Raw genomic sequence first — 43,209 nt, forward strand, 5'->3', positions numbered from 1 at the left:
CGTAGTGGATGAGCGAGTCCAGCACCAGCGTGCGGGAGAGAATCTCGCCTGCAAAGACGCGCTCGAGTACGGGGCGAATCTCTGTGAGCACGCTGGGAAGGCGGTTTTTCGTTCGGGGGGGCGGGGGTAATTTCAGTAAATTGAGCCTGGCGTAAGGCGATAAGCATTGCCTAACCTAATACTGTTTCAGGTGGTGTTCCCGATCGGGAATCGGCAACGGAAGCGAGGCGGCGACGATGAACGGAAAACGTGGATCGACCGGAGAACCCCTCTCCGGAGGGGGAGCCGGGGACGCGGTGGCGTCGCAGACGGATGACGGGCGGTTGGTGCACGTCGCACCGGTCGCAGCGGGTGGCCGACCATCCACCCGCGACATGCTCGTCGCCGCCGCGATCGGCGTTGCGGGGTCTCTCATCATCGTGCCCCTGACCTACCTGCAGGTGTTTGCCGGCATCGCCCACGTTTATCTCGTCGCGGCGACGCTCGGGTTGTGGTTCCTGCAGTGCGTTGTTCCCCTCATCGTCGTCCGCAAGCTTGGCGCGAGCCTCATCGCGTGCCTTGCCATGGGCGTCGTGTCCGCGGCGACCACCCCGTTCGGCGTCGCCGCAATCGGGGCGCTGATTATGGAAGGATTGCTCATCGAGCTTCCGTTCATGGTCACCCTGTACCGGCGGTGGACGCGTCCCCAGTTCGTGGCCTCGGCGATGTTGTTCTCCGCGCTGATGGGAACGATGGCCCCGCGCGCAGTCGGCGTCGACTCGCCGACCACGCCCATGACCCTGATCAGCTTCGCCGTAGCCTTGGCATCGAGCTTGGTGTTTTTGGTCCTGGGCTTTGCCGTCGCAAAGGGGCTTCGCAGCCGCGGGGTCACCCGGTGACCGGCGGAGCACCCGCGTGCGCCGGTGCGACACGCGGGACGGCCCCGGCCCGGTTACGGGTTAGTGGTGCAGGTGTGCGGCACGCCGATGGGCGATGGGCACCCGACATGGTGGATCTCTCCTTCGATTTCGGCACGATCAACGCCATCACGGGGCCCGTGGGATGCGGAAAGACGAGCCTGGCCCACCTCATCGCTGGACTGATCCCCTCGCACATCCCCATCGACCATGCCGGATTCGTGCACATCATCGATGCCGACGGCACCGAACGCCCCGTGGACGGGGACCGGGTCACCTTCGTCGGGCAAGACCCGGCGACGCAGGTGCTCACGCTCCGAGTCGTCGATGACGTGGCCATGGCCCTCGAGTTTTCCCTCGTGGAAGCCGGTATCGTCGCCAAGCGATCAGCCGAGGCTCTATCGGAGGTCGGGCTGTCAGAGCTCGCGGAGAAGGATCCGTGGGCTTTGTCGGGCGGGCAACGCCAGCGGATGGCCATCGCCGGTGCGGTGGCCAGGGCGCCGGAGGTCATGATCTTCGACGAGCCCGCGGCCCACGTCGACGAGGACGGTCGCCGGTCGCTGTTCGCCGCCATCCGTGATTTGCGGGCCCCGGGGCGCGTTATCCTGCTCATCGAGCACGACCTCCGCCCGTTCGACGGGTGGGTCGACACGGTGACGGTCCTCGATGCGGACGGGAGCGTCGCCGCCCACGGAGCGCCGGATGGCATCGCGGTGAAGGGCATTGCGACGACGGCCGCGACCGCCGGAACGCCGGACGCCAGTACGCCGGGCACGGGGGCGCCGGACCGTCCCGATCCGGAATCGGAGGCGGATGCCGTTCCACTGCTGGCCTTGACCGGAACCCACGTGGCCCGAGGCGGGGAGAGGATCCTGAACGGGGCCGATCTGACACTGGAACGGGGCGAGATTCATGCCCTAGTCGGTGCCAACGGAGCCGGTAAGTCCACCTTGCTGGCGGTGCTGTCGGGCCAGATGACGGCGGGAGCGGACCTCCGGATTGACGGCGCGTCCGCCCGGCGCGTGCCCGACGCCTTCGCGTCGTTGGCGTTCCAGAACCCCGAGCACCAGTTCACCCGCGCGACCGTCGCCGCGGAAATCGACTCCGCGCTGGCCGGCACGGACCCGCACGGACCACTCGGCGCCGATGAGCTGCGGAAACTGCGGGAAGCCCTGTGCCCCCGGGCACTTGACCCCGTCTCGCCGTTCGTCCTGTCGGGCGGACAGAAAAGACGGTTGGGCATCTTCCTGGCGGTGGCGGCCAATCGCCGTTTGCTGCTTCTCGACGAGCCGTTGGCGCACCTGGATTCGCCGAGCTCGCGCATCGTACTGGATGCCCTAGCGGAATACGCCGGGGCCGGCGGAACCGTTGTGTTCACGTGCCACGACCGCCGTGCCGCGCGAACGTGGGCGGATCGGGCGAGCATCGTCGCCGAAGGGAAGGTCGCCTGGTCCGGTCCCGCAGCCGACGTGCCGGCTTCCCCGGAGTCGTCCCGGCGGGATCGTGCACTGCCCGCGGCCGGCGCACGGACGTCCTTGGACGAAAGCCCCTGGACCAGTGGATCCGCCGCTCGAAGGCGCGCGGGGTTGAACGCCATCACGATTGTCGCGGCGGTGATGCTCGTCCTCGTCGCCGGGCTGCTCTACGGCGGAGACGCCGTTCTCGCCCTGACGGTGGTCGCGTTCCTCGCACTCGCTGCGATCGCGGAACGCGACGTTCGGGCGACGGCGGGGAAGGTCCTTCTCGTCCTGTTAATCGGGGTGTTCTTCGGCCTGCTCGGGTGGCGCTCCGAGTTCTACGGAGGTGGGGATGCGGCGGAGGCCGTCCGCCACGGCATCCATCACGGACTGCTGCTGACGGCCGTGTTCGCGGGGACGGTCCTGGTCTCCGCGTGCATGCGCGTCGAGGAGCTTTTCGACGCCATGGTGCAACGCCTCCGGGTGCCCTACACATGGTGCACCATAGCGATTTCCGGGGTGAGCATCGCGGCGTTCCTGCGCAGCGAAATCCCCCATCTGACATGGGCGATTAGATTGCGCTCAATGCGACCGGGGCAGTCTTTCCGCTCCGGCTTCATCCGCGCGACGACGCCCGCGCGCATCGCCTTTCCCCTGTTCGTCAGCGCCGTGCGCTGCGCCGAAAAGCTGTCCCTGACCCTGGCGATGCGCAACTTCGGCCGCCATCCGCGGCGCACCTTCCGCACCGATTACCCCTGGCGAGTGCGTGACGGGTTCGTGGCCGCAGCGTCCGCCGCGGCCTTCGTCGCCGCCCTGGTGTCCGCAGTGACTTGACGGGCACCCGGAACCGGCGGGTCCCGGGCCCGCGAGCGTTTCCGAGCTTGTGCGGAGACGCGCCCAACCCAGTTTCGTCACCCTTTCAACCCTTCAGACACATCCGCCGGGTCACGCCATGCGGCCCGGTCCGCCCGGCACCGGCATGGCGCCGACAACCGAAAGAGGTACCAATGAACACGATCCGGACCATCAGCGACGTGCTTCGGGACAAGGCCGATGAGACGAAAAAGGGGATCACCTTCGTCGAGAATCGGCGGGACGTCTTCGTCCCGTATGGCCGGGTCCATGCGGAGGCGGTGGCGGGCCCGGTTGACGTCGACAGGGTGCGGACGCTCTCGGACATGATGCCCGGGCCCCGATCCTGGTCGACGAACGCAGTCACACGCTGCTCACCGGCGCAAACGGTGCCGTGGTCGTGGGCGAGGACCGGCTGCTCGACGTGTCCATCGTCAATGACGCTGCCGCGGAACCGGGTGCGGCGATGCCGGGTGATGCTGAATCGGACTTCTCTCAGGCGGGGGACGTGGATTCCGGGGATGGCTCCGGGGCGGTCCCCGCGTTCCCGGTGCGAGGTGGGACGGCCGGCGAAGCCCTTATCCAGTTTTCGTCCGGCTCCACGGGATCGCCAAAGGGCGTCATCGTAACCAACGAGTCCGTGCTGAACGGTCTGCGCGCGACGATCCCACGCCACGCACACCGGTACGAGAACAAGATGCTCACGTGGCTACCTTTGACCCACAACCTTTCGCTGATCGGCTTCCACGTCTACGCCCTTTTTCGTGGTTACGACCAGGTGTTGCTGCCGGTTTCCGAGGTGGTCGCCGATCCCCCGAGGTGGTTCGAGGCCGTGACCAGGCACCGGCCGAGACGACCGTCGTCCGGGCGACTGGCCCGGGTTCCTACAAAATGACCGCGGCGATTGCTGCCGCCACCGTTGTGGCGGTCGCGGGGAAGCCGGTCGCGCCGGGGTGCCGGGATCTCGTCGGCTACCCCCGGCTCCTCGAACCGGTCCTCGCCTTCGCCCGCGATGCGGGCATTCATATCGAGGTGCCGCATGACAACCCGACCACGGGGCCGCTGCCGACAGCGGCCCACTGCGATACCAAAGAAAAGGGGAAACGATGATGGATCAAGCTGAACGAGGTGCGGCGATCGTCGTCCGCGACCTCACGAAGAGCTACCCGATTGCGGGCAAAGCGGGCACCCCGCCCGAAGGCGGGGCAGGTGCCCCGCCGGACGGCGGGCGCAAGGGAAAGCGCGGTGCCCGGATGCGCAAGCATGTGCTCGACGGCGTGAGTTTCACCGTGCCCGCCGGGGCGATTGTGTCGTTCCTCGGCCACAACGGCGCAGGCAAGACCACTCTCATCCGAATCCTGTCGACGCTCATCACCGCAGACTCCGGCGAGGTGAGCATCTTCTCGCGCGATGTGAAAGAGGATCCGGTGGGCGTGCGCGCCGACATTGCCACCACCGGCCAATTCGCGGCGATCGACGAGAACCTCACCGGCCGGGAGAACCTGGAGTTCTTCGGGCGGCTGCGCGGACTCGACCGCGCCGACGCGGCCGCCCGCGCGACGGAACTACTCGCGCAATTCTCGCTCGCAGACAGTGCCTCGACGTTGGTGTCGGCCTATTCGGGTGGCATGCGGCGGCGCCTCGACATCGCCGCGTCGCTGTGCGTCGTGCCCAGGCTGCTGTTCCTCGACGAACCCACGACGGGGTTGGACCCGGTCAGCCGCGAAGAGCTGTGGGGCTTCATCCGGCAGCTGCGGGACGACGGAATGACCCTGGTGCTGACCACCCAGTACCTGGAAGAGGCGGAGGCGCTGGCAGACCACGTCCATCTGCTCAAGGACCGCCGCATCGTCGCCAGCGGAACGCCGGAGGAATTGCGCCGCGACTTCGGGTCGCACGTGCTCCGCGTGTCCTTCGCCACCGCCGCCGGGGCGGAGGCGTTCGCCCGCTGCCTCGGGGGAACGTGCCTGGACCACGCCCGCGTCGCGGGGAAGTCGGTGTCCCTCGACGTCGACCCCGGGCCACGGATCCTCGAGGCGGTGGCGCGGGCGATGGAGGCCTCGGAAGCGTTGCCGGATTCGCTGAGCGTGTCGCCGCCCACCCTCAACGAGGTGTTCATATCGATGAACGCAGGGGGTGCGGCGCGATGAGTGCGACGTCGGTCGCGGCGTTTCTCCGTCGGGATCTGCTGCTGTTGCGACGCAACACCGCGTCGCTGATCTCCATGTTCGTAGTTCCGCCCCTCTTCCTGCTGTGCCTGTACGCGGTGTTTGGGTACTCGGCGGGGCAATCCGGCTTCGGGTACCTGCGTTTCGTGCTCGGCGGCTGCCTGTTCCAGGCGGCGATGTTCACCGCCGCGGCGTCGGCGATGGCGGTGGGACAGGACGTCGAATCCGGGCTTGTTGACCGCGTGCGCGTGTTGCCCGGGGCCACAGGCGGCTATGTCGCCGGCAGGCTCGCCACCGATTTGCTGCGGATGTCCGCGTCGATCGCGGCGCTGCTGGTCGTCGCGTGGGCCTGTGGACTCGACATGGCTGTCGGTGACGTCGCGTGGACTGTCCTGTGGTCGCTGCTCGCCGCGGCGGTCCTGTCCCTGGTCACGGACGGGGTGATCCTGATGGTGCCCGCCCCGGTGTCGACGGCCTCATCGATCCAGGCGCTGGAAATGCTGCTGCTTATGTTCTCCACCGCGTTCATTCCGGCGACCGCTTTGGACGGCTCCCTGCGCGACGTCGTACGTCACATGCCGTTTTCGCCGATGATCGAGGTGATCAGGGCGGCGTCCCCGGACGCCTTCCCGGATAGCGCCGGGGAAGAGGCAGCCCTGTGGCTCGGCGTCGCGGTGGTCGCCGGAATCGTCCTGTTCATCCGCCGGTTCACCTCGAGGAGCGAATCATGATCGACGCCGTCTCCGTGCATCTGCGGCGCATCGTCCACATTTGGCTGCGGCGCTCCGACTTCTGGTTCATGACGTTCATTGCTCCGCTCGTGTACCTGTTCATCGTCAACCGCATGTTCGGTGGCCTGGTCAGGCAGCTCACCGGAGAGTTCGAACTCCGGAACGCGGTCATCCTGGTCGTGACGGCGTGGGCGTTCATCCTGGCCATCACGGGATCGTCCACCGTGTTCGTTGAACGCAGCAATGGCTTCCACGAGCGGTTAATCACCATGCCGTCACCGTACGCGGCCGTGCCGGCCGCACGGATTATTGCCGAGTTCATCCGGATCATGGCGATGACGGTCGTTGTCGCGGCGGTGGCCGCCTTGCTTTCCGACGGCCCCCCGGAGGTGTCCTGGTGGTGGAGGATCGCGGTGACCGGCGCGATGGTTGCCGCGGCGGCCGCATGCACCGGCACGTACATCGCGTTCTCCATCACCAGCCCCCAGGGTTCCGTGGCCCTCATCCCGTTAATCATCGTTGCGATGTTCGTCAACACGGTGCTCATGCCCGCCGACCACTTCCGTCCTCTCCTGCGCGGAATCGCCGGGCACACCCCCGTATCCGCGGCCGGCGAGGCCGTCAACGGCACCGGGGCTGCGGGGCTGGTGGTCTGCGCGGCCTGGTTCTTAGGCATCGCCGTGCTCGCGGCGTGGGGCATCGCCGTGAAAACGAGGCCGGGGGAGTCTGCATGACGGGCACGTCCACGGGCGCGGCGCCGCCGACGACGGCCCGCGAACCCTAGCACCTAACCCGAAACCGCCGCGTGGACGCGGCCCACACACCCGGAGACAGAACCAGATGAAGTCGATTGCCCAGATCGTCCAGAACAACCGCAGACTCCTCGTGGCCTACGAGGACAAGGTCCAGCCGAGGTTCCTCAGCCGCTATGCGCGTGAACCGATGGACGCCGCCGCCGTGTATCGGAAGCTCCGTGCGCTGGATCCCGGGCCGGATGCGCCGGCCCGGGTTCTCGACCTCGGTTGCGGAACCGGGTGGCTCTCCCGCATGCTCGCCGCCGAGCCTCGCTATCGCAGGGCGAACATCGTCGGCTACGACCTGTCGCCCAATGCGATCCGCATCGCCCGCGAACGCGCCGCCGTCGAAGGGCTCGGGGCCCGGACGGAATTCCACGTCGCCGACGTCCTCGCGCCGCTCGCGGGAGAGACCGGCGGGGCCGATGAAATCTGGGTGTGCGGCGCGCTCCACCAAATGAAGGATGCGGGTGCCGCGCTCGGCAGGGTCGCCGGGCTGCTCGCCGACGACGGCATCGCTTACGTGCAGACGTTCGCCGAGGATCCCGACGTGAACGAGCGGGTCGACATGGCCATCATGGCGAAGATGGGCCACCGGGTGTTCCGGGACAGCGAGCTCGAGGACCTCGCCGAAGCCAACGGGCTGAAGCTGGGCGGAGCCTCACACGCCGGCATGGTGTACTTCTGTACTCTCACGAAGAAAAGCGCAATCGGGGAGGCGGGCAAGTGAGCGCCGTGGACGGGACTGTAGGCCCGTGGTCACTGCTCGCCCCGATCCGGACACGGATGCGTGCGGTGGTCGCGTTATCCGTCCTGTCGTCGGTGGCTACCGTCGCTTCTCTGGTCGGCATCATCGACATCGCGATGACGTACCCGGAGGCCCCGGAGCATCGGACGTGGTTGGCCGTGGCTGTCATCGTCGTCGCCGCAACGGTGCGCATGGCCGCGGACGGCGCCGCCGGCATGCTCTCGCACCGGGCGGATAACGACCTGCAGCTCCACCTTCGGCGCCGGCTGGTCGCCCAAATCCGGAAGTTGCCGCTGGGCTGGCTGGACGCCCGGCGCTCGTCGGGAATCATCGGGTCGGTTGAGAAGGACGTCGCGGCTATCCACCAGCTCATGGGCCACACCGTCGGTGAGACCGTGGTGGCGGTGCTGGTTCCCATGCTTTCCCTCATCGCGCTCGTTGCGGTGGATTGGCGGATTGCGGCGGTGGCGGTCGTCCCGGTGCTGGTCACCTTCTCCCTGATGGGTGTGATGATTTCGCGCGGAGCCGGTCTTCAGCGCGACTACGAGCGAGCCTCCGAAGGAGTGACGGCCGCGGTCATCGAGTTGGTGCGAGGTATCTCAGTGATGAAGTCCTTCGGACGCGCCAACCAGGGCGCGGGTCGCTACGATGCCGCGGCGCTGTCGTTCGTCCGTGCGTGGTCTGCCTGGTCCCGGCAGTCGAACATCTATCTCGGGGTCATCGACGTGGTGACGTCCCCGATCACAGTCCTCGCAGTGGTGTGCGGGGCCGGCCTCGCTCTGAGGGACGCCGCGGGCGGCCTACCGGAGGGGCTCGTCGCCGGGCTGGTTCTCGGCCTTGGACTCTCCGCGGCGATCGTGCGGGTGGCCATGAACTCCGAACCCATCATCGCGGGGATCGCTGCCCTGAAGTCCATCGCGGAGGTGCTGGGCACGCCGCCGATCGTCGAGCCCGCCGATCCGGTGCCCGCGCGCGGAGGCGCGCTCGAGACCCGGAACCTGGTCTTCTCCTACGGCGATGGGCCGCGGGTCCTCGACGGGATGTCCGCGACGTTCGAACCGGGGACCCTCACTGCGCTGGTGGGGTCCTCCGGTTCCGGAAAGTCCACCGTCGCCCGGCTGTTGGCGCGTTTCTACGACCCCGTTGAAGGCTCGGTGCTGCTGGGCGGCGCCGATCTTCGCGACATCGCCGTGCGTGACGTGCACCGCTCGGTGTCGGTGGTGTTCCAAGATCCGCAGTTGCTCACGCTGCCGTTGCGGGAGAACATCCGGCTGGCCAGGAGAGACGCCACCGACGGCGAAATCATGGCGGCCGCGAAGCTCGCGAACCTCGATGCGGTCATCGCGGCGCTGCCGAAGGGCCTGGATTCGGTGGTCAACGTCGACGTGACCTTTTCCGGTGGTGAGGCGCAGCGCGTGGCCATCGCGAGGTCGATCGTCACGGACGCGCCGGTGCTCATCTTCGACGAGGCAACCGCTTACGCGGATCCGGCTTCCGAGGCCCTCATCCAGTCCGCAATCGAGCGTTTGGCCCGTTCACGGACGGTGATTGTGATCGCGCACAGGTTGAGCACGATCCGCAACGCCGACCGCATCCTCGTTCTCGACGGGGGAGCGGTCGCGGAGGCGGGTACCCACGACGAGTTGCTTGCGCGCGGTGGCCGCTACCGGGATTTGTGGCGCGCGTTCGCGCTCGACGACGAACCATCCGCCCCGCGGGGCACTGAATTAGACGATGAAAAGGCGGGGAACCGATGATTCGGGACTTGTGGTCGATGACGGATCGGCGCTCGAGAATGACGCTGGCGTGGCTCATTGCGTTGGCCGCGCTTGCCGCGCTGGCTCAGGGAGCGGCGTTCGTCGCGCTGCTGCCGCTGCTGTCGGCTCTGGCCGAGGGAGATGATGCGACGGCGTGGCGTTTCACCGGCGTCATCGCCGGCCTCGCGGCCGCCCATGCGGTGCTGTCTCTCGCCGCGGGGACGGTCGGCAGGGCGAATTCCGCAGCGGTACTGTCGTCCCTACTGCGTTCTCTGGGCGAACGCGTGCTGACGTTGCCACTCGGGTACGTCACCAAGTCCACGGCCGGCCGCTTTTCGGAGATGGCATCGTCGGGTATCGCGTTCGCGGCGTCCGTGCCGCACGTGATCCTGCGGCCTGTCATCGCCGCGGCGGTTGCGCCGACCGTCATCGCCTTCGGAATTCTGGCGGTGGATTGGCGCGTCGGTTTGGTTCTCGTCGCGTCGGCGCCGGTGATCTTCTTCGCCTACCGGGCCATTGGTCGCGTCGGCGGGGAGTCGGACGAAGCGCATGCTGACGCCGTCGCTGCCGTCTCCGGCAGGCTGATCGAGTTCACCCGCTGCCAGCAGGCGATTCGCGCCGCGGGCGACGGTTCGGCGGCGGACGCGATGGTGGATGAGGCAATCCGGGCCCAACACGATGCGTTCGCGAAGGCGACGTCGACGCAGGGGGCGGCCATCGGACGGCTGGGTTCGGTCGTCCATGCGGTGTTCACGGCGGCGGGGATAGTCGCCGTGGCAGTCGCCGCGACGGGCGGGATGGCGCCGGCGCATTTGGCGCCGATGCTCATCGTGGTCGTCCAGTTCACCGGACCGATCACCACGGCGGGAGCGTTGTCCGGCGGTTTCGGTGCGGGCCGCAACACGTTGGCTGCGTTGCGTGACCTGCGGGCAATCCCCGCCCTTCCCGAACCTGCCGCACCGGAGCTGCCCGACGGGCATGACGTGGAGTTCCGCGACGTGAGCTTCGGGTACGGGGATAAGAAGGTTCTCGACGGCGTCAGCTTCCGTGCACCTCAGGGAGCGCTGGTTGCCGTAGTGGGACCGTCGGGGGCGGGCAAGACGACGGTCATGCGGCTGCTGTCGCGTTTTCATGATCCGGACTCGGGGGAGGTCCTCATCGGCGGGGTACCCTTGCCTCGGATTGGCACCGACGGCGTGAACTCGCTGGTGACCCCGGTGTTCCAGGAGACGTTCCTTTTCGACGCGTCCGTGCGGGACAACGTGGTCTTCGCCGATCCCGGATTCGGTTCCGAGCCCGGTGACGGGGATCGCTTGCGCGAGGCCGCCCGGCGTTCCGGGGTGGACCGCATCGTGGAGCTGCTGCCTTCCGGGTGGGATACCCCGGTGGGGGAGGAGGGGACGCTGCTGTCGGGAGGCGAGCGGCAGCGCCTCGCCATCGCCCGGGCGCTTCTGAAGGATTCCCCGGTGGTGCTTCTCGACGAGCCGACGTCCTCGCTGGATGCGGCCACTGAGCGGGCGATCGTCGGCACGATGGAGGCGTTGCGCGGCGATCGCACCGTGATTGTCGTCGCCCATCGCCTGCACACCGTTCGCGATGCCGACCTCATCGTCGTGCTTTCGGAGGACGGGACGGTCGCAGAACGGGGCACGCACGATGAATTGCTGGCGAAGGGCGGCCGCTACGCCGAGTCGTGGGCGTGCCGGACGGGGAGCTCCTCGGGCGCCTGATCCTCATCACCTGGTCGATGCCCTCACGGGCGCCCTGCCGCAGCTTCCCGAATCCCACCGCCAGGCGCTCGGTGGACAGAGCGAAAACGCCGACGAAAACGCCGAGCAGCACGAACACCGACGAGCTGTAAAGACTGAAGCTCCCGGGAACGTGAAAATAGCCCCCTTCCCGCTACTGCTACCGCCCGTGAATCTGGTTCTGCGCAATCTCCAGCCCGTGGCTGGCGATTAGCTCCACCGCCTCCGCAGCAGTGGGCAGAGTGAAAGCGAGCTCCTCGCGTTCCTTAGCATTGAAATTACGCAGCACGTAGTCCGCCGGATCTTGGCGGCCCGGAGGACGGCCAATGCCAATACGCACCCGCATGTAGTCCTTCGTGCCCAACGACTTCGTGGTCGAGCGCAGGCCATTGTGGCCATTCTCGCCCCCGCCGCGCTTAAGCCGTACCACGCCCGGGTCCAGGTCCAGCTCATCGTGGACTACCACGACGTCGGTAGGCGCGACGTTGAAGAACTTGGCCAGCGCCGCAATCGGACCACCCGACAGATTCATGTAGGTCCGGGGCTTAGCCAGAATCACCTGTCGCTCGCCGCCATCGGAGGTCTTAAACCGAGTCTGCACAATCTCAGCGTTGGACTTCTTATGCACGCTAAACGACGAAGGCATCGGAGAAGTGCGGCTCGCTAGTTCATCTAGCACCAGATGCCCGACGTTATGGCGGGTGAGTTCATATTTGGGCCCAGGGTTGCCGAGCCCCACGACAAGCAGAGGTGTGGTGGAGGCGTTCATGAATTCAATCTTGGCACACGGTGCGCGGTCTGTTGGCTTCGGGGAGTTTCAAGAACAAAAAAGGGACGGACCAGAGTGTCCGTCCCTTTTTAGCTAAACGTGAAAGCCTGTACTGGTTCAGTCAGATAGAGCCATTCAGCGTTTGAATTACTCAGCCTCTTCCTCAGCCGGCTCATCCGGGGTCTCAGCCTTGCCCATGCCCTCGATGTCGGCATCGACGTCGCCAGCCGGCTCTTCCTCCGGCTCGACAATGTTGAAGATGAGCAGGTCAGCGTCGTCGGTGAGGACCAGGCCCTCCGGCAGGGTAACGTCGCCGGCGTGAACCATGGTGCCGACCTCTGCGCCCTCGACGGAGACCTCGATCTCTTCCGGAATAGCCAGAACCGGTGCGTTGACCAGAATGGTTTCGGCATCCTGCATGAGCAGGGCGCCCGGAGCGAGCTCGCCAGTCGGAACGACCGGAACCTCAACCTCAACCTTCTCGTCACGGTGAATGGCGAGCAGGTCAGCGTGGTCGATGTCGAGGGTCAGCGGGTTCTGGTCAACAGCCTTGACCATGGACAGCTGGGACTCGCCCTCGATGTTGACGTCCAGAACAGCATTGACACCGTGGTTACGGATGACAGCGTGGAAATCCAGAGTGTCAACGAGGATGTGCTTCGGGGCATCCAGGTCAGCGCCGTAGATGACAACCGGGATGTCGCCAGCAACGCGGGCACGGCGAGCGGCACCCTTGCCGAACTCGGTGCGGTTACGGGCATCAATCTTGATGATGTTGGGCTTTGCCATGAAAATGGACTCCTAAACGATTCGATATTGAGTCGTCGAGTCGAGCACGTGCCGCATCCATGCCACCGTGGGCGCAAAAGTTGGGCTGCGAGCGTCGCGTCGATAACGGCAACCACCTACTGTGGCCGCCCTCGCCGAGACTTACCGGAGAAATTGTAGTGGACTAACAGGTCAAACAGCAAACCCCGCCACCACCAGCAAAACTAGGTTGCTGGTCGCGGCGGGGTGCCCGTCGGCAAGCGGAAAGAACTTATGCCTGACCCTCGAAGAGGGTGGTGACGGAACCGTTTTCGAAGATCTCGTGGATCGTCTTAGCCAGCAGTGGTGCGATTGGCAGGACGGTCAGGTTGTCCCAGCCCTCGGTGGACTGCGGCAAGGTATCGGTGGTGATGACCTCGCGGGCACCGCACTTCGACAGGCGCTCGCGAGCTGGGTCGGAGAAGACGCCGTGCGTGGTAGCGATGATGACATCCTCAGCGCCAGCCTCACGCAGCACCTTGACAGCGCCGGCGATGGTGCCGCCGGTGTCAATCATGTCGTCGATGAGCAGACAGGTCTTACCGGAGACCTCGCCGACCACGCGGTTGGCGACAACCTGGTTTGCGACATCGACGGAACGGGTCTTGTGAATGAAGGCCAGCGGGGCGTCGCCCAGGGTGTTGGCCCACTTCTCGGAAACCTTCACACGGCCGGCGTCAGGGGAGACCACGACCAGGTTGTCCAGGGAGTAGTTCTTCTTGATGTACTCCGACAGAATCGGCATGGCGTGCATGTGATCGACCGGGCCATCGAAGAAGCCCTGAATCTGGTCGGTGTGGAGGTCCACGGAGACGATGCGGTCAGCGCCTGCGGTCTTGAGCAGGTCAGCGACCAGGCGAGCGGAAATCGGCTCACGGCCACGGTGCTTCTTGTCCTGGCGGGCGTATGGGAAGAACGGCAGGATAGCGGTGATGCGCTTGGCCGAACCGCGCTTGAGCGCGTCAATCATAATCAGCTGCTCGATGAGCCACTTGTTCAGCGGTGCCGGGTGCGCCTGCAGTACGAAGGCATCGGAACCGCGGACGGATTCCTCGTAGCGCACGAAGATTTCGCCGTTGGCAAAATCACGAGCGGTCATCGGAGTCAGCTCTGTGCCGAGCTCCTTGGCAACTGCCTCGCCCAATTCCGGGTGTGCCCTTCCGGAGAAGAGCATGAGGTTCTTTTGGTTATCGATCCACTGGCCGGTCATCTGCCGTCTAGCCTTCCTGGTCTTCCTTGTTGTTGTCAGCGTTGTCAGCTACCTGAGCCGCCTTCGATGCCTCAGCAGCAGCGGTACCTGGACGCTTCCGCTCGACCCATCCCTCGATGTTGCGCTGACGGCCACCACTGACCGCCAATGCTCCCGGAGGAACGTCGTCCTTAATAACAGTACCTGCACCTGAGTACGCACCATCACCCACGGTCACCGGAGCGATGAACATGGTGTCGGAGCCGGTGCGAACATGCGAGCCGATAATGGTGCGGTGCTTGTTGACACCGTCGTAGTTCACGAACACGCTGGAGGCACCAATGTTGGAGTGCTCGCCAATCTCCGCATCGCCGACGTAGGTCAGGTGCGGAACCTTCGAACCGTTTCCGATCTGCGCGTTCTTCGCTTCTACGAAGCCGCCGAGCTTCGCGCCGACACCGAGTTTGGTGTTCGGGCGAATGTAGGTGAACGGTCCGACCGTCGCATCCTCGCCGATCTCCGAATCGGAACCGTGTGTACGTACGACGCTGGCGCGCTTGCCGACGACCATGTTGGTCAGTGTCGTGTCCGGTCCCACGGTGGCCTCGTCGCCAATCACGGTCTTGCCGTGCAGCTGCGTGCCCGGCAGAATCGTGACGTCGCGGCCGATTTCCACCTCAACGTCAATCCACGTGGTGTCCGGATCGACGATAGTGGCGCCCCCGCGCATAGCTGCCTCGCAGGTGCGACGGTTGAGCTCGCGGCCAAGGGTAGCCAGCTGGACGCGGTCATTGACACCGGCGACGACGGTGGCATCGGCGAGGCGGTGGCCTCGCACTGAGCGGTCGGCCTCACGGGCGATGCCGATGACATCGGTGAGGTAGAGCTCGCCCTGGGCATTGTTGGTGTCCAGCTGCTTGAGAGCGTTTGCCAGGGTCTCGGCATCAAATGCGTAGACACCGGAGTTGACCTCGGTGATCTCGCGTTCCTCGTCGGAGGCATCCTTTTCCTCCACGATGCGCAGAACTTCGCCGTCGGCGTTGCGAACGATGCGGCCGTAGCCGTGCGGGTTGTCAGCAGTGGAGGTCAGCACAGTCACGGCAGCGCGTGGCTTGCGGTTGTGTTCTTCGAGCAGCGCCTGGAGCGCTTCGGAATCCAGCAGCGGAACATCGGAAGTGGTCACCAGGATGGTGCCATCGAAGTTCTGCAGCTCGGGGTGCTCCAGCGCGCACTGAACAGCGTGGCCGGTACCGTTTTGCTCGTCCTGGTGGGCAATGACGACACCGTTGGAGTGCTCGGTGTCCGAGGCCCAAGTCCCGATGGCGTCGATTACCTTTTCGCGCTGGTGGCCAACGACAACAGCAATCTCATCCGGATTAATGCCCTTGGCGGCATAGAGCGCGTGCTCCAACATGGTACGACCGCCGATAGCGTGCAGCATTTTCGGCGTATCGGATTTCATTCGGGTGCCTTGACCCGCGGCGAGAATGACCACAGCGGTGGCCGAACCGTTCGACATGAAACTTGCTACTCCTCGGTCAGGGTGCATCACGGTCACGGCGGGGCGAAAAGTCACTTCTTAATTAAGGGGCCGGCCCCCCGCTTGCTCTCCCACCAGGACTCGAACCTAGAATGCCGGTACCAAAAACCGGAGTGTTGCCATTACACCATGGGAGAATGGGGCAAACGCGAAAAATTGCATGGCTGATTCGACTCAGCCAACTCGCTTGCGCCTGCGATATACGATAGCAAGACTTTAGCCACTAATCTAAAAGCATGGCCTCCAATTCTCCGAGACGACGTATGACCGGTCCACAGCGCAAAGCTCAGCTGACAGAAGTCAGCCGTGGAATCTTTGCCGCCAAGGGGCTTGATGCCGCCTCAATGGAGGAGATCGCTGCCGCAGCTGGGGTATCAAAGCCGGTTGTCTACGAGCATTTCGGTACCAAAGAGCGGCTCTACCAGGCAGTCGTCGACCAGGAGATGAAGACCCTGGAGGCCACGATTAGGGAAGCGTTGTCCCTGGGACGCTCGCGTTACCGCATCGAACAGGCGGTGTTGGCACTGCTGACTTATGTGGAGGAAAACCCGGAGGGATTCTCCATTATTTCTCGCGACCCCGGCGTGGCGGGTGGCTATGAGACGCTGCTGAATAATGCCACTGAGTCGATTACGCCTATCCTTGCCGAGGCTTTCAAACGCGCCGGCTTCGACCCGGCCATGTCGGTGCTCTACGGAAACTGCATGGTCGGTATGGTTTCGCAGACCGCTCGCTGGTGGATGGAGAAGCGCAGTCCGGATAAGGAGACGGTGGCGGCGCACATCGTGAACCTGTGTTGGAACGGGCTGGCCGGCATGGAGGGTTCTCCGACTCTGCATGGTTCCGCTGATGTGCCAGCGGCCGCTGAGGGCGCGAAGTTTGGAGCAGGTGCTGCAGCGGACCCGATGCAGGTGGCGGAGAACGGCTAACCAGCACGCAGGGTGGATCCGGGGTGCATGGTTATATTGGGGCTATGCCAACTTCTGCGTCTTCCTCGGCGAAAGCCACACCCAGCATTCTGCCGAACCCGCTGTCGGGGCTGGAAAGCCTCGTTGTCACGGATCCTCAATTTGTCGGCGTGCTCGGGCGCATCGGCGAAGACGAGCTGGCGCTCACGGGTGCGGACGCGGTGCGTTCGCACCTTATTTACGCCATGTCCACGAAGGTGCCGGTGCTGGTCGTCACGGCTACCGGCCGTGAGGCGGAGGACCTGACTGCCGAGGTCAAGTCGATGATCGGCGATCGTGTAGCTATGTTCCCCTCGTGGGAGACGCTCCCGCATGAGAAGCTTTCGCCAGCGGTGGATACCGTGGCGCAGCGTCGTAAGGCGCTTTACGACGTTCGCCGGGGCAAGGTCGACGTTCTGATTGCGGCGGTGCGCTCGTTGGTGCAGCCGATTGTGGACGACCTTGAGGCTGAAGCCAGCGCCCCCATTCACGTCCAACTGGACCGGGACTGCGAGAACCTGGTTGAGCGGCTGGTGCATCACGGCTATTCGCATGTGGACATGGTCGGCAGGCGTGGCCAGTTTGCCGTGCGTGGCGGCATCGTCGATGTTTTCCCTGCGACCGAAGAGCTGCCGGTACGTATCGAGCTCTGGGGTGACGAGGTCACCGACCTGCGCGCCTTTTCCGTCGCTGACCAGCGCACGATCTCTGAGGTAGAGGTCGACCAGCTGGATATCTTCCCGTGTCGTGCACTGCTTATCGACGACGACGTGAAGGCCGCCGCGGAGAAACTCGCCACCACGCGCTCGGGTCAGGTCCAAGAAATGCTCACCCGCATCGGCGATGGCCAGTGGGTGGAGGGCATGGAATCGCTGATTCCGCTGATTAGTCAGCATCCGATGAAGATGCTCACCGAGGTCATGCCGGAGAAAACGCATGTGCTCATGTGCGGGCCGGAGCGCATTCGCTCCCGCGCACAAGACTTGATCAGTGCAGGCGAGGAGTTTATGGCCGCAGCGTGGGAAACTGCTGCGATGGGTGGCTCGGCGCCAATCGCCACGGATGGGCTGGAGCCCAGCGCGTACCGCAGCTTGGCCTCTATCCCGATGCCCACTTCGTGGCATATTTCCCCGCCCGGCATGTTGGAGGCGGGAGTCACCGAAGATGATGTGCTGCCACTGACCTTCGAGCCTGGGCCCGCGCCACGCGGCGACTTAAAGGAAATTGGTCACCTGATGAAGCAGCTGCGCGATGCCACGGTCGCGGGGGAGCGAGTGGCGTACGTGGCGGCGACGCCCGCGGGGGCGCGTCGGCAAGCGGAAAAGTTTAGGGAAGCCGGAATTGCGACGCGCATGGCGGCGGGCCCGGAGTATCCCGAGTCCGGAAGAATTACGGTCTACCAGGGTGTTTTGCACGGTGGCCTGGTGTTCCCGCGAATCCCCGGTGGCGCGCTGACTCTGATTACCGAGCAGGACATCACAGGTAACCGCATCGCGGAAGGCGCGCTTGGTGGGCGCCGCAAGCCAGCGAAGCGCCGTGGTCAGGTGGATCCGCTGGCGCTGAAGGCCGGTGACTATGTCGTGCACGACACGCATGGCATTGGTCGGTTTGTGAAGCTCACTGAGCGCACCATCGGCACGGGCGAGGATCAGGCTCGCCGCGAGTACGTGGTGCTCGAGTACGCACCGAGCAAGCGCGGAGGCCCCTCGGACCAGCTCTACGTGCCGATGGAGAGCCTGGATTTGCTGTCGCGCTATGTCGGCGGTGAAAAGCCCGCGCTGTCGAAGATGGGCGGCTCGGACTGGAAGTCCACCAAGCGCAAGGCCCGTGGCGCTGTCCGCGAGATTGCGGAAGAGCTGGTCAAGCTCTACGCCGAGCGCCAAGCCGCGCCGGGCCACGCGTTCGCGCCGGATACGCCATGGCAGCAGGAGATGGAGGATAACTTCCCCTTCACCGAGACTGAGGACCAGCTTCAGGCCATCGACGAAATCAAGTCCGACATGGAAAAGCCGGTGCCGATGGATCGCGTGCTCATCGGCGATGTCGGCTACGGCAAGACCGAGGTGGCACTGCGTGCTGCCTTCAAGGCTGTTCAAGATGGCCGTCAGGTAGCAGTGTTGGTGCCAACTACGCTGTTGGCACAGCAGCATTTGACCACTTTCACTCAGCGTATGGAGGGCTTCCCGGTCACCATCCGTGGACTGTCCCGCTTTACCTCGCCGAAGGACTCCAAGGAGGTCCTCGAAGGGCTGAAGAACGGGACGGTCGACATTGTTATCGGCACGCATCGTCTCCTGCAGACCGGCGTGCAGTGGAAAGAACTCGGCCTGGTCATCGTTGACGAGGAGCAGCGTTTCGGCGTCGAACACAAGGAACACATCAAGGCGCTACGGCACCACGTCGACGTGCTCACCATGTCCGCAACGCCAATTCCGCGCACGCTCGAAATGTCGATTGCCGGCATCCGCGAGATGAGCCAGATTCTCACCCCGCCGCAGGATCGTCACCCGGTGCTGACATACGTCGGCGCGCAGTCCGACAAGCAGGTCGCCGCTGCTATCAGGCGAGAGCTGCTTCGCGACGGACAGGTGTTCTACCTGCATAATAAGGTGGAAACCATTGACAAAGTCGCCCAGAGTATCCGCAATTTGGTGCCCGAGGCCCGCGTGGTAGTGGCCCACGGTCAGATGGGGGAGGAGCAGCTGGAGCGCACGGTCGATGGCTTCTGGCAGCGCGAGTACGACGTGCTGGTGTGTACCACCATCGTGGAGACCGGCCTGGATATTGCCAACGCCAATACGTTGATTGTGGAAAACGCCCACCATATGGGTCTTTCCCAGCTGCACCAGCTGCGTGGTCGCGTGGGCCGTTCCCGTGAGCGCGCCTATGCCTACTTCCTCTACCCGGAAAATCAGACGCTGACGGAGACTTCCTACGACCGTCTGTCCACGATTGCGCAGAACAATGACTTGGGTGCCGGTATGGCTGTGGCCATGAAGGACCTGGAAATGCGCGGTGCCGGAAATATCCTCGGTGCGGAGCAGTCCGGTCACATTGCCGGTGTCGGCTTCGATATGTACGTCCGACTGGTTGGCGAGGCCGTGGCCGCGCTGAAGGCAGTGGCTGATGGTGAAACTCCGGATGCTTCCGATAACGAACCGAAGGAAGTTCGGATCGATTTGCCGGTCGATGCGAATATTCCGGCCGAATATGTGTCGTCGGAACGCCTGCGTCTAGAGGCGTACCGCAAATTTGCTGCCGCCAGTGCGCTGGACGATATCGACGTAGTGCTCGAAGAGCTCGTTGACCGTTACGGAACCCCACCCATTGAGGTGGAGAGACTGGCGGTTATTTCACGACTTCGAATTATTTGCCGGGAATTCGGCGTGCATGAAGTTCAAGCCATGGGTGCGCACATTAGAATAACCCCTATGGAGCTTGCTGACTCCAAGCAGGTGCGTCTCAAGCGCCTGTATCCACAGGCGACCTATCGTGCGGCAACGCGCACGGTTTCCGTCGGAATGCCGAAGGAAGGGCGAGGGTTGCGGGCAAAACCTGTCCGCGATATTGCATTGGTGCAGTGGGTAGCAGACTTCTTGACATCGATGGCGGGAATTCCACGTATGGATATCTCGCACATGGGAAAGGACTAGAAACCGTATGACTATCATCAAGCTCGATAGCCGCTTTCCAACTGCGATTCCGCTGGAAGCCGCTAGCCTGCTGACCGGTGAAGTCAGCTACACCGAAGAAGTCCCGATCCGTGTGCGTTGGGCAATTGCCGACGCCGGTGGGCACTCGGTGTCCCAGGCGGAGATTCTGGTCACCACCGATATGGGAAACGACGAGGTACTCGATCGCCTCGATGCGGGCGAGAAGGTCTACTCGGTCGAGCTGGATGATGCGCCGGACCCAGCAGCTCCGGCAGCTCGGGTTGTGGCGGCTCCCCAGCAGGACTCGGTGCAAGAACCTGAGCCAGAACCGGTTGCAGAGCCAGGGGCAGAGCCTGTTGCAGAACCGCTGACTCCGCAGGAACAGCTTGCCGCAGCTCGTCTGCCCCACGTCGTCGAGGCCGTGGACATCATGGCGGCAGCACGGCGCACGGGGCAGTGGGAAGCTCGCCAGACGCACAAGAGCCTGCTGCCGTATCTCATTGAAGAGACTTACGAGTTTGTCGACGCAGTCAACGAGGGCGGTGACATTCGTAGCGAGCTGTCAGATTTGCTGCTGCAGATCCTCTTCCACGCTGAAATCGCGGAGGGCTTCGACTTCGACGATGTGGCGACCGACTTTATTTTGAAGATGCGCGCTCGTCAGCCGTACCTCTTCGACGGCACTGTGGCCGAGGGAGAGATGGTGTCGGAGGAAGAACAGGAGCGACTGTGGGCTTACGGCCGCGGACGTCCGCGCTCGAACCCGGCCACACAGCTGCCAGCTCTGACTTTGGCTGAGGAAGCCATCCGCCGCGCACGTGCGCAGGGACTGTCCGATGCAGACATTCCAGTGGAGATTCTGGTCCCGACCCCGGGGCTGGAGACTGAGTCCGGTGCTGAAGAGCGGACCCGACAGGCTTCACGCGCATTCCTGGCTGAGCTGGCTCAGATGGAGAATCAGCAGGCCGGCAGTGTTGAGCAGTGGGCAGCGGGCAGCGAAGATAACGAAGAGGCTGAGGACCTCGGCCCGTCGGAAAGCGACAGCTAGTTTCCAGTAAAAGTGATTTCTGTCCTCGAGTTTGAGTGATTTTTACGGTTTAACCCGTAGAGTAATTCCCCATGCCTTCTAATTCTCCCTTTGATGAATACGCGCACCCCGCACCCCGCGGGGCGAAGTCGCGTGGCCGCAGTAAGGGGAAAAAGAAGTCCTCGCGAGGATGTGGCTGCCTCGGTCTAACCTCCCTGGCGGTGCTGATTATCATTGGCACGGTTGGGGCGTTGGCGATGTTCACTGGACCCGTTATCCCGTCGTTGACCAAGAAGCCGATTCCGGAAAATGTGCCGCCTGCTGCGGCTGAGCCACCGCCGATGATTGATGTCAACGCGCCCGGGCGCACCTCGGAGCAGCTCCGACAGTGGGCGCAGCAGATTTCCCCGAAGACTGGTATTTCTGAGGACGCTCTCCGCGCCTACGGCAACGCATATGTGATTGCGACCGAACAGTTCCCGAACTGCCACCTGGAGTGGAACACGCTTGCGGGACTGGGCAAGGTGGAGACTAATCACGGCACGTACTCGGGCAATTGGCTCAAGCCGGCGCATATCGGTGCCGATGGGGTAGTGCGCCCGACGATTATCGGTCCGCCGCTGGACGGCACGAGTGGGTTTGCTGAGGTTCTTGATACTGACAACGGCGAACTCGACGGTGACACAGAGTACGACCGCGCTGTGGGGCCGATGCAGTTTATTCCCGAGACCTGGCATCGCTTTGCGATGGATGCTTCTGGTGATGGTGTCGCCGACCCCAACAACATCGACGACGCAACTGCGACCACGGCACGGATGCTCTGCAGTGGGGAACGCGACCTCGCCACCCCGGAAGGGTGGGCATCTGCAATTCGCTCGTATAACCAGTCTGAGCAGTATCTTCGCGATGTTCGGGACGCTGCGGCGAACTATGCGCTGAATCAGCCCGCATAGGGTGAAAAGGATTTAAGGCGAAGGTTGGCAAACCGTGCCACAATTGGAGTCATGTGCCGGAACGGTTCCGGCGGAAAGGTGACCTATGGCTGCAATCATCGAGTTGAACGCACGCGAAATTCTGGACTCCCGTGGTAACCCGACCGTTGAGGTTGAGGTGCTGTTGGAAGACGGCGCTGTGGGCCGCGCTGCGGTTCCGTCCGGTGCCTCCACCGGTGTTCATGAGGCACACGAGCTCCGCGATGGCGGAGACCGTTACCTGGGCAAGGGTGTCGAGAAGGCTGTCCGCGCTGTGCTCGAGGAGATTGAGGACGCAATTATTGGCCTCGAGGCTGAGGACCAGCGTCTGGTTGACAAGACCATGATTGAGCTGGACGGCACCGACAACAAGTCCCGCCTGGGTGCTAACGCAATCCTGGGTGTTTCCATGGCTGTTGCCAAGGCTGCTGCTGAGTCCGCTGGCCTGGATCTGTTCCGCTACGTCGGCGGCCCGAACGGTCACGTTCTGCCGGTTCCGATGATGAACATCCTCAACGGTGGCGCACACGCTGACTCCGGCGTTGACGTCCAGGAGTTCATGATTGCACCGATCGGTGCCCCGACCTTCAAGGAAGCACTGCGCGTCGGTGCTGAGGTCTACCACGCACTCAAGAAGGTCATTAAGGACAAGGGCCTGTCCACTGGCCTCGGTGATGAGGGCGGCTTCGCTCCGTCGGTTGACTCCACCAAGGCTGCTCTTGACCTGATTGTTGAGGCAATTGAGGCTGCAGGCTACAAACTGGGCGACGATGTCGCTCTGGCTCTCGACGTTGCTTCTTCCGAGTTCTTCAAGGACGGCAAGTACCACTTCGAGGGCGGCGAGCACACCGCTGAGGAGATGGCAGCTGTCTACGCTGACCTGGTTGAGAACTACGCCATCGTCTCCATCGAGGATCCGCTGCAGGAGGATGACTGGGAGGGCTACACCACCCTGACTGCTCAGCTTGGTGACAAGGTCCAGATCGTCGGCGACGACTTCTTCGTCACCAACCCGAAGCGTCTGGCAGAGGGCATTGAGAAGAAGGCCGCTAACGCTCTGCTGGTCAAGGTCAACCAGATCGGTACCCTGTCCGAGACCTTCGAAGCCGTCGCAATGGCTCACAACGCCGGCTACAAGTCCATGATGTCCCACCGCTCCGGTGAGACTGAGGACACCACCATCGCTGACCTGGCCGTCGGCCTGAACTGTGGCCAGATCAAGACCGGTGCTCCGGCTCGCTCCGAGCGCGTTGCTAAGTACAACCAGCTGCTGCGCATCGAGGAGTACCTGGGTGACGCTGCTGTCTACGCTGGTCGCAGCGCATTCCCGCGTTTTAAGTAAAGAGCTGAGGCGCTGCGAAAGCTGCGTCTAGCACTGCCCGTCCGCACCACGCACGTGGTGGTGGGCGGGTTTTTGTTATTTCATCGGCTGGCGGTCGGGTAGAGTGTGGGACATGAGTGCATCGGACCGATCTCGCCGCGGAACACAGTCGCGCCCTGCAGGGGCGGGGCAGCGTTCGGCAGCGGCAATCGCATCGGGAATGCGCTCGCTGAGCACAGCACAGAAGATCGGCATTGGTCTGCTGGTGCTTTTCTTAGTATCTGTTCTCGCAATTCCGCTGCGGACTTTTGCACAACAGCAGGCGGATGTAGCCGCAACGCAGGACAATATTGCTCGCATGGAACAGCGAATTAAGCAGTTAGAGGATGAAAAGGAGCTTTACTCCAACCCTGCCTATGTTAAGGAGCAGGCACGTCTGCGCCTGGGGCTGGTAGAGCCGGGGGAGACCCCATTCCGTATCCTCGATCCGGCCGTGGGCGAACAGCCTGTGACGCAGCCGGAGGAAATTCCGCAGCACCAGGCCAAGAAGTGGTACGAGACTCTGTGGGATTCCATTTCCATCCCGCCCGAACCCGAAGAGACTCGCCCTAATCCGGGGCGCGATCAGGCAACGAGGCCAGAGAGCTTGCCGACGGTACCGGAGTCCTAAACCTCCATACGGCTACCTGAGCCTCTCGGTGAGGTTGCATGCGCGGCGGAGTGTGCCGTCGTAAAGCGAAACAACGCGCTTGTAAGGCGACTGTGAGATTATGTGTCAGTAAAACGGAAGCAAAAGGAGTGTGACCGATGTCTGTGGATACCGCAGATTTGGAAGTGATAGCGGAGCAGCTCGGACGTGAACCGCGCGGTGTAGTGGACATCTCTTACCGCAGCCCCGACGGCACTCCTGGTGTGGTCAAGACGAAGCCGCGCTTGGACGATGGCACTCCGTTTCCCACGCTCTTTTACCTAACTGATCCGCGACTCACCGCCGAGGCCTCCCGGTTGGAGACGACCGGCGTGATGAAAGAAATGACCGCGCGTCTGGAAAGCGACGAAGACCTCGCCGCCGATTACCAGCGCGCGCACGAGGCGTTTCTGGCAGAGCGCAATGAGATGGAAGACCTAGGCACGGACTTCTCCGGTGGCGGAATGCCGACGCGCGTGAAGTGCCTCCACGTTCTTATTGCCTACGCGCTGGCCAAGGGGCCGGATCACTTCCGACTGGGTACTGAGTCGGTGGCGCTGGCGGCGGAGAACGAGAAACTGCGCGGCACCGCGATTCCTGCAGATTGGCCCACGATTGCCGAGCTCGGTATTGCGTATCCGGGGGTGGAGGGATAAATGACGACCCTCGCTGCCGTCGACTGCGGCACTAATTCGCTTCGCCTGCTTATCAGCCGGGTCGAGGTTGTCGATGGAGTTCTCGAAATCACAGAACTGCACCGACTGATGGAAATCGTCCGCCTTGGCCAGGGCGTGGATGCCACTGGCATGCTGGCTCCAGAGGCGCTGGAGCGCGTGCGGGAGGCTCTGACGAAGTATGCGGAGCTTATGCAGGTCGAAAAAGTGCAAGCAGTCCGAATGGTGGCGACATCGGCGACACGCGACGCAAGCAACCGCGACGATTTCTTCGCCATGACCCGCGAGATTCTCGCTCCGTGGGGTGCAGAGGCCGAGGTCATTTCCGGCGACGAGGAAGCCGCGCTGTCCTTCCGCGGGGCGGTAGATGACTTGGAGCCCGAGCTCGGTCCGTATTGCGTCATTGACGTCGGCGGTGGCTCCACCGAGGTTATTGTCGGTGACCACGATGGTACGGTAGCCGGCTCTGATTCCGTGGCCATGGGCAGTGTGCGCTTGACCGAGCGGTTCCTGCAGACCTCGCCACCGACGGCGGAACAGGTCCAGGAGGCGCGTTCGTATGTTGCGGAGCTGGCCGACGAGATTGTTGCGAAGGTGCCTGTCGACAAGGCTCGCACCATCGTCGGCTGCGCCGGGACCTTCACCACGCTGTCGGCGCTGGCACAGGGGCTAGAAACCTACGACCCGGAGGCAATCCACCTGTCGCAGCTGCGCTTTGCGGCGTTGCGTGCGCTGACCGCGTCCGTGATTGAGACCGACGCGGAATCGCTCGCTGCCAATCCCGTGATGCATCCGAAGCGCGCGGATGTCTTCGCCGGCGGTTCCATCATTGTGGACGGTCTGATGGACATGTTTGAGGCGCTGCCGCTTTCCGAGGCAGCGAAGGAAGAGCAGCGCTTTTTCTACATCAGCGAGAAGGATATCCTCGACGGAATTGTGGCGAGTTTGGTAGACACCCATATCGCCCATTAATCTTTCTTAGGGGCCCCTATAGCCCAATTGGCAGAGGCAGAGGACTTAAAATCCTTTCAGTGTGGGTTCGAGTCCCACTGGGGGCACCAAAAGGCCAGGTCAGAGAGTTTTCTGACCTGGCCTTTTGCTATTTGTGCGCGCTACATGCGGATTACGGCAGGACGTTGAACTTCTTGCCGAGGACAAGTGCCGTGTTGAACACCTTCGAGTACAGCTCACGCGGCATCTGCGGCATCGATACCGGGGAAAGACGCTGCACGGTCACCGTCTGCTCATCGGTGTACTTCAACAAACCGCCCGCTGCTTGACGACGGCCCACACCCGAATCCTTGAAACCACCCATCGGGGCATCGACAGACGCGAAGGCCGCAGCAAAACCATCGTTGACATTGACAGTGCCGGCCTCAAGCTGTGGAGCCAGCTCCTTTGCGCGACGCGGGGAGGTCCACAGCGAAGCGTTGAGGCCATAACGGGAATCGTTGGACTTGGCGATAGCCTCGTGGACATCCGAGACGCGCTGGAGGACTACCACCGGTCCGAATACCTCTTCGGTCAGCAGGGCGACGCCCTCCGGGACGTCGGTAAGCACGGTCGGCTCGTAGAACAGCGGTCCCAGATCCGGGCGAGGACGACCACCGGTCAGCACGGTGGCGCCGGCCTCGATGGCCTCGTCGACCATGGACTTGACGATGTCGAACTGGCCCTGCGACTGCAGACAGCCCATCTCGGTTTCCCACTCGTAGCCAGCGCCGATGGACATTGCCTTCACGCGGTCGGTGAATGCCGGGACGAACTCGTCCCAGACGGAGTCCACGACATAAATTCGCTCAATGGATACACACAGGTGACCGGAGTTGGTGAAGCAGCCAATGCGTGCGCCCTCGACCGCGCGGTTGATGTTGGCATCTTCAGCGACAATCAGCGGGTTCTTGCCGCCGAGCTCCGCGGAGAAACTGATCAGGCGTTCGCCGCACTGCTGTGCCAGCGAGCGGCCGGTCTCGGAGGAGCCGGTGAACATCAGGAAGTCACACTGGCCGACAATGCCCTGGCCGACAACGCGACCGGGTCCTGGAATGACCTGGAAGAGATCCTCCGGAAGGCCAGCGCGGTAGAGCAAATCGACAGCGAAGAGAGCGGTAAACGGAGTGGTGCTGTCCGGCTTGAGCACGATGGCGTTACCGGCCATCAGTGCAGCCAGCGCATCGGAAACCGCGAGGGTCAGCGGGTAGTTCCACGGAGCAATAACACCGACGACGCCCTTTGGGTGGTGGTAGACGGTGGTCTTGGAAAGTACCGGGACCGCGCCGTGCGCTCGCTTCGGCTCAAGCAGTTTCGGGCCCTGATTGCCGTAGTAGCGGGCGGTGATAGCGGTGTGTACGAGCTCCTCGTGGGCACTGGCGCGGTTTTTACCGGTCTCGGCCTGCAGCAGGTCCAGCACCTGGTCGCAGTGGGTAAAGAGCAGGTCGTGGAAGTGGTGCAGCACTTCGCCGCGCTTTTCCGGCGCCATGCGGGCCCACTTCTTCTGCGCGGCACGGGCACGCTTGAAGGCCTCGTCGACATCGGCCTGGGTACCGACAGGAATCTGCGCCAGCTCCTGGCCGGTAAATGGTGCCGAGATAGTGGCGGTCTTCGACTTATCAGCTACCGTGACGCGCTGAAGAAGGCGGGCAACGAGCTCGTCGTTAAGCGGATTGCGGATGGTAGTTCGGTTTGTCGTAGCAGTAGATGCTGTCATGGCACAGATACTACTGTTGCGCGGCGCCCCGAGATAGTAAATTTGGCAAAACTACAAAAACTTAGAAAACTTTAGTAAGTAGTCCAGCCCATCCGACGGTTGCGGTCCGGGTCGCGCGGGCCATCGTTGCCGAACTCGAACGGTTCGTGGCCGTCGACATCGCCGTAGCGCATCTCCGGGTCATCATCCAGATCGTCGTCGACGTCGATGTCCGGCTTTTCCTCGGCCAACCGCTTGCCGAGAGTGTCATGCGGAGAAGCGCCCCGCCAGCGGTCCGGCGGATCCATTACATAATTCTCGCCATCACCGGTGAGGAAGTCGCCATCGAGTCCCTCTGAGCCATCGAGCGTGGTCTCGTCGAAATCACCAGTGGTATCCGGATCGTAGTCAAGGCCATCAGACATCTTGACCAACCTCCTGTTTCGTAATCACTCATGTGGTGCCCACGCCTGGCGACTGTGAGTTTTTCCGCGATTACAAAATCACCGCCAGCAGGCGAGGAATTACCTTGATACTAACTGTTTTTCAGGGTTGGGAACAATACCTTTACATCGCCCGTTGTAGAAAGTGTAGGCAAACGTAAGCGCGTGTGCCTGAATACAAAACGTAAGAAAAACTGAGAAAAGAAAGAAGGACGACGTGCGCGAAAGCAGCAATCCTGCATTCAGTTCACTTACTAAGACCGTCGCCCGCGGACAGGCGGGCGCACATCACTACGGCCAAGGTCAGATGGGCGCTGGCTACGGGGATAACCCGTACCAGTCGCAGGTTGCCGCCGACTACCGTCCGATGACGGTCGACGATGTCGTTTCCAAGACCGGCATCACGCTGGCAACCATCATCGTTTTGGCTGCGGTCAATTTCTTCATTGCCGTCAGTGTCTCCACCAGCCTGGCCATGATTCTGACCATTGTCGGCGCCATCGGTGGTCTGATTACTGTTTTGGTTTCCACCTTCGGCAAGAAGTACGGCTCCGCGCCGGTTACCCTCACCTACGCGGCCTTCGAGGGCCTCTTCGTCGGTGGCATCAGCTTCATGTTCACCGCTCCAATTCAGGGCGTTGCCGCTGGTGCGCTGATTATGCAGGCAGTGCTGGCCACCCTGGGTGTCTTCATCGGTATGCTCTTCGTCTACAAGTCGGGCGCTATCCGCGTGACCCCGAAGTTCACCCGTTTTATGAGCGCGGCTCTGATTGGTGTGCTGGTCCTCATGCTGGGCAACCTGGTGCTCTCCCTGTTCGGCCTGGGCTTCCCGCTGCGTGACGGCGGCATGCTGTCGATCATCTTCTCGCTGGTCTGCATCGGCCTGGCAGCCTTCAGCTTCCTGATTGACTTCGATCAGGCTGACCGCCTGGTCCGCGCTGGCGCTCCGGCTCAGTACGCCTGGGGTGTCGCCCTCGGCCTGGCTGTGACCCTGGTCTGGCTCTACACCGAGATTCTGCGTCTGCTGTCCTACTTCAGGGACTAAACGCTAGAAAACTAACTAACGCACAAGCGCCGGTTAGCCCGTTATTACGGGTTGGCCGGCGCTTTGTTGTTGGCAGTCGACGTATTGACCGATAGGGCTGTGCAGTGTGACGTCGTAAAGCGCGATATCGAAGCGGGAGAGGGCACAAAAAATGGACCGATAGGCCATATGGGCTTCTATCGGTCCAAGAATCGGGCACTGTGGTCCGAAGTTGCCGCCTGGGTTGAGGCGGTCTAACGCCGGGAGCGCTTAGGCGTCCATCTCCGGGTCGTACGGCTCAGCCTTGACCACAGTGACAGACACTTCGTCGCCGCTCGGGGAAGCGTAAGTGCGGGTCTCGCCCTCCTTAGCGCCGACCAGAGCCTTGCCCAGCGGGGAATCGGTGGAGTAGGTCTCCAGGTTCGGGTTGGAGGAGTCAGCGCCACGGGTACCGATGAGGAAGGTCTCGGTGTCGTCTTCGTCGCCGTCGTAGTAGACGTGGACCACGGTGCCGACCAGAGCCACACCGGACTCCTGCGGAATCTCGCCGACGGTGGCGCGCTGGAGCAGGTCTTCGAGGTAGCGGATGCGTGCCTCTTCCTGTCCCTGCTGCTCGCGGGCGGCATCGTAGCCGGCGTTTTCCTTCAAGTCGCCCTCTTCGCGGCGCTCGTTAATCTCGGCGGCGATGACCGGGCGGTTTTCATATAGCGCCTCAAGCTCGCCCTTGAGCTTGTCGTAGGACTCCTGGGTGAGCCATGGGCTATTGTTCTTTGCCTCAGTCATGGTTCCTCCTGTGTTTTGGCTATTTAATACAAAAGCGGCCCCGCTTGGGGCCGTCGGCTGCGTCACAGGATAGCACTGTCACGCCACATGGCAATAACAGGCGCGTCGGAGTGTTGTTGCGCACGCTTTACGACGTGCCGTGAAAGCGCATAATCCTCAGTTGCGAAAGGCGGTTACTTAGCAGGTGCGAGGAGCTCCGGAATGTCGGTGGAGCAGCCGTAGACATCGCCTGCGACGGCCAACTCGCGGGTGGCAATGGGGACGTCCATACGCACCGTAGCGGGGCCGCCGCCCGGAATGAATACGTCGCGACGGCCGACCTCTGCCACGTCATAGTTCAGCGCGTAGATAATGCAGTAGCTATCCAGCTCCGGCTTTTCGCGGGTGACGTCCAGGGTGAAGATGAACTGCTCATCTTCCTTACCTGGAGTGCGGCTCCAGCCCGCTTGCGTTGCAGAGACATCCGGGGCGGAGACGCGGTTCATCTGAACGAAGATGTATGCGCCGGCGATGACGAGCATGCCAACAATAGCGATGACAACCAATTTTGCGGGGAGAGTGCGACTGTTGTCCCCATAGCGCTCGCGCTGCCCGTTAGGCGCTGCGGTATTTCGGGTGTTTCGCTCCGAACTTTCAGCCATGCTTTTTAGCCTATCGGAGTTCTTGGTCGACGTGGTAAAATGTTGACAGTTAAACAATCTTTCTGGTGTGGCGCGGTGTCCTGCTGCTATGTCGTTCCACCGAGTAGCAATGCTGCGTGGTCATATGATGGTGCAGCGCTATAGTGGGGCGGTATTGAAACGGTGCTGTAGTAGCATCGTTGCGGTCGAAGGGCCCCGGCCTCGGCCAGAAAACATGGACTGAGATAGTAGCGGGAGTGACTTCAATTGGCACTTCGTCTGATGGCGATTCACGCTCATCCTGATGACGAATCGAGCAAGGGCGCCGCAACAATGGCCCGATATGTGGCGGAAGGGCATCGCGTCAAAGTGGTGACCTGCACCGGCGGTGAGGCCGGTAGCATTCTCAACCCGGCGATGGATCGGCCGGAGGTGCGGGAGAATATCGCCTCGGTGCGCGTTAACGAAATGGCTGCAGCCGCTGAGATTCTCGGTGTTGAACATGAGTGGCTCGGCTTTACCGACTCCGGTCTGCCTGCGGGTAACCCGGTGCCGGTGCTGTCGCACGGTGTGTTTGCGCGCCAATCGGTCGAGGATGCGACCAAGCCTCTCATTCGGACCATCCGGGAATTCCGCCCGCACGTTGTCATTACTTACGACGAAAACGGTGGTTACCCGCACCCGGACCACATCATGACCCATATCGTGTCCATGCGCGCTTGGCTGGAGTCTGGAACGGATAAGTACCCCGAGCTCGGTGAACCATGGGAAATTTCCAAGCTCTACTACACCCACGGTTTCATCAAGGCGCGTCTCATCGCGCTGGACAACTACTACCGCGACAACGGTTTGGAAAGCCCGCTGGCCGAGTCCTTCCGCCGTTGGACTAAGACTCCCGGCGACATCATGACCCGCGTGACCACGCAGGTTGAGTGCGGCGAATACTTCCAGCAGCGGGATCAGGCGCTGCTGGCGCACGCTACGCAGATCGATCCGAACGGGCCATTCTTCGCCGTGCCGGTAGACATTCAGCAGCGCGTTTGGCCGACCGAAGAGTTTGAGCTTGCCCGCACTCGAGTGCAGACCGAGCTGCCAGAGACCGATCTCTTCGCCGGTATCGACCCCGACGCGGAATAGTCCGGAATTAACGCTAAGCTGGAACTCATGATTGAAAGCTTCGATGCCTTGGCGGCTCGCACGACAATTTTCCTGGCGCAGAACCCCACTGGTCCGCGGGGTGCTGACTTCGGAAAGGCCTCTCCTGTTGGCCTGCTCATCATTGTCGTTTTGCTCATCGTCATCCTGGCTCTCGGCTGGGATCTCTCGCGGCGCGCGAAGCGCATGGCCGCTCGCCGGAAGTTCGCCGAGGCGCACGACATGGATCCCTTCGATTCCGAGGCTGTGGATAAGGCGATGGCTGCAGCAGAGCAGCGTCGTGAAGCGGAGTAGTCAGCGTCAAGGTGTGTGCGCGTGGCTTGACGACGGGTAGTTGCGCGCACCCCTGATTGTTTCCCGTGTGGCGGGATTTGGAGTTCGAATTGCGGGATTCTAGGCAGTGCGCTACAGTCAAGCGCATGCGTATGTGGCGATTTTATTTTTCGAAGGCTCCGGAGGCAGTGACGACATAGTCACAGCCGGCGGCTAATCGTCACGTCGCCACCAACCGGAGCCAAAGGCAGCAGCCCCACCAATAGGGGCGCTGCCTTTTGTCGTATCTACAGCCAAATACATGCGTAACGCCCCAGAGAAAAGAGACCTCAGATGACCCCTCCAACTTCCCTCGAAGCCCCCGCCTCTACCGCGAACCGCCGTGTCGTAGCCTTCCACGACCTGCCCTCCCCAGAAGAGGTCATGGCCAAACAGCCACTGACCCCGAACCTAGTTAACGAAGTGGAGCAGTCGCGACTCGACATCGCCCGCGTCATCGCCCGCGAGGACGATCGCCTGCTGGTCGTTGTCGGCCCGTGCTCCATCCACGACCCCGAGGCCGCCATCGACTACGCCCGCCGCCTGAAGGCCACCGCCGATGAGCTCGACGAGGACCTGCTGGTCGTCATGCGCGTCTACTTCGAAAAGCCGCGCACCACCGTCGGCTGGAAGGGACTCATCAACGACCCCGACCTGGATAGCTCCTTCAAAATCAACAAGGGCCTGCACATGGCCCGCGAAGTGCTCATCGAGGTCCTGCGCACCGGCCTGCCCGCCGGCGCTGAATTCCTCGAGCCCAACAGCCCGCAGTACATCGCCGACGCCGTCTCCTGGGGTGCGATTGGTGCGCGCACCACGGAGTCGCAGGTCCACCGCCAGCTCGCTTCCGGACTTTCCATGCCCATCGGCTTCAAAAACGGCACCGACGGCAACGTCCAGGTCGCCGTGGACTCGCTGGTCTCTGCAGCAAACCCGCACTTCTTCTTCGGCATGAACGACCAGGGCCGCGCCGCCGTCGTCGAAACCGCCGGCAACCACAATTGCCACCTCATTCTCCGCGGCGGCACCTCCGGCCCGAACTGGGACGAGGCATCGCTTAACGACGCCGAAGCCCGCCTGAACAAGGCCGAGCAAACCATCAGCATCATGGTGGATGCCTCCCACGCCAATTCCGGAAAATCCGAGGTACGCCAGGCCGAGGTCGTTGAGGAGCTCGGCAAGCTCATCGGTGCCGGCGACGAGCGCATCACCGGCATCATGATGGAGTCCTTCCTCGAAGCCGGTGCGCAAAAAATTACCGATGGGCGTAAGGGCCTCGTATACGGCAAGTCCGTCACCGATGCGTGCATGGATTGGGAAACCACCGACCGGCTGCTGCGTACGCTTGCGGCAGAAGTTCGGAAGCGTCGGCAGGCACGCGACTAAGCACAAAGTGGCCGTGCCCATTGGGTAGGGTTACATATGTGAAAGAAAACCAGCCGTCCTCACTCCGGCGGATCGCCTATCCGCTCTACGAGCGCAAACTAGCCCAAGAGCTAGAAGGAAAACCTCGCCCCAAGCACGTTGCCATCATGGCCGATGGCAACCGCCGCTGGGCGAGGGAGGCTGGATTCACCGACGTCAGCCACGGCCACCGCGTCGGCTCCCGCAAAATCGCAGAATTCGTCGGCTGGTGCGCCGAGCAGGAAATCGAGCTGGTCACCATCTACCTGCTCTCCACCGAAAACCTCGGGCGCGACCCCGAAGAGCTGGAGTTACTGTTCGACATCATCGCCGACGTCGTCGACGAATTGGCGCAATCGCCTAACGACGTGCGCCTGCGCATGGTCGGCCACCTCGAGCTCCTTCCGGAAAGAATGACCGCCCGGCTACGCCACGACGAAGAAGTCACTGCGAACAACACCGGCATCCAGGTCAACATCGCCGTTGGCTACGGTGGTCGGCAGGAAATCGTCGACGCAGTACGCAGAATCATCCGGGAATCAGTCGCCGAAGGAATTGATGCTTCCGAGCTCGAGGAGAGCATCACCACCGACGCCATTTCTCGCCGCCTCTATACATCCGGACAACCGGACCCCGATCTAGTCATCCGCACTTCCGGAGAACAGCGGCTCAGCGGCTTCCTTCTCTGGCAAACCGCCTACTCCGAGATTTGGTTCACCGATACCTACTGGCCCGAATTCCGCCGCATCGACTTCCTCCGCGCACTTCGAGACTTTTCGCAGCGCTCACGCCGCTTCGGCAAATAACCTCCCTACATCCGGAAAAATTTCCGGATGTTAGAGTTTGCGCATCCGGACCCTCGAAACCTTGTGGTCCCGAGACTTCGTAAGAACTAATGACGCACGCACTCGAGTGGGCAAAATATTTTCCGTAAGGTTCGGCAAGTTCACCTGCTGCCAAATGCGTCGGGCCACCTCGGCCGCAGCTTCGTCGTCAAGCGTGGCGTAATCCGCGAAGTGCGCGCCCGGAGCGCGAAACGCCGTCTGGCGGAGACTGAGGAAACGATTAATGTACCAGCGTTCGATGTCCGCGCGCGGGGCATCGACGTAGACACTGAAATCGAAAAGATCGGAAATCATCAGCGTCGGGCCCGTCTGCAAAACGTTGAGCCCCTCGAGAATGAGAATGTCCGGACGGTCAACATCGACGAACTCATCCGGCACCCGGTCATAGAGCGTGTGCGAATACACCGGGGCCTTCACATGCCGCGCCCCCGACTTCACCGCCGTGACAAACCGCATCAACGCACGCTGATCATACGACTCCGGATACCCCTTGCGCTGCATAATCCCACGGCGATTCAATTCCTCAGAAGGATAGAGGAAGCCATCAGTAGTAACCAAGTCCACCCGCGGATTAGTCTCCCAGCGCTCGAGCAGGACCTGCAGCAAACGCGCCGTCGTTGACTTGCCGACCGCCACCGAACCCGCGACGCCGATAATAAACGGCACCGACGCCCCCTTCGAAGGATTTTCCCCAAGAAAGTTCGACGTTACGGCGTTCAGCTCCCGATGCGCCGCCACACGCATGTGAATCAGACGAGAAAGCGGAAGATAGACCTCGGCGACTTCGTCCAGGTCGATGTTTTCACCGATACCGGAAAGTCGTTCAGCTTCCTCTTCCGTCAGCACCAGAGGCATATTCTTGCGCATTTCGCGCCACTGCTCGCGTTTGAACTCGACGTACGGGCTGGGGGATGTTGCGCGCGTCATACTTCCAATTGTGCCAAGGGGGTGCCGAAAACCGGAAAACGAGTCAATAAAGGGGGCATACCTGAATGGTGCTGCTTTCGTGGTTTGCCCCATAAAGGGCTAGCATGGCCTGTGGCATTGAAGTTTCATTGAAAGGTCGAAAACCTACTCATGACCGGGTCTAACAATAACGATGTCCGCTACCAATCGCTGCGTGAACTCGATCCCGACCTCGCAGAGGCAATGGCAGGGGAGCTCTCTCGTCAGCGTGACATGCTCGAAATGATTGCCAGTGAGAACTTTGTTCCACGTGCAGTGCTGCAAGCTCAGGGCTCGGTTCTGACCAACAAGTACGCCGAAGGCTACCCGGGCCGTCGTTACTACGGCGGCTGCGAATACGTCGACGTCGTCGAGGACATGGCACGCAACCGCGCCAAGGAGCTCTTTGGCGCTGAGTTCGCCAACGTTCAGCCACACGCAGGTGCGCAGGCCAACGCTGCCGTTCTGCATGCGCTAATCAACGCCGGTGACAAGATTATGGGCCTCGACCTGGCACACGGCGGTCACCTGACCCACGGCATGAAGCTTAACTTCTCCGGCAAGCTCTACCACGTCGTCGCATACGGTGTGGACAAGGACACCATGCGGATCGATATGGACAAGGTGCGTGAGCAGGCGCTCGCAGAAAAGCCGGATGTTCTCATCGCAGGTTGGTCGGCGTACCCGCGCCACCTCGACTTCGAAGCTTTCCGTTCCATCGCCGATGAGGTCGGTGCGAAGCTGTGGACGGACATGGCGCACTTCGCAGGCCTGGTTGCCGCCGGTCTGCACCCGTCGCCGGTTCCGCATTCTGACGTTGTGTCGACCACCGTTCACAAAACCCTCGGTGGTCCACGTTCGGGCATGATTTTGGCCAAGCAGGAGTACGCCAAGAAGCTGAACTCCGCTGTTTTCCCGGGGCAGCAGGGTGGCCCGCTGATGCACGCCATCGCCGGCAAGGCCGTGGCGCTGAAGATTGCTGGTACCGAGGAGTTCAAGGAGCGCCAGGAGCGCACTCTCGCTGGTGCCCGCATTCTGGCTGAGCGTCTCACCGCTTCCGACTGCGCCGAGGCTGGCGTCGATGTTCTCACTGGCGGCACCGATGTCCACCTGGTTCTGGCGGATCTGCGCAATTCTGAGATGAACGGCCAGGAGGCCGAGGATCTGCTCCACGCTGTTGGCATTACCGTCAACCGTAATGCTGTTCCGTTTGACCCGCGTCCTCCGATGGTTACATCCGGACTTCGTATCGGTACTCCGGCGCTGGCCACCCGTGGTCTCGACGAGAAGGCCTTCACCGAGGTCGCCGATGTCATCGGTACTGCTCTCGCCGCCGGCAAGAATGCGGATGTTGACTCCCTGCGTGCTCGTGTTTCGAAGATTGCTCAGGAATTCCCGCTTTACGACGGCATCGAGGACTGGAACCTCATCTAATTCTGCGTTTTTGCAGCGCAAGTACCCGTTCTAGCAGTGCGCTAGGACGGGTTTTCCCGTACATCCGGGTTTTGGTCCGGAGGTGGTGGCTCCGGCCCGAGCTGTTTCGTCGTGCCTGCCCGGTATCCGGCGTAGGACCTCCCGGACATTGATGTCACGAATGAGTTGCTAAACAGCGGCGGCCGAGTCTTGTCAGGTGGGCGCCATCGAATATGTCCGGATGTGGGGATGCGTTCGAGGTGGCCGTTGCGTCCTTCCCGGTCGTCGTCGTTAAGCCCGTTGTGTTCGCGGCAGACCATGGTGAGGTTGTCCAGCGTGGTTGTGCCGCCGTGTTTGTGGGCGACTAGGTGGTGCGCTTGGCCGCTATAGGCGGGGCGTTCACAGCCGGGCCAGGCGCAGATGGGGTTGTCGATGAGCATCGCGATGCGCTGCTCTTCAGTCGCCAGGCGGGGGTTGCCGATGGGAAATAAGTCCGTAATGGCGCTGTGTTCGTCGTAAAGCACGGCCCACCCGGTGTCGGCGAGTAGGGCGTTGAGGAAGACGTCGGGGGCGAGCGCGGAGCCGTTGGTGGTGGCGGCGAATCGCGGGCTGTAGTCGATGAGGTCTTGTGCGGTGATGATGATGGCGGGTTGGTAGCGCATTTCATCGAGCTTGTCGACGGGCATTGCGGCATCGGCATGCTCGAGGCGCTCGGCAAGCGCTTGGCCGACGCAGCGGTCGTGGGAAAACTCCGGATGGGACTTCCGGATTTCTGCGGCACGGATGGTAAGCGGCGACAGGAGATTGTCGAGCATATCCGAGGGGCCGGAGATGTGGAAGTGCTTCATTCCCCGGATGTCTACCTTCCGGGAAAATCGGGCGCGCAGATGCTGGGGTGGCTCGTCTTCGGTGTTGAGCTCGGTGAGAGTTTCCCGCATGTAGAGATCGAGTTCTTCGAAGCCGAGGCGTTCGGCGGCAGCGACGAAGGTGAGCCGCAGGTTGTCGTGGAGTTCGGCGTTGTTGGCTTGGCGGCTGCGCTTGTCGATAAGCACGCAGGTGTCCAGGCTGAGGCCGAGCTGGCGCGCAAGGGCGGTGGCGTCTTCGCGGGCTTTGGTGTTTTCCTCGGTGTCAGCGGGTTGGAGATAGTGGGCGGCGACGCGTAGCAAAAGCCGGAGGCGCGCCGGGTCAAGGCCGAGGGTTGCCGCCAGGTGGGAGGTGGCGTCGTGGCCGTCGGGACGCGCGGCGTGGAGTTCCGCTAGCGTGTCCATTCCGCGCGAGGCCAGTGCGGCGAGCGTCCCAAGAACTGTCATGCCTTTGAAGGTAAAAGTCCGGATGTAGGGGGACAACGCCTATGAGGGCAGGCTGTGGATAAGTCAGCCGGTTTAGCAGTTATCCACATCCGGACTTTTCACCGCGCAAACGCACCGCAGCTGCACCGCCGTACCGCCGCACCACGCGCTGCCGTCTGTTACGCCCCGAAGTCACGCAGGGCGCTGCCGGTGAGGCGGAAGGTGTCCCATTCGTCCATGGGGAAGGCGCCGAGGGAGCGGTAGAAATCGATGGAGGGTTGATTCCACTTCAGGACGCACCACTCGACACGTGAGTAGCCTCGCTCCACGGCAATTCGCGCGAGGTTCTGCAGCAGTGCTTTGCCCTTGCCCGTGCCGCGTGCCTCGGGGCGGACGTAGAGGTCTTCGAGGTAGATGCCGTGGGTGCCTTCCCAGGTGGAGTAGTTGAGGAACCACAGGGCAATGCCGTCGAGGCGCGGGCTGCCTTCAACACCGCCACCAACGCCATCGCCACCATCACCGCCACCGGCGCCGTCGTCCAAATTTCCGGATGTGGAGTCGACGACGTGGCAGAAAATCGCAGGGTTGTCCCCGAAGAGCTGTTCGCGCAGGCGCTCGGGGGTCAGTCGGACGGCATCGGGTTCTTTTTCGTAGGCCGCCAGGTCTTTGATGAGGTCGACGATCTCGTGGACGTCGTCAGGCGTGGCGGGGCGTGGAAGTGTCATGTGTCCCTTGTTACTCGCGGCGGGTGATTTGGTGCAAAAGTGCGTCCGAGGCGGGGGAGATTGCGATAACCTGCGAGGTTATGAGCAACGTTACTCAAGACTTTTCCGACGGCATTCTAGCCATCACCATCGATCGCCCGGATGCCTATAACTCCCTGGATAAGAATCTCCGCTTGGAGCTGAAAGCCGCTTTTGAGCGTGCGCAGGAGCCGGATGTGCGCGCTGTTATCCTGCTCGGCGGGCCGAAGGCGTTTTGTACGGGCCAGGACTTGAAGGAGCACATTTCTGACCTGCAGTCCGGCGCCGGCATGGGCAAGGTTGTCGAGGAGTACAACCCGATGGTCGCGGAGCTGACCGCGATTAACGTTCCGGTTATTGCCGCTATCGAAGGTGCTGCGGCGGGTGCCGGCTGGTCGCTGGCGCTACACTGTGATTTCCGTATCGCCGGCCCGAAGGCGTCGTTCAAGGCGGCGTTCCCGTCGATTGGCCTGGCCACGGACTGTGGCATGTCGGCGCTGCTGCCGCGCATGGTCAGCGACGCGAAGGCGCGTGAGCTGTTGTTCTTCGATAAGAAGGTGCTTGCCGACGAAGCCCTGAGCCTCGGCCTGGTCACTGAAGTGGTGGATAATCCAGCGACTCGGGCACGTGAGTTGGCTGTCCAGTTTGCGGCGGGGCCGACGGCCGCGCTGAAGGAGATTAAGGCTCTGCTGCGCCGGGATACCTTGTCTGCTGCTGCGGCGGAGGCGGACGCGCAGGCTCGTTTGGCGGTCTCGGCCGACCATAAGGAAGCGGTGGCCGCGTTCTTGGAGAAGCGACCACCGCATTTCGTAGGTGAGTAAGACAGATACCTGGAGTGGCAGGGGAGAGATAGTAGTGAAGAACTACTGCTCTTCCTGTGCTCCTAGTACTTCACTGGTGAGCTCTGGGTGATCTCCCAGCTCACCGGAAACCTCGTCAGGGTGCTTGGATAGGCTGACCAGCGAGACCGCCAGACCGCCCCAGATGACGATGATGAACAGTGCCATCATGACAATTGCGATACCGGACATTTGGCTTAAACCTCCTCGGTTTCCGGAGTGTGCTTGCGTGGCAGGTGTGAGGACCGCTTGAAATCTGGCGTCACACCGAAGTCCGAGCCCGGAGGGCCATCGAGACGGTGTTGGCCGCGCCAAGGCAGGATGGCCATAATCAGAGCGCCGATGAGAATCACGCCGATGACACCCCAGCCAAAGATGTCGATTTGGGTGTCGGAGTAGCCTTCGTAGTTTTCCTGGAAAAGTCCAATGAGCTCCTGGAACAGGATGACGGCGAGAATGACCGGCGTGATGTTTCCGACGAAGATCTGCCACATGGTGCCGACCTTGAACGAGGACACGGCGTTGAGGTGCATGGCGAACTCGTTGGTGCGGCGCAGGATCCAGTCGATTGCGATGATGGTCAGCAGTGCAACCAGGACGATACCGACGTTGTTGGTGAACTTATCTACGATGTCGAGGGTTACCAGACCTGAGGTGGTCGGGAAGGCCAGCAGCGAGATGACGGCCATGGCGCCACCGACGGTGAGGGTGGCCTGGACGCGGCCGAGGTTCAGCTTGTCCTTTACTGCGGAGACGACGACCTCGAGCAGCGACATCAGGGAGGTCACACCGGCGATTGCCAGGGAGAGGAAGAACAGTAGCCCGAAGACCGAACCGATGACCTTTGGCATCTCAGAGATGACCGTCGGGAATGCGATGAAGGCAAGACCAATACCGGAGGTTGCGACCTCGTCAACGGCCTGACCCGACTGCGCTGCCATGAAGCCCAGGGTGGCGAAGACGCCGATACCGGCGAGAACCTCGAAGGAGGAGTTTGCGAACGCGGTGACCAGGCCGGAACCGGTGAGGTTCGTGCGTGGCTTCAGGTAGGAGGCGTAGGTCAGCATAATGCCGAAGGCCACGGACAGGGAGAAGAAGATTTGGCCGTAGGCGGCAATCCATACGCTGGAGTCAGTGAGTGCGGACCAGTCTGGGGTGAAGAATGCGTCCAGGCCCTTTGCGGCGCCGTCGAGCGTCAGGGAGTAGATGACCACTGCGACGAAGAGGATGGTCAACAGTGGGATGAAGACAATCGAGACCTTACCGATGCCCTTGTCCACACCAGCGGCCAGAATGCCGATGACGAGTACCCAGACAATGAGCAGGACGATGGAAATCGAGGGGACGAAGTCCAGAGAGAAGACGCTCTCGGTGTCTACTTGGAGGAAGTCCTTCATGAAGTGGGTCTCGGCATCTGGGCCCCAGCTCTTGCGGATGGACTTCCAGGCGTAGATGAAGGACCACGCGATAATAACGGCGTAGTAGACGGTAATGAAGAAGGCGATACCGACCTGGATCCAGCCGATTGGCTCAGCCCAGGGCTTGATGCGACGCATCGACTTCGGTGCGGACCCTCGGAAGCGGTGGCCGATGGCGAAGTCGAGGAAGAGCAGTGGGATACCCGCGGTCAGAAGTGCGACCAGGTAGGGGATAAGGAAAGCGCCACCGCCGGAGTCATACGCGACATAGGGGAAACGCCAGATGTTTCCAAGCCCGACTGCCGAGCCGATAGCGGCGAAAATGAAGGCTGCTCGGGTGGAAAACACCTCCCTTCGCTGAGGGGTAGCGGTCGAGTTGGTTGTGCTCATACCTCTGGAACTCCAATCCTTCATCTCCGGTCACGCGCTCGCGCGGCCTAGGAGGGAATTTGGTGAAGTGCATCACCATTACCTAACAGAATCTTAGTATATGAGATGGGCATCTCATTGTATAGTTTCGGTTTTGTAGGGGGTAATGTTTTTGGTGAGGGGTATGGCACAGGGGAAGGGAGCTCTAATCCAGCCTCGTAAATAATCGCCAGCCACCTACTTTGAGGTATGCAAAAACCCCGCCAGGAAGACCTGACGGGGTTTGGGGCGAATCGGCTAGACCGACGTGCGCTGTTTACTCTGCGCCGCCCTTGGCGATACGACGGAAGATGATCTCCTTCATGATCTCGTTGGTGCCACCGTAAATGGTCTGGACCTTGGAGTCGAGGTAGTGAGTGGAGATTGGGTACTCGAGCATGAAGCCGTAGCCGCCGAACATCTGCAGGCAGCGGGTAACGATGTCCTGCTGCTCCTCGGTGGTCCAGTACTTGGCCATGGAAGCACCGGTCTCGTCCAGCTGGCCAGCGTTGTGGGCCATAACGGCCTGGTCAACGAAAGCCTGCAGGGCGGTGACGCGGGTGGCGATGTCAGCCAGGTAGTGGCCGTGGACCTGGTGCTGGATAATCGGGCGACCGAATGCCTCGCGCTCCTGAGCGTACTTGTAAGCCAGGGTCCAGGCGCGGCGGGAAGTTGCGACAGAGCCGCAAGCCAGGGTCAGGCGCTCGTGAGCGAGGTTGGTGCGCAGGTAGCCGAAGGCAGCGCCCTCTTCGCCGAGCAGGTTCTCGGCCGGAACGCGGACGTTGTCGAAGTTGAGCTCAGCGGTGTCCTGAGCCTTCAGGCCGACCTTCTGCAGCGGGCCGGCCTTGGTGAAGCCCTCGAGATCAGCGTCGACGATGAACATGGAGACGCCAGCGCGGCCCTTGGATGGGTCGGTGATAGCTGCGACGAGAGCGAAGTCGGCCATCATGCCGTTGGAGATGAAGATCTTGGTGCCGTTGAGGACGTAGTGGTCGCCGTCCTTCTTGGCGAAGGTGCGCATACCTGCCAGGTCAGAACCGGCGCCCGGCTCGGTCATAGCGAGGCAGCCGATGGTGTCGCCGGCGTTCATGGAAGCCAGGTACTTCTGCTTCTGCTCTTCGTTACCGAACTTGGCCAGGTACGGAGCGACCAGGTCGTTGAGAACGCCGAAGGAAACGACGATGGAGCCACAGTCAGCGTTGGAGAGCTCCTCGTTCAGGACCTGGTTGTAGCGGAAGTCCATCTCTCCGCCGCCGCCGTATGCCTCCGGAGTGGACATACCAATCAGGCCCAGCTCGCCGGCCTTCTTGAAAATCTCGCGGTCCGGCTGACCTTCCTTGTGCCAGCGCTCTACGTTCGGGGTGATTTCCTTCTCGACGAAGCCGCGAACCATGTCGCGGAACATGTTGTGCTCTTCTTCGAAGTGAGTACGGGGCAGAAAGTCCTTCATGACATGCTCCTAGAAATATTGTCGTGGAATTTTTGTCTTAAGGCCTTTTCGTACGTCGCAGATAAACGCTGCAGATAAACGCGATGGCCTCGGTTCATCGTCATAGTGACTATGACTGTTGTACCCCATTATGCATGAGTGTGATGAGAGACACTTGTTTTTTTAAAAGTTTTTTCCCGATTGATGACGTGAAATCGCTTGACGACGGATATTGTGCCCAACCTTCCCGGAAAACTACCCCCGTTGCGGTTGGAGGTTGCTATTGAATCCAGACTATCCTCGACAGTCGGCAATGTTAGGTAATGCTAACCTACAAAGCCAGGTGAATGGCTATTTTTGTCATATCTGACAGGCGGGACCCTGGGGCTTTGGGGTCGATAGGGTAGGCGTTTTGGATGGTCATCATGGGGGTGATTAACGAAACATTCTCGTTTTCTTATTCCCATTAGTGCTGGTGGTAGTTAGTATGAGCATCAGGTGGAGACCGGTTCCCTTGATTATCCGAGCTTCTTCCACTGCAGTCATAGCAACCTCCAATTGCACTCGAAAAAATGACGCGACCTGTGCGCCGTCCCCGTGGAATGGACAGCGAGCAGGTCGCGTTATTTTTATTTTTTATTGCTGCGATTAGGCGCTAGTCGGCAATCCCATCAATGTGCGCCAGGGGTTAAGTGACAAAAAGTGTGTCCGCTCGG

At 62.1% G+C, this 43,209-nt stretch carries 39 protein-coding genes and 2 tRNA genes; 26 read left to right on the plus strand and 15 right to left on the minus strand.

Annotated elements, in window-relative coordinates; all coding sequences use genetic code 11:
• The first annotated feature begins 296 nt into the window (after positions 1-296).
• The 9 genes from HMPREF2849_RS10690 (at position 297) to HMPREF2849_RS10735 (ending at position 11,133) form a co-directional block, all read left to right on the plus strand.
• Entirely contained in the window at positions 297-878 is a 582-nt protein-coding gene (locus HMPREF2849_RS10690; RefSeq protein ID WP_224783742.1) for an ECF transporter S component, read from the plus strand.
• A gap of 107 nt (positions 879-985) precedes the next feature.
• Positions 986-3,187 carry an ATP-binding cassette domain-containing protein gene (locus tag HMPREF2849_RS10695; RefSeq protein ID WP_224783743.1) on the plus strand — a complete coding sequence of 734 codons (2,202 nt, stop codon included), beginning with the start codon at positions 986-988 and terminating at the stop codon, positions 3,185-3,187.
• Between the two features lie 388 nt (positions 3,188-3,575).
• The gene (locus HMPREF2849_RS11605; RefSeq protein ID WP_371259695.1) at positions 3,576-4,100 is read left to right on the plus strand and encodes an AMP-binding protein; all 525 of its coding nucleotides are present in this window, start codon (positions 3,576-3,578) and stop codon (positions 4,098-4,100) included.
• A 211-nt stretch (positions 4,101-4,311) separates the two neighbouring features.
• On the plus strand, positions 4,312-5,355 hold the full coding sequence (locus HMPREF2849_RS10710; RefSeq protein ID WP_070862993.1) for an ABC transporter ATP-binding protein: 1,044 nt from the start codon (positions 4,312-4,314) through the stop codon (positions 5,353-5,355).
• Positions 5,352-6,104, plus strand: coding sequence for an ABC transporter permease (locus tag HMPREF2849_RS10715; RefSeq protein WP_016423213.1), 753 nt, complete (start codon positions 5,352-5,354; stop codon positions 6,102-6,104). The genes HMPREF2849_RS10710 and HMPREF2849_RS10715 overlap by 4 nt, the downstream gene beginning before the upstream one ends.
• Entirely contained in the window at positions 6,101-6,838 is a 738-nt protein-coding gene (locus HMPREF2849_RS10720) for an ABC transporter permease (RefSeq protein ID WP_070862994.1), read from the plus strand. Before HMPREF2849_RS10715 ends, HMPREF2849_RS10720 begins: the two co-directional genes overlap by 4 nt.
• Before the next feature lie 106 nt (positions 6,839-6,944).
• Complete coding sequence (locus HMPREF2849_RS10725) at positions 6,945-7,628, plus strand: SAM-dependent methyltransferase (protein WP_070862995.1); 684 nt, start codon at positions 6,945-6,947, stop codon at positions 7,626-7,628.
• Positions 7,625-9,403, plus strand: coding sequence for an ABC transporter ATP-binding protein (locus HMPREF2849_RS10730; RefSeq protein WP_070862996.1), 1,779 nt, complete (start codon positions 7,625-7,627; stop codon positions 9,401-9,403). The genes HMPREF2849_RS10725 and HMPREF2849_RS10730 overlap by 4 nt, the downstream gene beginning before the upstream one ends.
• Positions 9,400-11,133, plus strand: coding sequence for an ABC transporter ATP-binding protein (locus HMPREF2849_RS10735; protein ID WP_070862997.1), 1,734 nt, complete (start codon positions 9,400-9,402; stop codon positions 11,131-11,133). The genes HMPREF2849_RS10730 and HMPREF2849_RS10735 overlap by 4 nt, the downstream gene beginning before the upstream one ends.
• Before the next feature lie 178 nt (positions 11,134-11,311).
• On the opposite strand, the gene pth is transcribed toward HMPREF2849_RS10735, so the two are convergent.
• The 5 genes from pth to HMPREF2849_RS10760 all read right to left on the minus strand — a co-directional run bounded on the left by pth (position 11,312) and on the right by HMPREF2849_RS10760 (position 15,593).
• Positions 11,312-11,920 carry an aminoacyl-tRNA hydrolase gene (pth, locus tag HMPREF2849_RS10740; protein WP_016423208.1) on the minus strand — a complete coding sequence of 203 codons (609 nt, stop codon included), beginning with the start codon at positions 11,918-11,920 and terminating at the stop codon, positions 11,312-11,314.
• A 147-nt stretch (positions 11,921-12,067) separates the two neighbouring features.
• A complete protein-coding gene (locus HMPREF2849_RS10745; RefSeq protein WP_049192845.1) occupies positions 12,068-12,709 on the minus strand; it encodes a 50S ribosomal protein L25/general stress protein Ctc in 642 nt (213 codons plus the stop codon).
• A gap of 250 nt (positions 12,710-12,959) precedes the next feature.
• Complete coding sequence (locus tag HMPREF2849_RS10750; RefSeq protein ID WP_016423206.1) at positions 12,960-13,937, minus strand: ribose-phosphate diphosphokinase; 978 nt, start codon at positions 13,935-13,937, stop codon at positions 12,960-12,962.
• A 7-nt stretch (positions 13,938-13,944) separates the two neighbouring features.
• Positions 13,945-15,435, minus strand: coding sequence for a bifunctional UDP-N-acetylglucosamine diphosphorylase/glucosamine-1-phosphate N-acetyltransferase GlmU (gene glmU, locus HMPREF2849_RS10755; RefSeq protein ID WP_070429657.1), 1,491 nt, complete (start codon positions 15,433-15,435; stop codon positions 13,945-13,947).
• An 87-nt stretch (positions 15,436-15,522) separates the two neighbouring features.
• A tRNA-Gln gene (locus HMPREF2849_RS10760) sits at positions 15,523-15,593 on the minus strand.
• A 99-nt stretch (positions 15,594-15,692) separates the two neighbouring features.
• Between HMPREF2849_RS10760 and HMPREF2849_RS10765 the strand changes: the two genes are divergently transcribed.
• From HMPREF2849_RS10765 to HMPREF2849_RS10805, 9 genes are all read left to right on the plus strand, one after another.
• Positions 15,693-16,385 carry a TetR/AcrR family transcriptional regulator gene (locus tag HMPREF2849_RS10765; protein ID WP_101687444.1) on the plus strand — a complete coding sequence of 231 codons (693 nt, stop codon included), beginning with the start codon at positions 15,693-15,695 and terminating at the stop codon, positions 16,383-16,385.
• Positions 16,386-16,429: 44 nt separating this feature from the next.
• On the plus strand, positions 16,430-20,056 hold the full coding sequence (gene mfd / locus HMPREF2849_RS10770) for a transcription-repair coupling factor (protein WP_070862998.1): 3,627 nt from the start codon (positions 16,430-16,432) through the stop codon (positions 20,054-20,056).
• 7 nt (positions 20,057-20,063) lie between these two features.
• A complete protein-coding gene (locus HMPREF2849_RS10775) occupies positions 20,064-21,104 on the plus strand; it encodes a MazG nucleotide pyrophosphohydrolase domain-containing protein (protein WP_070549398.1) in 1,041 nt (346 codons plus the stop codon).
• Between the two features lie 71 nt (positions 21,105-21,175).
• Positions 21,176-22,036: a lytic transglycosylase domain-containing protein gene (locus HMPREF2849_RS10780; RefSeq protein ID WP_070549396.1), complete on the plus strand. Its 861-nt coding sequence runs from the start codon at positions 21,176-21,178 to the stop codon at positions 22,034-22,036.
• A gap of 85 nt (positions 22,037-22,121) precedes the next feature.
• Entirely contained in the window at positions 22,122-23,396 is a 1,275-nt protein-coding gene (eno, locus tag HMPREF2849_RS10785) for a phosphopyruvate hydratase (RefSeq protein ID WP_048733955.1), read from the plus strand.
• A gap of 112 nt (positions 23,397-23,508) precedes the next feature.
• On the plus strand, positions 23,509-24,045 hold the full coding sequence (locus HMPREF2849_RS10790; protein ID WP_048733957.1) for an FtsB family cell division protein: 537 nt from the start codon (positions 23,509-23,511) through the stop codon (positions 24,043-24,045).
• 137 nt (positions 24,046-24,182) lie between these two features.
• A complete protein-coding gene (locus tag HMPREF2849_RS10795) occupies positions 24,183-24,719 on the plus strand; it encodes a DUF501 domain-containing protein (RefSeq protein ID WP_069359271.1) in 537 nt (178 codons plus the stop codon).
• The gene (locus HMPREF2849_RS10800) at positions 24,720-25,709 is read left to right on the plus strand and encodes a Ppx/GppA phosphatase family protein (RefSeq protein ID WP_070429660.1); all 990 of its coding nucleotides are present in this window, start codon (positions 24,720-24,722) and stop codon (positions 25,707-25,709) included. It abuts the gene before it with no gap.
• Positions 25,710-25,721: 12 nt separating this feature from the next.
• Positions 25,722-25,798 (plus strand) — tRNA-Leu (locus tag HMPREF2849_RS10805).
• Between the two features lie 62 nt (positions 25,799-25,860).
• On the opposite strand, the gene HMPREF2849_RS10810 is transcribed toward HMPREF2849_RS10805, so the two are convergent.
• On the minus strand, positions 25,861-27,444 hold the full coding sequence (locus tag HMPREF2849_RS10810; protein WP_048733962.1) for a succinic semialdehyde dehydrogenase: 1,584 nt from the start codon (positions 27,442-27,444) through the stop codon (positions 25,861-25,863).
• A gap of 71 nt (positions 27,445-27,515) precedes the next feature.
• Complete coding sequence (locus HMPREF2849_RS10815) at positions 27,516-27,848, minus strand: hypothetical protein (protein ID WP_048733964.1); 333 nt, start codon at positions 27,846-27,848, stop codon at positions 27,516-27,518.
• Positions 27,849-28,083: 235 nt separating this feature from the next.
• Between HMPREF2849_RS10815 and HMPREF2849_RS10820 the strand changes: the two genes are divergently transcribed.
• The gene (locus HMPREF2849_RS10820; RefSeq protein WP_048733966.1) at positions 28,084-28,911 is read left to right on the plus strand and encodes a Bax inhibitor-1/YccA family protein; all 828 of its coding nucleotides are present in this window, start codon (positions 28,084-28,086) and stop codon (positions 28,909-28,911) included.
• Between the two features lie 249 nt (positions 28,912-29,160).
• Here HMPREF2849_RS10820 and greA read toward each other — a convergent pair whose 3' ends face one another.
• Together greA and HMPREF2849_RS10830 are read right to left on the minus strand one after the other, a co-directional pair.
• Entirely contained in the window at positions 29,161-29,673 is a 513-nt protein-coding gene (gene greA / locus HMPREF2849_RS10825; RefSeq protein ID WP_049192847.1) for a transcription elongation factor GreA, read from the minus strand.
• 173 nt (positions 29,674-29,846) lie between these two features.
• Positions 29,847-30,314 (minus strand): DUF4307 domain-containing protein, encoded by a 468-nt coding sequence (locus HMPREF2849_RS10830; RefSeq protein ID WP_070862999.1) that lies wholly within the window; start codon positions 30,312-30,314, stop codon positions 29,847-29,849.
• Between the two features lie 261 nt (positions 30,315-30,575).
• Between HMPREF2849_RS10830 and mca the strand changes: the two genes are divergently transcribed.
• The 4 genes from mca to HMPREF2849_RS10850 all read left to right on the plus strand — a co-directional run bounded on the left by mca (position 30,576) and on the right by HMPREF2849_RS10850 (position 33,970).
• The gene (gene mca / locus HMPREF2849_RS10835) at positions 30,576-31,430 is read left to right on the plus strand and encodes a mycothiol conjugate amidase Mca (RefSeq protein ID WP_070863000.1); all 855 of its coding nucleotides are present in this window, start codon (positions 30,576-30,578) and stop codon (positions 31,428-31,430) included.
• Positions 31,431-31,457: 27 nt separating this feature from the next.
• Complete coding sequence (locus tag HMPREF2849_RS10840) at positions 31,458-31,742, plus strand: hypothetical protein (protein WP_016423190.1); 285 nt, start codon at positions 31,458-31,460, stop codon at positions 31,740-31,742.
• A gap of 312 nt (positions 31,743-32,054) precedes the next feature.
• Positions 32,055-33,146, plus strand: a complete 1,092-nt coding sequence (locus tag HMPREF2849_RS10845; RefSeq protein WP_070863001.1) for a 3-deoxy-7-phosphoheptulonate synthase — start codon at positions 32,055-32,057, stop codon at positions 33,144-33,146.
• A gap of 38 nt (positions 33,147-33,184) precedes the next feature.
• Positions 33,185-33,970 (plus strand): isoprenyl transferase, encoded by a 786-nt coding sequence (locus HMPREF2849_RS10850; protein WP_038626180.1) that lies wholly within the window; start codon positions 33,185-33,187, stop codon positions 33,968-33,970.
• 30 nt (positions 33,971-34,000) lie between these two features.
• Here HMPREF2849_RS10850 and coaA read toward each other — a convergent pair whose 3' ends face one another.
• Positions 34,001-34,936, minus strand: coding sequence for a type I pantothenate kinase (coaA, locus tag HMPREF2849_RS10855; protein WP_038626177.1), 936 nt, complete (start codon positions 34,934-34,936; stop codon positions 34,001-34,003).
• A gap of 150 nt (positions 34,937-35,086) precedes the next feature.
• Between coaA and glyA the strand changes: the two genes are divergently transcribed.
• A complete protein-coding gene (glyA, locus tag HMPREF2849_RS10860) occupies positions 35,087-36,388 on the plus strand; it encodes a serine hydroxymethyltransferase (RefSeq protein WP_070863002.1) in 1,302 nt (433 codons plus the stop codon).
• Between the two features lie 41 nt (positions 36,389-36,429).
• Here the strand turns inward: glyA and HMPREF2849_RS10865 are convergent, their stop codons facing one another.
• Positions 36,430-37,215: an HNH endonuclease signature motif containing protein gene (locus tag HMPREF2849_RS10865; protein WP_246822164.1), complete on the minus strand. Its 786-nt coding sequence runs from the start codon at positions 37,213-37,215 to the stop codon at positions 36,430-36,432.
• Between HMPREF2849_RS10865 and HMPREF2849_RS11440 the strand changes: the two genes are divergently transcribed.
• A complete protein-coding gene (locus HMPREF2849_RS11440) occupies positions 37,201-37,530 on the plus strand; it encodes a hypothetical protein (RefSeq protein ID WP_246822166.1) in 330 nt (109 codons plus the stop codon). The genes HMPREF2849_RS10865 and HMPREF2849_RS11440 overlap by 15 nt on opposite strands.
• Positions 37,531-37,835: 305 nt before the next feature.
• Here the strand turns inward: HMPREF2849_RS11440 and HMPREF2849_RS10870 are convergent, their stop codons facing one another.
• Positions 37,836-38,381 carry a GNAT family N-acetyltransferase gene (locus tag HMPREF2849_RS10870; RefSeq protein WP_049192850.1) on the minus strand — a complete coding sequence of 182 codons (546 nt, stop codon included), beginning with the start codon at positions 38,379-38,381 and terminating at the stop codon, positions 37,836-37,838.
• 80 nt (positions 38,382-38,461) lie between these two features.
• Between HMPREF2849_RS10870 and HMPREF2849_RS10875 the strand changes: the two genes are divergently transcribed.
• On the plus strand, positions 38,462-39,220 hold the full coding sequence (locus HMPREF2849_RS10875; RefSeq protein ID WP_070642105.1) for an enoyl-CoA hydratase-related protein: 759 nt from the start codon (positions 38,462-38,464) through the stop codon (positions 39,218-39,220).
• Positions 39,221-39,262: 42 nt separating this feature from the next.
• On the opposite strand, the gene metS is transcribed toward HMPREF2849_RS10875, so the two are convergent.
• From metS to HMPREF2849_RS10890, 3 genes are all read right to left on the minus strand, one after another.
• A complete protein-coding gene (gene metS, locus HMPREF2849_RS10880; protein WP_048733989.1) occupies positions 39,263-39,430 on the minus strand; it encodes a methionine/alanine import NSS transporter subunit MetS in 168 nt (55 codons plus the stop codon).
• 5 nt (positions 39,431-39,435) lie between these two features.
• Positions 39,436-41,046 (minus strand): sodium-dependent transporter, encoded by a 1,611-nt coding sequence (locus HMPREF2849_RS10885; protein ID WP_069359264.1) that lies wholly within the window; start codon positions 41,044-41,046, stop codon positions 39,436-39,438.
• Between the two features lie 295 nt (positions 41,047-41,341).
• The gene (locus HMPREF2849_RS10890; RefSeq protein ID WP_005510658.1) at positions 41,342-42,514 is read right to left on the minus strand and encodes an acyl-CoA dehydrogenase family protein; all 1,173 of its coding nucleotides are present in this window, start codon (positions 42,512-42,514) and stop codon (positions 41,342-41,344) included.
• Positions 42,515-43,209: the final 695 nt, after the last annotated feature.

This window comes from Corynebacterium sp. HMSC073B01, from assembly GCF_001838255.1.
Lineage (GTDB): Bacteria > Actinomycetota > Actinomycetes > Mycobacteriales > Mycobacteriaceae > Corynebacterium > Corynebacterium jeikeium_D.

What these genes read in the sequence shown, in the direction of transcription:
- HMPREF2849_RS10695 (WP_224783743.1), top strand. Translation starts at nt 986, where the DNA reads ATGGTGGATCTCTCCTTCGATTTCGGCACGATCAACGCCATCACGGGG.
- HMPREF2849_RS10710 (WP_070862993.1), top strand. Translation starts at nt 4,312, where the DNA reads ATGATGGATCAAGCTGAACGAGGTGCGGCGATCGTCGTCCGCGACCTC.
- HMPREF2849_RS10715 (WP_016423213.1), top strand. Translation starts at nt 5,352, where the DNA reads ATGAGTGCGACGTCGGTCGCGGCGTTTCTCCGTCGGGATCTGCTGCTG.
- HMPREF2849_RS10720 (WP_070862994.1), top strand. Translation starts at nt 6,101, where the DNA reads ATGATCGACGCCGTCTCCGTGCATCTGCGGCGCATCGTCCACATTTGG.
- HMPREF2849_RS10725 (WP_070862995.1), top strand. Translation starts at nt 6,945, where the DNA reads ATGAAGTCGATTGCCCAGATCGTCCAGAACAACCGCAGACTCCTCGTG.
- HMPREF2849_RS10735 (WP_070862997.1), top strand. Translation starts at nt 9,400, where the DNA reads ATGATTCGGGACTTGTGGTCGATGACGGATCGGCGCTCGAGAATGACG.
- pth (WP_016423208.1), bottom strand. Translation starts at nt 11,920, where the DNA reads ATGAACGCCTCCACCACACCTCTGCTTGTCGTGGGGCTCGGCAACCCT.
- HMPREF2849_RS10745 (WP_049192845.1), bottom strand. Translation starts at nt 12,709, where the DNA reads ATGGCAAAGCCCAACATCATCAAGATTGATGCCCGTAACCGCACCGAG.
- HMPREF2849_RS10750 (WP_016423206.1), bottom strand. Translation starts at nt 13,937, where the DNA reads ATGACCGGCCAGTGGATCGATAACCAAAAGAACCTCATGCTCTTCTCC.
- glmU (WP_070429657.1), bottom strand. Translation starts at nt 15,435, where the DNA reads ATGTCGAACGGTTCGGCCACCGCTGTGGTCATTCTCGCCGCGGGTCAA.
- HMPREF2849_RS10765 (WP_101687444.1), top strand. Translation starts at nt 15,693, where the DNA reads ATGGCCTCCAATTCTCCGAGACGACGTATGACCGGTCCACAGCGCAAA.
- mfd (WP_070862998.1), top strand. Translation starts at nt 16,430, where the DNA reads ATGCCAACTTCTGCGTCTTCCTCGGCGAAAGCCACACCCAGCATTCTG.
- HMPREF2849_RS10775 (WP_070549398.1), top strand. Translation starts at nt 20,064, where the DNA reads ATGACTATCATCAAGCTCGATAGCCGCTTTCCAACTGCGATTCCGCTG.
- HMPREF2849_RS10780 (WP_070549396.1), top strand. Translation starts at nt 21,176, where the DNA reads ATGCCTTCTAATTCTCCCTTTGATGAATACGCGCACCCCGCACCCCGC.
- eno (WP_048733955.1), top strand. Translation starts at nt 22,122, where the DNA reads ATGGCTGCAATCATCGAGTTGAACGCACGCGAAATTCTGGACTCCCGT.
- HMPREF2849_RS10790 (WP_048733957.1), top strand. Translation starts at nt 23,509, where the DNA reads ATGAGTGCATCGGACCGATCTCGCCGCGGAACACAGTCGCGCCCTGCA.
- HMPREF2849_RS10795 (WP_069359271.1), top strand. Translation starts at nt 24,183, where the DNA reads ATGTCTGTGGATACCGCAGATTTGGAAGTGATAGCGGAGCAGCTCGGA.
- HMPREF2849_RS10800 (WP_070429660.1), top strand. Translation starts at nt 24,720, where the DNA reads ATGACGACCCTCGCTGCCGTCGACTGCGGCACTAATTCGCTTCGCCTG.
- HMPREF2849_RS10810 (WP_048733962.1), bottom strand. Translation starts at nt 27,444, where the DNA reads ATGACAGCATCTACTGCTACGACAAACCGAACTACCATCCGCAATCCG.
- HMPREF2849_RS10815 (WP_048733964.1), bottom strand. Translation starts at nt 27,848, where the DNA reads ATGTCTGATGGCCTTGACTACGATCCGGATACCACTGGTGATTTCGAC.
- greA (WP_049192847.1), bottom strand. Translation starts at nt 29,673, where the DNA reads ATGACTGAGGCAAAGAACAATAGCCCATGGCTCACCCAGGAGTCCTAC.
- HMPREF2849_RS10830 (WP_070862999.1), bottom strand. Translation starts at nt 30,314, where the DNA reads ATGGCTGAAAGTTCGGAGCGAAACACCCGAAATACCGCAGCGCCTAAC.
- mca (WP_070863000.1), top strand. Translation starts at nt 30,576, where the DNA reads ATGGCGATTCACGCTCATCCTGATGACGAATCGAGCAAGGGCGCCGCA.
- HMPREF2849_RS10840 (WP_016423190.1), top strand. Translation starts at nt 31,458, where the DNA reads ATGATTGAAAGCTTCGATGCCTTGGCGGCTCGCACGACAATTTTCCTG.
- HMPREF2849_RS10845 (WP_070863001.1), top strand. Translation starts at nt 32,055, where the DNA reads ATGACCCCTCCAACTTCCCTCGAAGCCCCCGCCTCTACCGCGAACCGC.
- coaA (WP_038626177.1), bottom strand. Translation starts at nt 34,936, where the DNA reads ATGACGCGCGCAACATCCCCCAGCCCGTACGTCGAGTTCAAACGCGAG.
- glyA (WP_070863002.1), top strand. Translation starts at nt 35,087, where the DNA reads ATGACCGGGTCTAACAATAACGATGTCCGCTACCAATCGCTGCGTGAA.
- HMPREF2849_RS10865 (WP_246822164.1), bottom strand. Translation starts at nt 37,215, where the DNA reads ATGAAGCACTTCCACATCTCCGGCCCCTCGGATATGCTCGACAATCTC.
- HMPREF2849_RS10870 (WP_049192850.1), bottom strand. Translation starts at nt 38,381, where the DNA reads ATGACACTTCCACGCCCCGCCACGCCTGACGACGTCCACGAGATCGTC.
- HMPREF2849_RS10875 (WP_070642105.1), top strand. Translation starts at nt 38,462, where the DNA reads ATGAGCAACGTTACTCAAGACTTTTCCGACGGCATTCTAGCCATCACC.
- metS (WP_048733989.1), bottom strand. Translation starts at nt 39,430, where the DNA reads ATGTCCGGTATCGCAATTGTCATGATGGCACTGTTCATCATCGTCATC.
- HMPREF2849_RS10885 (WP_069359264.1), bottom strand. Translation starts at nt 41,046, where the DNA reads ATGAGCACAACCAACTCGACCGCTACCCCTCAGCGAAGGGAGGTGTTT.
- HMPREF2849_RS10890 (WP_005510658.1), bottom strand. Translation starts at nt 42,514, where the DNA reads ATGAAGGACTTTCTGCCCCGTACTCACTTCGAAGAAGAGCACAACATG.